Source organism: Saccharolobus solfataricus, from assembly GCF_900079115.1.
GTDB lineage: Archaea > Thermoproteota > Thermoprotei_A > Sulfolobales > Sulfolobaceae > Saccharolobus > Saccharolobus solfataricus.
On record NZ_LT549890.1, the window covers coordinates 1009280 to 1066950 of the forward strand.

Here is a 57671-nt window from a genome sequence, read left to right on the forward strand (position 1 = left end):
TACATCTCTGGCTATCCGCCATACTATATCCTCTGGCATATTGAAACTCTTCTCAATTACGAACTCTATCATAATGATAATAATCTCGCTCAAGGATAAAAACATTTAATAAAGTGATAGGTGGTTACGCTCACGGATTGGAAGATCTAGGAAGAATAGTTGTAGCCCATATAATGAGTCAAGAGCCCTTAATAATTTCTAGAGATAATGGGATTAGTTGGGATAAGGTAAGTGTAAAGTTGCCAAGACCCACATTTGGTGTAACAGCAATAGCTAAAAAGGATGAGAGAAAGGTAATTTACTCCACTACTGCAGTATACGAGGTCGATATAATAGAACAAAAGCCTATAGAGTTAGTTAAAGAGATACCAATGACGAGAAGAGTAATAAAGGTTTAATCATAAGACGATGAAGCTTATGTATAAAAGGAAAAATTTAAATTCCAAAAAGCGAAATTAATAATTTAAGATAGAGATTTTACAACAAAAATTATTTTTTAAAATTTTTCTGTGAGCCATTCTTGTTTTCCATAATACCGGCTTCATAGTTCAGTTTCTCGTTAACTATTTGCTTATATGTGAGATCTTAAAGCTATAAACTTTTTATTATATTGATTTTAGTGTAAACTCTCAATTTCCAAGAAATCTATTTCATTCAAATACTCATATTTATTGGAGTCCTCACGTTTGTGACTATTGACCAAAAAATGAGAGTAAACATGTACACGTTAGCCTCAAGTCAAGTAGTAAGGTATGCAATAATAATAGCAGCAGCATCCCTACCATTAATCCTTGCAGCACTACATGTAACACACGCTGGAGAATCAATAGCACCAGGTACTGTTTAGATACGTTAAATTCTTTTTAGAATTTTGAAGATACTATTTTTATGTATTCTCACTACTTATTCTGTTGAGTATGATAGATTCTACTGTTATACAAAAACTTACGAAATCATTGCATTACGTTCAGAGGTTTGGTGACCATAATCACGAGTTGCTGGGTGAGTTAACTGGGTTAGAAAACGTTAGGAATGTCTTATCTAATCTTAAAGTATTGGTTATTCCGTCTCCCAAACTTGATTCTCTAGGATTATCGCTCTTTCATACTACTATTAAGTTGACAAGGAATTCTAAGGTCCAACCTTTAGATTTCTATTACCTACTTGATGGCATGGTGGTTGCGTCATTGAGGGATGTTTTGACTAGTGATACTATAGTTTTGGATGTTGTGTTTCCTAGGGGTAGGTGGGATTTTGTTCAAATTTTAGAGATGATGAGTAGGGGGGGATTAATTGATAATTATAAGACTTACTTGGAGTATAGGAGGGAGGTTTATCCAGTTGATTATTCAACTTTTAATTTCGATACTTTGACTTTTGAAAGGGTTATACTGGATAAGCCTAGGGAACCTTTCCAATTGCCGGATCTTACTGACGATTTTAAGCCGGACTGGATTGACGTTTATACACTTGGAAAGAAACAAGAGAATCCTTTAAGGTCGTGGGATGAGATAGCAGAATCTATAGGTTTAACATCAGATGAAGTAGTAGATCATTATTTTAATCACGTTGTTGGTAAGGGTTTGGTGGATGCGTTTTACACTTATTTAGGTAAGACTGACTTTAGAATGTCGTTGATCGTAAACGATACTAATGAGGAGATTACTAGGGAGTTGAGTAGGATTGTTACACTTCTAAGAATATCTTATTTACATAACGATAAAATATACGCATTTATTGTTGGGCAAAGACATACATTGATAGATATCATGGAGTTCATTAATAAACTATCCTCAGCATACCATTTTTCATATGAAATTTACGTCCATCCAATTACGCCTTTAAGGGATTTCGTTAGAACGTATTCAATACCTTACGAACACTTCACAAAGGACAATAAGTGGTCAATTACGCTTAAAGAGTTAAAGGAGAACTTTGAGAAGGAATTGAGTAGAGTATTAGAAGAAAGGAAAAACACCTAAAAAATGCTATGGTAGTATATATTTACCACCGAAAACTTCTCGCATCAAAGGCTGGGAAAAGTCAAAATAGAAGAAAGTATTAATATAAAGAAGAAGTTGGAGTTAGCAATCTTTTTATTTGACTAAAATTATATCATAATATGACTGATCTGCAATCTCTTTACGATAAGTTCAGATACCCTTACGTGGAGGTTAGGAGACATATCGTATCGACGTTTGGGATGTCTTTTCTTAATGGCAGATTAATGGGATCGTTTAGGTTTACAGATGATGGCTATTCAGTTAGGTATTACAAGGATGGCGTGTTATATTTTGCTTCATCAAATAATCCCAATGATCTACTGAGCAGCAACAAGGAGTATAAGATAGAGGGGTGGGAGAGCGGTTTAGATAATACTGAACCTAAGGAGGGTAGTTATGAGGTTAAAGAGGGTAAACCTTTTGATCTCATGTCAGTTGACGAGAAGATAAGCTTCTTCAAGAACCTATACGAGGCTGTAAAGGACTTCCGTTCAGTCAAAAGCGTTTCATTTTTCTATGACGAAAGTATTGAGGAGAAGGAGATTATTGTCAATGGTTCACGTATAGTTGGAAGGGTTCCTAGGCTTTACGTAGGAATGAACTTAGTCCTTAACGAGAACAATAGGACGGCTACTGCGTTTTACGAACTTGGAGGAAGTGGTGGGCTGGAAGTATTAGAGAGGATGAATTTGAATGAGGTCGTAGTGGACAAGGTTAGATCTGTTACTGAGGTCTTGGCTAAGGGTAAGAGCTTTGGTGAGCGGACTACTGATGTAGTTTTGAGTAATATGTTAACAGGTATAATGGCTCATGAATCTGTTGGGCATCCATTTGAGGCCGATAGAGTTTTGGGTAGGGAATTCGCCCAGGCTGGTTTGAGTTATCTAGCCGAATTGAAGGATAATAGGATAGGTAGCGATGTCGTTACTGTTATAGATGATCCTACAATACCGAACAGTGGCGGTTATTACACAACAGACGATGAGGGTGTTGAAGCTAGACCTAAATACTTAATTAAGGATGGTAAGGTTAACGAATATTTACAAAATAGGTTTAGTAGTAGTAAATTTAACGTTAAGAGTAATGGCTCGGCCAGGGCTGCGAATTTCGATAGGGAACCTTTAATTAGGATGTCTAATACTTTCTTTAAACCTGGTAACATGACCTTTGATGAGCTTTTGGAAGACGTCAAGGAAGGCGTTTATATAAAGAGTTACATGGAGTGGAATATTGATGATATGAGACTAGGTCAACGATATGTTGGGTTGGAAGCTTATGAGATTAAGAACGGAAAGATTGGTGATCCAGTGCTATTCCCGGTTTTTCAAGGGAAGACTACTGAATTGTTAAAGGCAGTTGATGCAGTTGACAATACTTTAGTATTTTATCCGGGTACTTGTGGCAAGGGTGATCCGGATCAAGGTATACCCGTTTGGCTAGGTGGGCCTAATATGAGATTGAGAAATGTTAGGATTAAGGTGATGGGAAATGAATGAGGAAATGGTAAAATACGTGCAAGAAGTAAAGGGAGAAGAAGTAGGACTATTGAGAGTGAAGACAAGGAGGATAATCATTAAGCTAGTTGAGAGTAAGGTAGCTACAATACAGAGAATGACTAACAGCTACTATTTCCTAGCGTTAAAGAAGGATAGCCAGGGGTTCTTGGGTAGGATAAACAATTTAAATGAAAAACCTAAACTAACTCCAGTAGACTTCTTCCCTATTATGAGTAAAAATGAGCGGGAATACAAAATGGTTAAGAATAACACTAACATTTTATCACTATTTGACGATTTATCACCTCTTTTATCTCTCATACAGTCGGAATATCCCCTTTACGGTATTATATCAATAGATGATGTGGAAAGATCCTTGGTTACATCTAAGGGATTCAACGGAACGGAAAGCAATCTGAGCATAAGCGGTTACTTTAGGGCTAAGAATAAAGAACATAGCGGACAGTGGGCTTTCTCGTCAACTAGCTTCTCCTCCTCTCAAGTTAAGGATAGTATAAAGAAGGCTAATGAGTTGGCATCGATTACTGGCAAATACGAGATTACCGAAGGTAAATATGATGTAATCCTCTCTCCTTTAGTAATGGGTAATTTAATGGAGAGTGTTGCGAGGATGGCTTCTGGATATGCGATAATGTCTGGTATGTCTATGTTAAAGCCTGGGGAAAAGGCAGGATCAGATAAGTTTACCTTACTAGATACTCCTAAGGAGGATAGGCCTAACTCATGGGGATTCGACGATGAAGGCACGTTTACCTACAATAAGGCTATAATAGAGAATGGTGTATTTACAACTCCTTTATTAAATAATGAACTATCCAATGTCTTCAAATTGCCTAGTACTGGAAATGCGGGATGGATATATCCAACGGCTTGGAATTTAGAGGTTAAGGAGGGAGACACTAGTTTTGAATCATTGCTGTCCGGTAATGTCGTTTTTATAAATAATGTGTGGTATACCAGATTCCAAAATTACGCTGAGGGCGATTTCTCAACAGTTGCTAGAGATGCCACTGTAGTCTATAGAAACGGCAATCCCGTTGGAGTTATTGGTAGGGTAAGGATAGCTGATAACTTAAAGAGGATTTTAAAGAATATAGTAGAATTATCTAGAGAGAGGTACTCCGTAAGATGGTGGGATGCCCCAATGCAAGGGGTTTATCCATACGCTTTAGTCAAGGATGTTAGGCTAAGTATAGCGTGATGAACCGTGTTTCAGCTGATCTGTGACGATAGCCCTTCGGCTGAGCAATTTTTTATTTTATAATTGCTAATTTTTACTTGTGAATGAGGAGGAGTATAGGTTAAAGTTAAGGGAATGGATAAGAAATAGCGCTCCGGAGTCATTAAAGGGAAGAAAAATCCTATTTGAGACGGTAGAATTTGATGATTATAATGAGTTAAGGTCTTGGCAAAGGAAATTGGCTGATGCCGGATATTTGGGAATAACTTGGCCTAAGGAGTACGGTGGGCAAGGTTTAGATCCAATTTACGAAGTAATCGCTTATGAGGAGTTCATAAGGGCAGGATTGCCATATGGTAGAAGTTTAGGGTCAATTGGTTTAATGGTAGTAGCTCCTGCCATTTTAAAGCATGGAAATGAAGATCAGAAGAGGAGATATCTACCTAGAATACTAAGGGCCGAGGATATATGGTGTCAAGGTTTTTCTGAACCACAAGCTGGCTCAGATTTGGCTTCTGTGACCACTAGGGCCGAGGATAAGGGTGATTACTTTTTAGTTAATGGACAAAAAATCTGGAGTAGTTATGCCCATATTGCTGATTATATGATACTCTTAGCAAGAACTGGTGAGGATAAGTATAAGGGCTTAACGATGTTCATTCTTAACATGAAGCAGGAGGGAATTAGAGTATCCCCCATAAATCAATTAACGGGAAAGAGTGACTTTAACACGGTGTATTTCAACAACGTAAAAGTTCCTAAAAATAACGTTATAGGTAACGTTGGTGATGGTTGGAAAGTCGCCATGACAGTTTTAAATCATGAGAGGTTCATGTTGGGAGTTACAATGTTATTTACGTCAAAGATAGCCTTGGAGAGTTTGAAGGGGGTAAAGGAGAAAGAGGAGTTGGAAGATGAAGTTGAAGGTCTAGAGGCGTTTTATAGAAGGATTTTAATAAAGTTGAGGAAAGGAGAGGATATAGACGTGGAGGGATCGATGTTGAAGCTTTTGGCATCAGAGTTGCTCCAGAGGATATATGAGATCGCAGTGATGAATTACGATTTGGAAACCATAATGAAAGAGAAGTGGTATTTAGGTATGTTAGCTTCTAGGGGTAGAACAATAGCTGGGGGTACTTCAGAGATTCTTAGAAACGTGGTAGGTGAGAGAGCTCTTAAACTTCCGAAATAATTATATTGCGTTTCTCTTTTCTTATAATATGTTCTTCGATGATTTTCAAGTCGGTCAAAAGTGGGAGAGCAAGGGAAGGACTATAACTGATGCAGATGTTGTAATTTTCACTGGAATAACTGGTGCGCTTAATCCACTATTCTTAGATGAGGAGTATGGTAAAAAGACTAGATTTAAAGGTAGAATAATACCAGGTTTGTTAACAGCCTCAATTGCAATCGGCTTAACTTATCAATTACCCGTAGATCCTTTTGGCGAGGGTTTCGTAGCTCTAACTAAATTAGAGATGGATGCCAAGAAACCAGTGAAAATAGGGGACACGTTAAGGGCGATAGTTGAGGTTACTGACAAGAAGGAGAGGGAGAAGGATGGCAGAGTATATTTGACAATTAGGACCCTGAATCAATTGGGAGAGGAAGTAATGACGTTAAAAATGGAAATATTGTGCAATAAGAGAAGTTAAATAGTAATTAAAAGTAAAGAAGTAAGTTATTTTTAAAACAATTATTATTTTTATTATGCATTATATTAGCCATGTACTAGGAGATTCAAATCTCATTTGAGACTTGGGGCTTAATTCTCCCTAACATAAACGCTAATAGTGCTTTGGTTTCAAGAGTCTCTGCTACAATGAATTTGTCAAGGAATCATTTAAGTGATGCTATGTGTGAAGTGATTATGTCATAATTTTATTGTAGAATTCCTTATTATTTTGACTCTTGAGAAGAGTCAACTATACGTAGGAATGACTTATAAAATGAGTCAAACTTATTAGAAAGTAATCATAAATTTTCTCAGTGAATAGGGAGTTAATATTAAAGGCGTTAATAGACTGGAATTTCTGGTACAAGAACCAATTCGTCGGTATAGAAAGAGAGTACTCTGATCAATTGTTAGACCTATTGGAAAAAGGTTTAGCGATATCAGTAATTGGCGTGAAAAGATCTGGAAAGTCCACAATCATTAATCAAGTAGTTAAGAAGCTAATAGAGAAAAAAGGAGAAGATCCATTCGACACGCTAATAGTTAACTTTGAGGACTCTCGCTTTGGCGATATAAGAACTGCTAACGATTTGTTCTCCTTATATGAGTTATATAAGGAGTTAAGAAAAAAGAAAAAAGATAGTAAACCGTACATTTTCTTAGATGAAGTTCAGAAGATCAAGGGATGGGAGGGATTTGTTCGGTCCATCGTAGATAGAAAGGAAGCTAATATAGTGATTTCTGGATCTACAGCGTCAGTGAACAATAAGAGCGTCAGAGAAGTACTAGCTGGTAGGCATTTAATTCTAGAAGTATTTCCACTATCCTTTAAAGAATTCTTAGAATTTAAGAACATTAGATTGGAAACGGAATTAGATATGATAGCCAAAGAAAGCGAGATTAAAGTGCTCTTCTCAGAATATTTAAGCTACGGAGGATTTCCCCTAGTAGTATCCAATGAGAGGGATAAGGAGAAGATATTACTACAATTGTATGAGGATATAATTTTTAAAGACGTAATTAGCGAATGCAATATAAGGAATGAGGAAGAAGCTAAGAACCTAGCCATATTTTACATCTCAAACGTAGGGAATAAGATACGTTTTAGAAAAATATCTAGGTCCCTTAATATCCCCTTTAGAAACGTTCAAAGGTATACTGAGTGCATGAAAAACGCTTATCTTATTTTCTTCGTAAAAGCCCTAAGCCCAAAGCTAAGTGAAATGGCTAAATACGATAAGAAAGTGTATTGCATAGACAATGGTATATCCAACGTATTAGGATATAGGCTAAATCAAAATATCGGTAGCTTATTTGAAAATCTAATATTCCTAGAACTCTTGAGGAGATATGGGATTAACAATGTCTTCTATTATAGGGGTAGAAGGGGCGAAGTAGACTTCGTCGTAAAAGTTAAGGATGAGATAAGGGAAATATATCAAGTGACTTACCAGTTGAGTGACGTAGAGAGGGAACTAAAAGGTATCGAGGAGTTTCTAAAGATAAGAAAAACAAAGGCTTACATTATAACTTTTGATGATGAGGGAGAGATAAAGGTTGGAGATGACTTAGTGAAAGTGGTTAAGGGCTGGAAATGGTTACTGTTGGAATAACTTCCCTAGTAATATAACCCTTTTTAGATGAAGGTGCAAATCCAGATCTGCAGTAAACCCTATTCCCCCATGAGACTGAATTGAGTTGAGAATTGCTTTGAAGGCTTTCTTGTATGCGTGTTTAAATATCCTCTCTGGACTTGTCGGATTAACCAAATATCTAGACCTAACTAACTCTATTCTTAAGGCATCGTCAACAATCCTATGTTTTATTGCTTGATAAGACCCAATTGGCTTACCAAACGCTATCCTATTTTTAGAGTACTCAACAGTCTCCTTAAGCACAGCAGTTGCATGACCTATAATTTGAGCCGAGGCAAGTAAAATTACCTTGTTAAAATCGAAATCTGATTTTCTCCACTCTCCCTCAATTATCTTATAAACTCTCACTGAAGGATCTGGTGATTCTATCTCCTCAACATCTACGTCATTTTTATTTGAAATCCCCTTTGGTGTAACAATGGCCTCAGCTTTATCAACCTCAGCAACGTAATTAACGCCAACACTTACAAGATAATCAACTCCTAACATCGAGCTAAAAGCAACTATCCCCGGCAATAAGTTCTCACCAATAATCTCGTTTAACAATAAGGCGTTTGTCAAACCAGTCTCTCTGATGAACTGGAAGATACCTAAATCCTTAACCTTACCGAAAACTTCCATAATTTTATCTCTACTAACCTCATGTTTCTTAGACCCATACTTATTCCACTCCCTACTTAAGAACTCATTAAATGAGTTTTTAATCAGTTCTAAATCCTCATTTGTCTCAACGTCCAAAAGCAACTAACCTTCACCACAATTCATAATTAAGAATTAAGGTTTAAATTGCTATACTAAAAACTTAGAGGAACTTACACCATGCGAAACGTAGACCATTGATGGATTAAACGACTTTATATTCTCAACACTTTTCCTTAGCCCATCGAAGTCCTCATAAATATTAGGATACTTTAATCCCCTCTTATCACCTTGCAAAGTATCACCAACTATTATAGCGTTTAATTCCGGCAAGTAAATTGAAATGGAATCGTTAGTGTGACCGGGAGTCTTAATTATTTCGACTCCCTTTACGAGTTCACCTTCCTCTAGAACAAAATCAACATTTACACCGTTGAATTTCCTAAAGAAGAAAGGTCTGCCAATTGAGAAAATAACCTTAAGCGCTGAAGAATGCAAGACTGGTTCTCTTATTTTACCGTTCTTTAAATAATTAACACCGTTATTATCAATCCCAAACTTAGCATCATTAACAAACCTCTTTACTTCATAAGCCCCTCCAATATGATCTACGTGTGAATGAGTAAATATTACGCTTTTTATCTTGTTAGGGTTCTTCCCAAGCCTAGTTATACCCTCAATGATTCTTCTCCCACTACCTGGAGTACCACTATCGATTAGGATCAGTCCATTCTCATTAGTCTCTATTAAAAATACCTTAACGAAACTTAGAGGAATCTCAAAGACTTTCATAAGAGATAATTAGTAGTTGATAGCTAATATAGATAGCATTGGATTTTTCAGCAAGCATTTCGGATCCTACTAATTTTAACCTATATAGGTTAAGGGTTAGTATTTTGGAAAAGTTCTTAGACTATGATCTAGTGGTATATCCTTTGTCTAAAGCTATAAACTTTCTGAAAGCACTAGTGTTACAGAACTGTTCCGTTCGATGGAATCTCCGCCATGGGTGCAGGAGATCTCGGAACATCTAAGAGCTGCAGCTTTCATTTTTGTAACCATTCATATAGCTCCTTGAAATCCCTTACCACAACATCTGGTTCATAGCCTAACGGGTCAACTGGCATATTTCTCCTATTAACGTATATGCCCTTCATTCCACTATTCTTAGCACCAATGACATCAAATGGATTTGATGAAACCAGATAAGCCTCTCCCTTAACTGCCTCAAGGAAGTATCTGTAGACCTTGGGTGAAGGTTTATATTCCTTTACTCTTTCTGCACTAAATATTCCTTTAAAATAGCTTGATAAACCATTAAGTTTCAAAAGTTCCTCTATAGTCTTAGTTGTACCATTGGATAAAATGTAAATATCAGCTATTGTGGAGATGTCCTTTAAGTAGATTGCATCTTGATGTGTCCTTAGACTTCTCCACTTATTTAATTCCTCCTCTATTTTATCCTCTCCTAGGGTGTAACTTATTGCTATCTTGGTTATCTCGTCAAAATCCACATATCTTCCCATTATGGTCAATAGCCAAGTATATTCTAACTGTTTCCTTCTCATTTCTTGTGAAATTGCTGATAGATCCAAAATTGTACCGTATAAGTCAAATGCTAAGATTTTCTTTTCTTTTCCCATATCTTTTCTTATGCTCTTATATATATATATATATAAGTGATTGTAAAGATCCCATAATTTATTTAAGTCATAATCGTGTTAACTTTCGGGAATCTCGTAAGTATTAGATTTGGTAACGAGAAATTATACGTGCTCTGGAGGAACCTTATAATCTGGTTTGAACTTTATGTATATTATAGTCTATTTGAAAGATAAGATTTTTTAAGAAACGTGATCTATTTAAGAGGATATTAGACATAACCTTACTTAATATTATTTTATTTATAAATAAAGGTCACTCTTTAAGAACGGGCTAATTCAAGTCTCTTTTTCGACTTCCCTTTGCGACTTGTAATTTGTTAATAATGTGAATATAAAAATGTTAACATTGGTAATCATGTATCTCTGCTAGTCAGTTGTTTTCATTGAGTTAAATTCGTAACTATCTCTGAAATAAAGTGAATTCAAGATGAATACTTGAATTGGCTGGACAACTCAAAAATTAGCTAATTAGAAACTTATCTTGCACTTTCTAATAGTTCTACCAACAATAAAACTCCCATAAGGTAGTTGAAGTACAGCACCGTATTTCCTTATATCGTTACTCCACTTTTCTAATTCCTCGTAAACGTTAATTTCATCGTATGTAACACAAAATGCTATAGATACTCCCATTAAAACAGTTCCTAGAGTTAGATTATTCTTAAATTCTTTATTTGTCATTATAACAGTATCCAGATAAATATTTGTATCTTTTACGAATCTCAATCTAGCATCGCTAAAATTCAATTCCTTTGCTTCGTCCTTTACAATAATTAATACATCCAAATCAGAGTCCTTCTTATATTTCCCCATAACTCTACTTCCAAAGAATACTATTGCAAGTACTCCTTCTCTTCTCAATAAAAAGGTGGCTTTTCTAAATAACTCCATGTTTTCTAAGATAATTCTCTGCAATTTCGATCACCTCATCAGAATACTTTATTCCTTCTTTACACATTTCCTCAGTTACAAACTCCTCTGGGGTAGTTATATTATTTCCGTTAAAAAACGGGTATCTAGATATGTTCCATGCGCCAGAAAGATAGTCTAATGCGTTCAAGACTACATCTAATTCGTTTCCAAGATCTTGTAAATTATTCGAAGCATCTGCTATAATGTCGTGTTCTTTCTTATATATCAATTTTACTTCTAACATCGCTTTCACGCTTTTTTCAACAGATTGTTGAGAGTAAAAGAGACATTCAGGATAATCTTTAAGCTCTAAAGCTCTTTTAGCTCTAATATTATCTTTTTTTGCTATATTTAAGAAGGCCTTAGAATATTCTCTAAACTTAGGTGGAATCACAAGTAACTTTCAAAGCAAAAGAATAAATCTTTTGAGAAGTCTTTTTATTTATACTATCAGATCTTAGTGCTAATCTCCCTTTTTATGCTTCACAGAAATTTAGCAGAAATGTCATTGTAAATTTTTATGCTATATCCTTTTTATTTCTAAAACGACTTTCTGAAAAAAGGCTATCTAAATTGTGTTTTCCTTACGTGTATTACGCAAGGAAGGTATTACTTTCAATTAAACTAAAAATCCAAAATGTCATGATTTCCACTGGAGTTTATGGGTCTTATCGTTTCTAGTAATACACTGTTCAGATAACTGGAGGTTAACTTGTCAAGTTGACCTAACTCTTTTCCAGAAGTGTTTTAGTTCCTAAAATCAACGATACAACGTGAAACCACGCTTAATACCCCATTCTGATTATTTCCTATGGATCTAGTAAAAATAGTAGTGATTGAGAGTAAAAATATGAATGTCACAAGGTTCTTTTCCTATATACTTAAAACAAGAGAAAAGTAGAGAAATATTCTATTATACTCTCTTTTTCCTAAATTTTAATCTTAAACTTAAGGGAAGTAGAGTCTAGACTCACGTTAGGGTATGAAATTATCTCATCCTAATTTTTATTTGGCATAACGCTAATATGAAAAACATAAATAGTTAGAGTGTTAACTATTAATTATGAACTCAAGCAATCTAGCACTTCTAGTTCTAGTCTTTGGGACTTTGATGTCAGCAATAGATACCACAATAGTAATTTTGGCAATACCAACAATAACTGAAGACTTACATGCAGACCTATTCATTATGATCTGGGTAATCATTTTGTATTTACTAGTTATAGCAGTATTCACTACTCAGTTGGGAAGATTGGGCGACATATATGGAAGGGCGAAATTTTACAACTTAGGCTTTGCAATCTTTACCTTAGGTTCAGCGTTATGTGGGGCGTCTCCCAATGCGATTTATTTAGTAGTCTTTAGGGGTATTCAAGGTATTGGGGCAGCTATGATGCAAGCCAATGCAGGGGCAATAATAGCGGATATTTTTCCTCCAAATAGAAGAGGAAGGGCTTATGGATATACTGCAATAGGTTGGAATGCTGGAGCTACATTGGGTATAGTCCTAGGTGGATTTATTACTACCTTCGTTGGTTGGCGTTACATATTTTACATTAATGTACCGATAGGAATTATCGCATTGATCTTAGGTTTAAGGTACATCAAAACCTTAGAAACTAGGAAAGTTAAATTGGATATTGCTGGAATGGGTACTCTATTAGTCGCATTGTCATCCATGGTTTATGGCGCTGTCGATATTGCTGGATATGGGATTAGAGCTTTGAATATGGTCTTGATTTCCCTTGGTCTAGTAATTTTGCTAATATTCTTCTGGTTAGAGGGAAGACATGAATTCCCAATAATTGACTTAAGGGTCTTTAAGGGTAATAGAGTCTTCACGTTTTCATTGTTAGCGTCTTTCTTACAAAGTACTGGTTATTTAGCTACGGCGTTTATTATAATAATGTATTTACAAGGCATAAGAGCTCTGTCACCTCTTAATGCGTCCCTTCTTCTCGTTCCCGGTTATGTCTTAGCCAGTCTAGTAGCTCCATTTACTGGTAGATTATCTGATAAGATAGGTGCTAGAATGCCCGCTACTATAGGGTTAAGTTTAATGATAGTTGCTGTCTTAATTTACCTCACTCTCTCCCTGAATACCCCACTCTATATTGTAATATTGGCTTCTACAATTGGAGGCATAGGTTCTTCATTGTTTTTCCCTGCCAATAACAGCGCGATCATGGCAAATGCTCCTAAGGGATTTTATGGTGGTGCGTCTGGACTAGCAAGGACATTAGCCAACTTAGGGAGTATAATCAGTTATACAATAGCAATTAGCGTATCATCTATCGTCATTCCTAGATATGTGGCATTTGAGGTTTTCCTAGGGACTTCAAACCTTATAGGTGGTGTGGCTTCTGCGTTTCTAACAGGATTAAAGGCCGCATTTTACGTTTCCTTAGCTATCTTAGCAATAGCGTTAGTACTTTCTGCAATTAGAGGTAAGGAGGTTAGAACTCAAGTTTCAAAGTGAACAATTGAGATGCTTTTTGATCTATTGAATATATTTTTACTATTAGACTACAATCATGTACTCGTTTCAATTCCTGTACGGATGTACAATTTAGCTTCGTGATAGCTCATTAATATTAGGTAAAATCCAATAAGTCCACAAAGTATGAACGCTAAAAATAGTTAATATGGAAACTTCATTAGTGCTTTCAGAAAGTTTATAGCTTTAGGCAAAGGATATACCACTAGATCATAGTCTAAGAACTTTTCCAAAATACTAATGTTAAAATTTTTATCTTCTCCTCAATACGCTAATTACCGTTATTACAATAGTAGCTAGTATAATCACAATTATAACGTATAATAAAGGAGATACACTTTGTGACTCGCTTGGGGGCTTATAGTTTAAAGCCGTTATTACAAACATTGCTGATGACCAAGTTAATGGTGACGTAGTAGGTAAAGGATATGCATATTTAGGATCTATAGCTTCTGGTAAAAGGCCATGTTGGGAGTGATTATAAGCCCAATACATTAAGTTTAAAGCCTCATTGCTTTTACCTAATTCTTCTAGGTATAAGGCTTCAAAAAATGTGGTTATCATCCAAGGAGGTTCTGGGGCACTAGCATCGTAAAGCGATTGGGAGTAATGATACATATCATTAGGGAATCTTGCTAGCCCGCCAGTTAGGAAGAGCGTTCTGTTTACTAGTTTAAAGTTTGAAATGGAGTAATTGGAAGTGGGAGGAAGGTAACCAAAATCAATTGGTAATAACGTAGCGGAATCTACTGATGGGGGTTCTGGAGTCAATATTGACTCACTTTTCCCCCCTTCAAATATAACTGAAACTCCTAATGCTGAGGCAAAATAATCGTTATTCCAGAAATTCTTCAAAATGCTTTGATTTAATTCTTTCTCGTAGTTTAGAACTATAGTGTAATTGCTAAAGTTTAGTGCCTTATATATTTCAGCAACGCTTTGTAATCCAAGAACGTTAAAAGCTTCTGTCCAGAAGTGATATGCGTCTCTATCCTCCCATACACTTAGATCTTGTGGAAGCAGATGGTAATTGGACTCAGTTATCTCTTTAATCTGATACTTCACACACTTATCTAATGTAGGTAATATTTGCTTAAGAAACGTCGCATTATCAGTAGTATTATAATATTCATTTACTCCAACTTCGTATAATCCTATTCCATCAAGCTCTGGTATTCGGGCGGCTCAGGAGTCCATTGCGATTTCAATTTATTTCTATAGAATTAGATAAGAGAAATTGATTCCACATTTTGAGTAATACTAATAGGGGGCGAGCATGAGGTAATATCATGGAACTCTTAACTGTTAACGAGGTAGCCCTCTACGGCGTTAAGCTAAGGGAGCTCGTAGAGGGACCCGGACAGAGCTCGACCCTCACGCTCGTCCCCAAGATATTACCCGATGATGCCCTATTAAACAAATCGGTCCCGGAGATCGAGAGGATGGCCTTGGAGGAGGCGGAGAGGGTGAGCCCCAACTACAGGAGGGGTAAGGAGGTGAAGAGGAAGGGTTACGCGAGGTACAGGTTCCTTAAGGGGTTTAGGATTGTGATGGTGGGAAGGGAGATGAGGTACGAGCTGGAGTGGATCTCGGTGAGGCTTCCCGTGCTTTACTGTGAGGGGAGAGTGAGGACGCAGGTTGAGGAGACTCTCCTGAGGGAGGAAAGGAAGGTATTCATGGCCTTGATGGCGGTCTACTCGGTGAAGGGTGGTAAGCTCAACGCAAAGATCTGGATGCCCGAGATTGAAATTGGCGGTGACTTCAGGTACGTTATAGTTGACGGGAAGTACGTGAAGCTTAAGAGGCGAAAGGCTGTCCTCCTGGTGGCCATTGGCGTGACCCAGGAAGGAAGGAGGGCGGTACTCGAGGTCATCGTAAGCGAGGCTGAGGACACCATGGCCTATTGGAGTCTCCTGGTCAGGGTTTGGAAGAGGTCGAGCTTCGTCCTGGTCGTAGCCGACGGGATCCAGGCCTTGGACAAGGCCATCTCCCTCGCCGAACTTCACGTGGGAAGGCAGGGCTGCCTGGTCCACCTCAAGCGCCGCGCGACCAAGGAGGAAAGGGAGGCTTTAGACGCGATCACCTCGTCGGCCGAGCTCGGAGAGATCAAGCCCGAGACCAACCCAACCCTTCTAAGCTACCTCGTTGCGAGCAAGGAGCTCTGGAAATGGCTCAAGACCAACAACCTGGTCGAGTCCTTCAACTCGCTCCTGGAGAGGAGGAGGTTCGGGTCGTTTCACAGTCCCTGGAGGATACTCCAGATCGCGCGGGCCATAGCCCTCTACTACAACCTATTGACCTATTTTCTCACTATTGTAATAATATTACAATCATCTTCATTCCTCCCAATTCCTCAGAAATATATCCAATAATTTATACATTGAATAAGTGTAATTAAGAGTCAGGAAATACAATTCGCAATGGACTCCTGAGCCGCCCCTGGTATTCCAAATGTAGTATCAGGATTGCCATTATAGAAATCATATCTAGTGTACCAAACTCCGGGTTGTAATTGCTCAGCATGACTCATCCATAGCCAAAACTTTAAAGCGGAGTCGTAATGTCCAGCCAATTGCAAGGCCATAGCACTAAAGGCCGAATCCCTCACCCAGGAAAACAGATAAATTGGTGATGGTGAAGCAGCGAATGTCCCTAAATATGGATTTTGGTCATCTTTAATTAGTAGAAGTGAAAGATAGTATTCTTTCAATAAATCGTTTGGCAAGCTATTTGGTAACTTAGATGCGTTAAGCCATTTTTCTACTTCTATATCATTTAATTCAAGTAACCCCGATATGTTAAAATTAGGTTTCTCTCCAATGCTCAACTCCAAGAACCATTCTCCTTTGTTAACGTTTATTTTTACGGTCTTGTTCTGAATAAGGTAACTAGTATTCGTTAAAATGTAAATTTGGGGAGTAGTGTCTACACTAATAATAGAATTGTTTATTGATATGCTAGTATTAGTGGCAATATCAATCGAGGTTGTTGAGTTCGCATTTAACAGAATAAGGATATATGGAGTTTTAGGTGGCATGATTATAGAGATATTTCCACTAGTGGAGGCTAGATTAATGGTATTATTGAGATTCAAATAGGCTAAAGTCGTTATAACGTTAAAGCTCACGGTGAGGTTAACTATACCGTATTTTCCAATGTAAAAGTTTCTTATGGATGTATTAAAGAGAGGAAATCCATTAAGTTGGGGATTCGGTACTGGTATTCCGGTTACTATCCAAATGGATTGGTTTTTCCAATTGTTTAATAGTAGATAAGATGGTGAATAATATTTCAGTGATGATGTAGCAGAAAATGTTAACAAGGGGTTTAGAAAGGATAAAAATATCAGAATTATAAAAATAATTTCTTCTCCTCTCACTTCTTGCTCACTTTCTCATATTGCTCAAGTAGATTTCTTTCGCTTGAAGCATCGAAGAGGACTACTTTGCTAGTATCAATGGATATTCGTACCTTTTCTCCCCTTTCTCGTCTAGACAATGATTTCTCTATAACTCTAATAGTAGTTTCTTCATTGATCTTTAAGTGAATTATACTATATGGTCCTAGATCCTCTACCATTTCAACCTTTCCTTCTATTTCTCCACTATTACGTATCTCCATATCTTCTGGTCTAACTCCTACAAGAACTTTTTGACCATTTTTCACTAAATTTTTGTACTCTTCTGGTAATCCTATTCTATAGCTATCTATTATTATGGAGTCGCCTTCTATTTCACCTCTTATAATGTTCATTGGGGGATTTCCTAAGAAGCTCCCTACCCAAGCACTATTTGGTCTCTTGTAGATTTCCATCGGATCGCCATAAGCTTGTACTACACCATCGTGAAGTATTGCAACTTTTGTTGCTAAGCTTAGAGCTTCAACTTGATCGTGAGTAACGTATATTATTGTAGGCTTAAGATCACGTTGTAGTTGCTTGAGCTCTTCTCTAGCCACTACCCTAACTTGTGCGTCTAAATTAGATAAAGGTTCGTCCATTAGGATTATATCAGCTCCTTTTACTAATGCCCTTGCAATAGCAACCCTTTGCATTTGCCCTCCGCTTAACTGGCTAGGTTTCCTCTCTAACAAATTGTCTATCCTTAGCATTCTAGCTACCTCTAACACCCTTTTCTTTATCTCATCTTTTGACAAGTGCATTACTTTTAGCGGGAACGCTATGTTATCATAAACTGACATAAAAGGGTATATTGCGTAGTTTTGAGGTACCATTGCTACTCTTCTATCTTTAGGAGGTAAATCGTCTACAACTTCACCTCTCAAATAGACATGTCCCTTATCTTGTCTTAATAATCCAGCTATAATCTTCAAAATTGTAGTTTTTCCTTCTCCAGATGGCCCTAAGATTACTACAAATTCTCCCTTTTCTATCTCTAAATTCAGTCCCCTAAGAACTTGCACTTTCCTTTTCTTCTCCTCATACTCCTTCCAAATATTCTCTAATTTAACGTAACTCATCATTGCTTCACCCCTGCCAGATTACTATATGCACGGGTCATCATTCTTTGCGAAACAATGAACAATGCCATTAACGGTATCCCCATTATAACTGCTCCAGCTGCAAATATATTGTATGCTGGAGCACTTGCTTGATTTAGTAAACCAGCCATATAATACAGCCCTATCGTTGCAGTCCACTCCTTTACGTTGGGAAGGAGAAAAGAATACGCTAATGCGAAATCCAAGTATGTTCCACTAAAGCCTAATAGAGCTGTTAAAGCCACCACTGGTAATGCCAATCTCATCACTATTCTTAAAAATGCCCCAAATCTAGATAGACCATCGATCATTGCTATCTCCTCATATGATGGAGGAATCGAATCTATGCTTAACTTTGCTATGAAAGCTGCAAAAATTGATGTTCCAGGAGTATAGGCTAAAATAAGACCTATGTAGTTAAGCAAATGGAACTTAGCAAACAATAGATATAAGGGTACTGCAGAAGCGGTGTATGGGAAAAACGTAACAATATAGATGAAAGTTGCTAAAATTTTCTTAGCAGGCACGTTGAGCCTAGATAGGGCATATCCAGTTATTAAGGCTAATAGAACTGATATGATAGCGGTAGAACCAGCTAATATTAAACTATTTCTTATCCATAACGGGAAAGAGCCTCCATATAAGTTTGTAGTAAATAAATATTTGTAGGCTGTGAAGTAAATGTGTTTAGGCAATAAATCCGACACAGCTAGTGAAATCAAATTTGGAGCGTTGCTGAAAGATGTCATGAAGACATAATAGAGCGGGAATATAGAAAAAGCAGCCATAATTATTAACACTAAATATGAGATGGCTAATCTTAGGATTTTAAATAACCTATATTTTTTTATTTGCATCATGTGAATCACCTCATGTAAACGAATCTAAAATTCTCGTGTATTTGATAACTATTATTCCTAAAACTATTACGAAAATGGTTGATATTATGGACCAAGCAGCTGCTAGAGCGAAATTATTGTAGCTAAAGGCCTCTTGATAGGCATAAACTATAAATGTCTCAGTCGAGATCCCGGGACCTCCACCGGTTAGGACATAAATTGGATAAAAGTTATTCCAAGTAAACACGAAGCTAGTTATGAACACGAATGCAATAGTCCTCTTGAGAGAGGGTAATGTTATAGTTAAGAATTTTGTGAAAGCATTAGCTCCGTCTAAATCTGCTATGTCGTACAGTTCTCTAGGTATACTCTGTAATGCTGAGTAGAACACTGTCATAAAATATGGGAACGAAAGCCAATCATTAGTGGCTATTAGCTCTATCCAAGCATCAGTAGTTGAAGTCAAAGAGTTCACTTTAGGTAAATGGAGTAATGGCAAGATTAGCCTATTCATCATCCCGTACGGATCTACCCATAAACCTTGCCATATTAGAATAGATATAAAGCCCGGAAAAGCCCAAGGTAGTATTAATATAGCGTAAAAAATTGATCTTCCCTTAAGGTCTGTTTGGTTTAGAATCAAGGCTAATACAAAACCTAACGACATCATCGTTAACAAACTACCTATAGTCCAGATTAACGTATTCTTTAACAGCTCCAAGAAATAGCCATATTGAAATATAATGAGATAATTCCTCAATCCAACATAACTGTAGGTTAAAAAGTGTAATAAGCTTAGATTAGTAAATGAAATATAAACTGAATAAAGTAATGGAAATACGAAGAGGAAAACTGTTACTATGACTATGGGCAAAATATAAAAAAGGGAAAATAACTTTTCTTTTTTCATTTCTTGATTCACCATCTTTTTCTAGGAGTAATCACTACGACCATTGGCGTTAATATCACTGAGATTAGTAATAACATATACTGAGGAATTATGGGTAAAGGTGATAGTGAAGACATTAGGCCGTTTTGAACAAGAGCTTGAATAAAAGCTTGTTCCATTCCTTGCGATGCTTGAGTCGCATTTACCTTATTAGCGAAGAACTCACTGGCATATTGATGGAATGAGTTCCAGTAGTACGCCATTTGGGGTATGTTGGGGAATTGTTGACCATATTGAGCTTGTTCTAAAATGCCTTCCATTATTTGATTAAGGTATGTTGGTTGTAACATTCCTTCCTTTAATTGGGTTAGAGCCTCATTATAGGCTTGCAAATTAGCTGGTATATCGTGTGCAACTTCCCATAATCTCAAATCAGCCTGATAGTTAGTGAAATATAGAACGAATAATAATGCTGCCTTTATCTGTAATGGTGTAGCACCGCTTGCTTGAGGTGAAGATACTAAAAAGCCAGTTGAACCTATAAATGGTGCAGCTCTTAATCCAGTTTGGCTAACTACCGGTAGCGGTGCAGCTCCTAAATTAGGTCCTAATGCTTGGAGATACGCATTTAAATCCCAAGGACCATCAAATATTATGGCAGTTTGATTGGCAACAAATAGCTGACCTTCAGCACCTCCAGCACCAGTAGAAGGAGCCAAGTAATTGACCTTAAGATTATAAGTTAAATTATACCAGAAGTTCAATGCGTTAACCATAGCAGTACTGTTTAAAGCAGGAACAATCTTGCCATTATTAGTAGTAAATATTTGTCCTCCAAATCCGGCAAACCACGCTGCAAATCTATACCCATATTCATCACCAGCTCCATATGCTATTCCCCAGACATGATAAGTTTTGTTAACGCTTTCGGCTATTTGTACTAGCTGTTCAGTAGTGTTAGGAGGATACGGGACGAACTTCTTGTTATAGAACATAACAATATAGTTCACATTATCTGGTAGTCCATATAAGGAGCCGTTTAATTCCCAATCTTTTATTGCAGTAGGTACGTATAGAGACGTTATACTCTGAGGCAAATATTGAGATAAGTTTAGTACTAGTCCAGCAGCGAATAACGCGCCTCCAGAATCACTAGTATCCCTATATACTATCGGAGCTTGTCCAGCTTTTGCAGCAGTCTCGAATTGGGAAGTACCAACTCCAACTCCATATGTTACTTGAACGTGAATCCATGGAAATGCTTGCTCGAACTGAGCTAGTGTTTCATTAAACGCTTGATTTTCAGAGGTACTATAACTATTCCATACTGTTATTGTAACTGGTGTGGAAGGCGGAGTTGAGATACCAACCAACTGCATTAAAGCTTGAGGGTTACTAGTATTTAGAACACTTGAGGTTGTTGTACTACTTGTTGTAGATGTAAAAGAGGTAGTTGTTGATGATGGTGCAGCTGGTGAATGTTGGCTGCTTAAAAATGCATAAACACCTCCTATTGCTATCACAATCACTACAACTATTATAACCGCTACTAATGTCTTTGAAATCGCCTTATAATCTATCTTTTTCCCTTTTCTACCCAAGGCGAACCCACCTTATTTATTTAATTCTTTCTATGGTATAAAAGTTTAGCTTGCTGATTTTTGCCTAAATGTTTGATAATGATAGTTAATCACAAATGTGGGAATTTTTTAGTTATTAATATAGGGAAAATCATCTATAAGATTTTACATAGCGGGGTAACTTTCAAATAAAACTCTATGTAAGTAGAAAAGTTTATAATGATAAAAATTGCAATTTTAGCCATGGGTAATTTGCCTAAAACAGCGAAGGCATTTTTAACTCTATTTTTTCTTCTAAGTTTAATTTCTTGTTCATTCCTCATTCCAACATCACAGTCAATAAGCGTAAACTTTACTGTGTCAAGCAATGGTATGGTATCCATTTATATTGGAGGTATACCATGGAATAACACCGTTATTCTACACTACGGAATAGAGAACGGACCACAACAAGCGTGGACTAACATCTCAAACGTTGTAATGAAATGGAATGGGCAGAATTTCAGCGCAACCATAGGGCCTTTCGCTAATGGAACCTGGATAGGTTGGGTGTTTTACGATAATACTACTGGACAATGGATAAATTACGATAATCATCCATTCTGGAATTGGAATTTAGAGGTTAATCCTCCAAATGTAGGGCAAACTTACGCTACAGTGCTTCAAAACGGTTCAATATTAATAACTGCAATAGGAAGAGCACCAGACCAGCTCGATATACATTATGGGCTAACTACTGGACCCCAAACGGGATTACCATGGGGTAATATAACTGATGAATTGATGACTTACAATCCATTATGGGGTAATTATACGATAATCATAGGTCCTTTTAAGCCAGGCCAATGGGTACAATGGGTCTATCACGATCTGACTCTAAATCAATGGTATCACAACACATCTGGTCAAAACTTCGCAATACAAGATGTTTATTCATTCATTCAATACATCAATGCTTCATATAATAGATATGTTTACGTTGAGGGTCAGCCAGTAAGTGTTATAATATATCTACAGAACACTATTTCGCAAGCGATTAATTCCTCAATTTCGATTCAGATCGCTGGCAAATTATACAATATCTCCTCAACGTTAAAACCGGGATATAATCTATTATCCCTAACACTAGATACCTCCCAAATACCACAAGGTATATACTATCCACAATTAAGCATTTACGTGAATAATACTCTTCAAAGACAAGCAACTCTACCACAATTATATGTCCTAAACACTACTGGAAAGAAGCCCTTAAGTTTAGTAATAGTCTGGAATATGCACCAGCCTCTTTATGTAGCTCCAAATGGTAGTTGGGAGCAACCTTGGGTATGGTTACACACTGGGCAAGACTTCTACTGGGATGGAAGTTTAGTCGGAGCCTATGAACTTCAAGCGTTATTGATAAGACAGTTTAACGTTAGCGTAACGATAGATTTCACACCTGTTCTATTATATCAATGGGAGACAATACTGCACGAGAAGAATTATAGCTTTACGTCTAATTTTGGAATTATTCCCAATCATGATATATCTGCTGTAAATTATACCATTAATCTCTATAGGCAATTAATTAATGAGGGTAAGGTAGATGTCCTTACAGTGCCATTTTATCATCCTTTACAGCCATTGCTACTTCAAGATGGTTATTGGAGCGACGTCTTAGCTCAAATCAGAATGGGTGAGAATTTCACTCATGAAGTTTTTGGAGTGTGGGCTAATGGAACGTGGACTCCGGAAATGGCATTTGACATGGATTTAGTAGGACTTTATAATGAGAGTAATATATCCTATACTATACTTGACCAACAAGCCTTCTTACCTTACGTTACATTGGTTAGAGGTTCGTTGAACCCAGATCAGCCCTTTATCGTAGAGAATAATCTAGGTCAAACTATTATTGTACTATTTAGAAACACAACTTTATCTAACGAATTTGGTTTTAAGTTCTTTAGCCAATCTCCTCAGCTTACTGCACAAGAACTTATACAACAATTGGCTGAAATATATATGAACAATCCAGGTGGTGTTGTTACAGTTGCTTTAGATGGGGAGAATCCTCTTATTTTCAATCCAAATACTGGCCCAGCTGATCTATACGCAATCTATCAAGCTTTATCCGAATATCAAGGGCAATGGCTAATAACTCAAACTGCAAGTGAGGCAATAGCTACTCACAAGCCTTACAGTGTAATAACCAATTTACTTGTGAATTCATGGGATCTTAATCTAAACTATTGGAATAATGGATACCTTGGAAAGACTGAAATATGGCAAAACGTTTCGCTAGCTAGGGAATATCTAGTAGCTTACACTGCAGCTGTTGGAGCCAACATTTCACCATTAGTCTATCTACCTTTGAATGAGACACCTAATTCAACTAATTTATTTGATACATTATGGAATTACCTATATGTTGCAGAAGGTAGTGATTGGACTTGGCAGACTGGTCCTCCAGCCTATGGTCCATTATGGTTTAAAGAACAAGCACTGCTCTACACTTCTACGATAATTTCAGAGGTTAAACAGCAGTTTGATCTAATAAAACTACAAAGTGTAAAGTTAGATGGAAATAACTTAAAGCTCGGCATATATAACGGAATCAACACTACGGTACATTTATTACTGGTAATTACCAACGGTAAGCAAGAAATACAATTACCTATAATATTAAGTCAAGGACAAAACAACTTTAAGATAAAAATATCTAATGTGTCCGGTCAACTTCAAATAGCACTTTATTCTCCTATTTCTGCTTCACAAGTAGGCTTAACATTAATACCCATTAATAGTTATGGATTCCTAGTAGCCCAATATCAAGTTAATCTAAACAAATCAACAAGTTCCATGGGAACTTACCTGTTGGCGTTAGTTGGTATACTAGTAGTGTCAGCAATAATAGTTATAGTAATGAAGAGGGGGCACATTTAGTTTAAAGTTAATCTTCATCATCTTTTCCATTATTTCCTGCTATTTCAAGTACTTCTGCATAGATAAACCCAGCAATTATCCAAGCGAAGAATATGTAGTTAATTATGGGAGTGTTTTCTTGTATCGAATACACTAATATTATTAAGGATAATAACGTAGAAGTGATCGCAATCGTTATTTCCATTTTTCTCTTCCTTAGTTTTTTCAACGCTATCCTAAATAGCGAAAGATTGGCTGAAAGTGATATTATCAAATAGCTTAATACCGTAAGTCCCCCTAAAACTAGAAAGGTTGTATATAGCCCAACGAAGTGAGTTAGGAGAAACAAAATAACAGTATAGATAATGAGTGATATGACCTCAGCGTTATATGGTCTATTATATTTAACCGATGAAATAATCGATGGCATAAGATTCTTTAATGACATTGCATGAAGGATCCTAGACATCGCTATAATATAGGCTATTCCACCCAATATTCCACCATTTAAAGCTGAGAAGATCAAATAGGGAAATATGAATCCAACCTTATCTAAAAGAATTTCTATCAAATCAGTCCCATATAGCGCACTGGCGTAAAAAAGCAAAGCTGATAGCAATCCACCTAAAAGTATCACGATAACAGTAATTATCCCCACAATTTTCTTCGCATTCTTTATATCTTCACTCATTGGGTTCAAATTTCCATAACCTATGGGCATTCCTATGGCGTAAAGTATAACTAGAAAGGGATTAGTCGGAATCGTTAAGTTAAAACTTGGTTTCGTCCCTAACAATAGCACAACTGAGCTGACAATTATTGCAACTATCTCAGCAATACTTATGAACTCGGCGTATTTAACGGAAACATCTAAACCCCTTATAACCAGAAATGCTGAAAATAATATGACTAGAAATGCAACTAGGTCAGCACTTATCTTTAAATAACTTGTTATAATGTAAATTGAACCAGCTAATAATGTACCACCATAACTAAATGCATAAAGTAAAAATAGCCATCCAGTTACTAATCCTAGCCTTTCGGTAAGCGAATAGAAGGCATAGGTGAAGTATCCTCCATGTTGGGAATACCTTAACGACAATCTATATATTACTATGCCATTCACTAACACTAGAATCGTCCCAATAATTGTGGCAATAGTTAAGAAGGATCCACCAAGTTGTAGACCTATAGTACCAAATGTAATTATTGAGGTAAAGGGCGCTTGTCCTCCAAAGGACAGTGAAAAGGCTTCAAAAACTGAAAGTTTTCTTCTACTCACACACTGTGTTTAACGTTAACCCTTTAAAAATTCTGTCTAGAGATAGAAGGATAATATTACTATTATTACATAAACACCAATCAGAATTACAGATTCAAATGTCTTAAGCCTCTTATCAAAAAGTACATATAAGGCTATCATATTAGCAATTAGGGAAGAAGCGTATTCTGGTAAGGCTTGCTGTAATTCGTAATCCGTAAAAATACCTATAATCCCTAACAATACAGTTGCGTTCTCGATCTTACTTCCAACGAAACTCAAAATCGAAAGCGATCCTCCATCTTTGGACATTAGAACCAACCTAAATGCCGAGATCTTTTCTTCAAGTTCTCCCGCTATAGGTGCTATTACTAGTGAAAGCCATATTGCAGGAACATTGAACATGATTGCGATCTCATTTATATACTCTACAAAGTAATGCGAAAAGACCACTAGTAGAACCCCTCCAGCAATTATAAATCCAACTGGCTTCATTAAATTACCCTTTTCTCTCTCCATTCCCTCTCTCCTAAATTTAGCTACCCTATAGACAACGTAAATAACGTAGATTAATATAAGTAAAAGCCCCGAAATGATATTTAATTTTCCGTAAATCAGAACGAGTAACATTCCAATAGTAGTTAATACCAGAAAAACATTTTCAACACTATACTCACTAGAAATTTGAAGTGCAGTCCTCCACTTAAATGCATAAAATACTCCAACTAGTCCAATACCTAATGTAAATAACAATACGTTACCTCCAATTGCTGAGCCTAATGCAACATCAAAACTACCTTCTAAAGATGCTACAATTACGAAAATGGTCTCTGGTAACGCCGTGAGGAATCCGAGTATTATACCACCAGTTATACCTTGTCCTAAGAAATCCTCTAGTTCGTCTGCCCCTTTAGCTAAGAGCTCTGCAGACACAAAGATCGCTATGAAAATTCCGATAAATTCTAACCAAAATAGTAGCATTCTTCATAGTAATCAAGTTATATGCTTATAAGATTAATCTCTTAAGATAGAATTAATCTAATATTCAATCACTAAAATCTTTGGATTAAGATGAGAAAATACTCAGATATGAATTTAGCCGAACATATGGATATTGCTAAAAGCTTTTTTAAGGATTACTTTTGGATAATACTTAAAGTGAGATGTATATGAAGGCAAAGCATTTAATTTCCTTAATAGTAATATTAACTCCATTAGTTACTTTACTCACTAGCGCCGTCTATACGTCTGGTGGTATAACTTTTTACAGTCCAGCCTATAACGGTGAGTCCTATTACACTGGGCAATCAATAACCATTGACGCATTACTACCGCAACAATTTGCAACAGATGCAGCAACCATAAACTTCTTTTTCCCCAATTCATCCTTAGCTGTGACAATACCCGTTCAAATTAATGGAAGTGGTGGAATATACGTACCTAATGCCTATGCTTTCCCCAATGTTCCCGGGACATGGCAAATTACAATAGAAGTTGCGGGCGGTGTGGCAGTAGGTACCATTAACGTTAACGTTATTCAAAGAACTCCATTAGTTACAGTACATCTGGGTTACGGTGTTGTCGGTCAAGCACTACCACAAACGCCAACCATAACCTTAACTTTCCCTAATGGTACAACAATTACAGTTCCTCTTCAAGGTACAGTTAACGTTCCTTCCGGTACTTCATATCAAGTTGAGCAAGCAATAACTGAAAATAATATCAGATGGGCTACCAATTACACTAGTGGTACTATAACCCCAGCGACTACATCCATAACGCCTACATATTATCAACAATATCTAGTTACCTTTAATTACACAGTCCAAGGAGGTACTGGCTACTCTCCACCTACAGTTTACTATCGAAGTCTTGGAATGAACGAAACAGCAAAAGCACCAGCATCAGTTTGGGTAGATGCCAATTCAGCTTATATTTACTCGCCAGAACTTCAATCTAACGTCCAAGGAGAGAGATGGATAGCGGTAAACTTCACTGGGATCATTAAAGCTCCTGGCGAAATCAATGAATATTATATTAACCAATATCTAGTTACCGTACAATCCCAAATCCCAGTTTACGCAATAGTAAACGGAGCTAACGAGACCTTAAACTCTACAAACTGGTTCACACAAGGCACTACAATCAAACTAGAAAATATAACGAAATACGTAAGCAGTGTTGAGAGATATGTAATAGCTAATTTCTCACCCTCAGAGGTTATAACAGTAAATCAGCCTACTACGATAAAAGTAAATACTGTAACCCAATATTTCATTAACGTTAACTCTCCAGTTCAATTAAAAGCCTTAATAAACGGCGCAAATGAAAGCCTTACAGCAGGTTGGTATAATCAAGGAACATCAATCAAAATAGAGAACCTTACATACTACGTGGGAAATGGAGAGAGATTAATCTTAGGTAAAGTTCTTCCATCCTTAGAGATAATTGTAAATGGCTCCTATACCATAAGCACTACAACCATAACTCAATACTTCGTCAACGTCTCTTCTCCCATACCAGTCCAAGTACTAATTAACGGTTCTAAGACTATACTTAACTCCTCCTGGATAAACGCTGGAACATCGATACTAGTGTTAAACTACACTTACAACATTAGTCCACAAGAGAGGGTTATAATAGTTGGTATATCACCCTCACAGTCATTTACAGTGAACTCACCCGAAACCCTAAAGCTACTTACAGTCACACAATATCTAGTCACAATTAATGGTGTGTCTAAATTCTATAACTCGGGATCAAAGATAGTCCTTAATGCGAGTGTGCCATTCTACGAAACTGCCACGTTTAAGGGAACGTATAATGTCTCTCCGGGAGCTACAATTACAGTGAACCAACCAATAACTGAAACATTAGTAGAATCTCCAAATTACTTAATTTTAGGAGCAATAGCAGCTGTTATAATAATAGTAGTAGCTGTGGTGGTAATAATCCTCTTAAGGCGTTAATATTTTTTCCTCAATCCTCTTCTCCAGTATTTTGAAAAGGTCTTCTATAGGGATCGAATTATCGATTGTCACTATTATATCCTCAGCTTTTTCTGGGACTAGAACTCTCCATTCGTGAACTTGCTTGAACTTAATAGCTATTAATGGTACACCCTTCATAGTAAACATCGATAAAAAATCTAACAACTTCCTCACTTGGTGCTCCTTAACCTTTACCTTATTTTCCCAAGTACTCTTACACTCAATTGACAACAAAGTGTTCCCCTTGGTAGCGAAAATGTCCGGTAATGGATTCGGAGACGAATTTGAAGTGGGAATCCTAACTGCGTTAAATCCCTCTCCCCTCAAGATGGAAACTAATTCCCTCTCAGCGTTCTTACCTATATCCCTATTCATGAAAACTACATAGCGTTCAAAAGATTAAAAAGCAAGGAACCTTATTAATACATGAAACCCAATATCTCATAATGTACCCAGAATTTTGCCTTGAAAGATGGCAATCCTTAAGGGATTGGAGAGCTAAATACGTCCTTTCAGAAAGTGGAGTAGAACCATTAGATCTAAGTGAAATCCAAATACCTAACGTTAAGCTAGAGTATGGTCACACAAAGGGACTAATAAAACTAAGGCAACTAGTATCATCCTTCTATCCCGGGAAGAAAGAGGAAGACGTAATAATAACAGCAGGAGGTGCGGAAGCCAACTACGTAACAGTCCTCTCCACAATAGAACCAGGAGATGAAGTAATAGTAGAAATGCCCAATTACATGCAAATCCCCGGATTACTAAGGGGAATAAACGCCAAGATAAAGTACATTTGGCTAAATGATAACTTTAAGTTAGACTTAAATGAGCTCAACGAAATGGTTAGTAAGAAAACCAAGGCAATAGTAATAACAAACCCGAATAATCCAACTGGCATGGCACTTTCTGAAAGTGAAATTAAGGGAATCGTTGATATAGCTGAGGATAATCAAGTGACCATAATAGCTGATGAGGTTTATAGGGGGTCGGAGCATGATGGAAATATAAGACCAAGCTTTATTGACTTATACGACAATGCAATAAGTACCAATAGTATGTCAAAGGTTTATGGATTACCGGGGATAAGAATAGGGTGGGTTGTGGCAAACAAAGAGTTAGTTGATAAGATGTGGAGTATTAGAGATTACACGTCAATTTCACCCTCAATTTTAGGGCAAGAAATAGCATATAATGTACTCTTAGAGAAGGAGAAATATATGGATAGGGCGAGGAGAATTGGGTTAAATAATATAAGGTTATTGGAGAGGTTAATAAGTGATATTGACGTTAAGTGGGTTGAACCTAATGCTACAGTATTAGCTTATCTTAAATTGAATGTTAAGAACACTTACGATTTCAGTGCAAGGTTGTTTGAGAAATATAGTGTGTTGGTTAATCCTGGAGAGTGCTTTGAGATGCCCGGTTATGTCAGGATTGGTTTGGGAAGTACAAATACAGAGTTTTTAAATGAGGCATTATCATTATTCATAGGGTATTTAAGGGAGTATGAATAAAAAGGGGTAGTTTTCAACAATTCCCAAGTAATACGCAAATCAATAATACCCAATAGGTTTCAATAGTTTGGTATAGCCCAAATGTGGTTAAAAACCTAGGATTTTTACCTTAATGGGGGTTAAGGGAGGAGACCCCATCCGTAACGGTAGACCCAAAATCACCTCCATAAAAATAAATCTATAGTATTAATAAGCGTTTTCTTTGGATTAAATGGAGAATTTTTCAGATTGAATAAATCATCAAGAAACAAAAGGATAAGCAATAACCTAAACTCCTCCCTCCTCACCACACCCTTAAATAAGGAGCAAAGAACCATAGCACGAAGATCAACACGCGGAAGACGAACCTAGTGGAACTGGTGAAGGGAAGGAAAGCCTTTATGTCCCTGTAAGAAGTCCCTATCGTACTCCTTACCTTATTGTACAACACCTCATTCTTCGGTAGGTCGAGATTAGTCCCCCTCGCGAAGTAAACAACCTCCTTCTTTCTCCTCTTAATCTCCCTACTATAGACCAGAAGCCTGAACTTAACTTACTCATCCTCACTATGCCTCTTACTATTCGTAACATATTCACCATCAAACTCCTCATAGATCTTGACATCGCCAACGGGAACTCCAAATTATATAATTGAACCTAAATGAAGTTGAGCACATCAACTGTGTAGAAGCCATCAAGAGTTATCAACCTTATCTTGAACCCCATTGCAACTTGCTCCACGAGGATTTTCACGATATCATCCTTGGTCATCCCGTTCACTTGTGTGACGAAAGCCAGTAGGCCATCATGTGTGGTAGTATAGTTCCACGAGTTTCCCTTTTCTGAGTCCTTTCACCGGTTTTCCGTACCAAGTTTTAGTGGTCCAGTCTATTTCCTTTTCTCCTTTCATCGTCTCCAAGGATTCCTCACTTGTTTCAAGAGTTTCTCAACTATCCACTCCTTGCTTCTGAACGTAGTTTCTCACGGTTTGTGGTGATATGTTGTACGCGCTTGACTTGCTCTCTATGGAGTCGTTCCATAAACATGCTGAGATTAATGTTTTTCTAGGTTTTCTGCCTTTTTCCCTTGGAAGTTTAACATGGAAAGTAATTTATATCTTGCTTGTTGACTATTTAATGAGGGAATTGGTATTCTCATGAACCCTCATGGTAATACCGATTCCCTCGCTTTAAACCTTTTTTCCAATTTATTGGATTCTTAATGTTGTTATAAACTTGATTATGTTAAATAAATCTAATATTATTCAATCCAAATTATTTTTGTAAAATGATTTTGGGTCTACCGGTTAGGGCAGGGTAGTTCACTTCTAGAAACCGAGTATACTAGTAAGTGTACTGGTATATCAACTAGTCTTTCTCTTAAGCACTAGTCCAAAGTGATAAGGTGTTGGGTTAAATCTCTTCTCCACTACGAAGTTGCTAAACCATCCCATGTAGTCTTTCTCATCCATTCTAATACTTAGTGGTGGGCCAATTCCAGTATTCTCTTTCCTCCAGTCTATAATAATAACCCTACCATCATCCTTTAGTATTCTCTTAACCTCGCTTATAACGTGCTGTTTGTCATCCATATCGTGAAATGAGTTGGCAAATAAAATGAAATCAACTGAATTGTCCGGAATTTCCTTAGGATCGGAAAGGGTTATTACACTATCGAACTTCTCTTTGACCTCCTTTAAGGCAATAACGTTTATATCAATACAATATAGTTTGGTAGCGAATTCCAACAAGTATTTACAGTAAAATCCATTTCCACACCCGTAGTCCACAATTACACCTTTCTTTCCCTCAAATATATTTGGGAGATATTCCTCTGGTCTCTCAAATGTCCGTCTAAAGTCCTCTGGAGGGTAATAATGCCGGTGATGGTGCATACTAACTACTCTGCCTCCTAGTTATAAAAATTTAATCACAAAAACCACATAAATAAAGGAGAATAGCAATAAAAAATTTACCTTGTGGCATACTTTTCCATTATTGATACTTCTCTTGAAGACTCCTCTAATGGTTTCCCTTTAGTCTCTGGCACAAACAGGAATGTTATTACTGAACTTATCCCAGCTACTATTGCTAGGAACGTTATGGCAAAGGATTCACCATAAAGCGCAAAAAACGATGGAAATACGAATGCTGTTAATGCAGCTCCTATTCTCCCGGCAGCTACAGTGATTGACTGTGCTATTCCTCTTATCTTAGTTGGAGCTAACTCGACTCCTAACATTCCCGAGGCTGATACTGAACCTGGTCCAGCTTGTGATGAAAAGTTGTTGAGCCCATATAAGAAGAATGCAGTGGTGTTTCACCAAATTATTTCATTTGAAAGATATAATATTAGTCCTTTCAAAAAGAGATTGATATAGAGAAAAACAATAAAATTATTATGAAACATAACATGTTAAGATAATTCGCAAAAAATATAGCGTACAATTCTAATAATAAGAGGAGAATTCTGAATTTTTCTCACGTGGTGAAAACGACGTGCATAGTCTCCTCTGAACACCGAGAAAGTTAGAGAAGCTTGACGAATAAATCGAAGGACAAACCCTTCTTACACGTGGACTTGAAGTTAAAGAGAAGATGATTCACTAGATTCCACGCAGAATCCAGAACCGTGTAATAGAGGAACAAGAAGATCTTATTACTCAACTTCCTAACATACCTTATCCTTGCCTTCCTAACCTTGAAACCCTCCTCAACCTGCCACCTCAACCTATAGAGTTCAGCCAGTTCATAGGGATCTCCCTCGAAGTTCGTCACGAAGATGAAGTGCCTCGGCTTTCCCTTAACGTAAACCACATCGTAATAATAAAGCCCTTCAAATTTCAAGACCCTATACGCAACGTAAACCCTGTCCTTAACCTCATATCTCTTCTCAACTAATGGAACGTTAGATAGTTCCTTGAATCCCTTCAAGTTTGACTTTCCTCTCACAATGGTCTTCACGGGCATTTCCTTGATGACCCCTAGGTTCAAGAATCCGGCGTCAGCTACAACGTAATCTATTTCCATGTATTGGCTTACTTCCATCACGCTCCTGAGTAGGAACTGTGATGGACTGTCACTTCTCAAATCTGCTACCTCCACTAGGAGGGGTAACCTTAAGGGATATACGAGGTTCAAGGATCTCATCTTTATTCCTTTTCTCTTCCAGTTGTAGAGTAGAAAGCCCTCTGCTTTTTCTTGTTCCTTTTCTCCCACGGTTAATCCGGTCTCATCTACACTACGTTGGTCTCTCTCTTTACTTCTCTGTAGATTGGGTAGAACTTGAAGGTTCTCTGACCTTTACTAATTACTTTCTCGCCTTGTCTTACTACCTTCAAGTAGTATTTTCCTCTGTTTCCGGTTAGCAAGGATGGTGCTGCTTTCACTATTTCCGGGTCTAGATCTTGGGAGATAACGTTAATATTGATTGTTGCTAAAGTTATAGCGAGGGACTTTAACTCCGTTTTGGATACTTGTATGGTTTGCATAACGGGGTTATGGAGTCCCTCGCTTTAACCTTTTCTTGTTCATCTCGTCCTTCCACCTACTCTCTCTCATTGATAATACTAGACAAATGGTATTACTCTTTATATATAAACTCGTTTTCTGTTAGTTTCTTCAACAAATATGAAAATTTTTTGCTTCTTGTGTTGAAATAAGCCGATTTTTCTAACTCCGCTCTGATATTTTTCTCTTCCATAAAAATTGTATCATTTTGAGTAAAATTGGTGAAACACCACTGAGAAGAATGCAATTAATGGGTTAAAAGTTGTGGCAACATTTTTGTAAAACGCAAAGGATAAGAAGGATAGTGCCATTCCTATGAAGCCGTTGCCAACAGTTTCCGATAAACCGTAAAGTTTATATTATTTTGCCACAAACTCTTATACAATGCTAAGACCTAAGGAAGCATGCCAACGTCTAGGAATATCCTATGCAACACTTAGAGAATACGTTAAGAAAGGATACATAAAACCAGTTATACTACAGAGCGGAAAATGGAGATTCAGAGAAGAAGACGTAGAGAGGCTAATGGGAATTATTAGAAAAAGAAAAGTAATACTTTACGCTAGAGTATCATCAAACACACAAAAAGACGATCTAGTAAACCAAGTTAAGTACCTAGAGGAACAAGTCAAAGAATACGACCTCGTAATTACTGACATAGGTTCCAAGTTAAACATGAAGAGAAAGGGGTTCTTGAAGTTGTTGAGAATGATACTGAACAACGAAGTATCACGCGTAGTTGTTACTTACTCAGATAGGCTAGTCAGATTCGGCTTCGAAATCCTCGAAGAGGTCTGCAAAGCACACAACTGTGAAATAGTAGTACTAAACCAAGAGGACAAAGAGGAAGAATTGGTCGAAGACTTAGTCTCAATACTAGTCTCGCTCAGCGGGAAACTGTATGGTATGAGAAGTCATGAATACGAAAAGGTGAAGAAATGTGCTGAAGAACTTAAGAATTGGAAAATTTGAACCGGAAGAGGAATACGTGCACTTCACGTACTCCATCAAGAATAGTGAGAGGGAGAAGAGCAAAGAGTTAATTAAAGAATACAGAACACTACTACAGAAAGCAATTGACTACCTGTGGAATTTAACGAAAATACAAGTAAGAAAAAAGAACGGTAATTACAAGATAACACTACCGAAGAAGAAGGAAGTATACAAACCACTTAGGGAAGAGTTGGAGAAGATCAACCACCTTGCGTCACATTACGTCGATAAGGCAATTAATGACGCATTCTCGATCTTGAAGTCGTGGAGGAAAAGGGCCATAAAGGGGAGAGCTTCGATTGAAAAACCAAGGGTGAAGAAGGCTTACGTTAGGATAAAGACGACTCTGAGGAAGGTTGTGGGGGAAAGCGTTAGAATAACGGTAAGACCTTATGAGTACATCACCTTCTCGTGGAGTAAGTCATGGTTCTCAAGAAGGGTTAGGGAGTTGGAACTCGGCGAACCTATAATTAAGGAGGAGAAAGTGTATTTGTCATTTCGTTACAAGTTACCTTGGGTAACTCCATTAAACTTTCTGGCAATTGACTCCAACCTTTATACTCTAGATGCTTATGATGGTGAGAAATTCGTTACAATCTCTCTGAAGCAGTTATATTCCATGAAGTACTCCATGGAGGTGAAGAGGGCTAAGGTGCAATCATTTGCATCAAAGTACACGAAGAGGGGGAGAGAGTTGATGAGGAAGTATTCGCATAGGGAGAGGAATAGCGTTCTGGACTTCGTTCGTAAATTTGTAAATGCGTTACTAGACCTATATCCCATAACGTTTTTCGCTGTGGAAAAGCTTAACAAAGAGAGTATGTTTAAGGATGCTAATGACTCTCTTTCGAGGAAGATTTCTAGGACTGTTTGGAGGAGTATACATAGAGTGTTGAGGTATAAGGCTCCGCTTTACGGTTCTTTCGTTAAGGAAGTGAACCCACACCTCACCTCGAGGTCTTGCCCCAGATGTGGGTTTGTATCTCGAAAGGTTGGTAAGACCTTTGAGTGTGAGAGGTGTGGGTTCAAGTTGGATAGGCAATTGAATGCTTCACTGAATATTTATCTCAAGATGTGCGGTTTTCCTCACATCCGTGATATTCCAAGGGTGTGGGTTGGGGTTATTCCGCTAATGGGGCGGAGAGGGATGAACGTCCGCGACTTCGGTGAAGCCCAAGGGCTGAGGATTGATATTGAATATCATGAAATCCCATGAAGCCCAAACCCCAATTACTTGTAATGGTTTCCTACCGAGTTTATCTATTAATGTGAGAGCTATAAGTCCACCTGGAATAGTAAAAGCTCCCTCTATCAGTAGTTGAAAAGTTCCAGAGTTCATACCTAGACTGTTAGCTATTAAACTTGGTCCAAATAGTATTCCAGCGTAAGCTACAATGTCGAATAGGAACCATAGAATGGCGGCTGTTAATATTAATTTCCAGTTAGCTATAAAATATTCAGTTAATTTGACGTTGTCCTTAATGTCTTTTACATTACTTACTTCTAGTCTTGTAACCTCTTTAATTACGTTTTTAAGCTCATTTAAATCGCCTTTTATTCTACCTAAATACCTAGCAGTTTCTGGTATCTTTCTTCTAAGGTAGATTACGGATGCTGCTGGAATACTCCCAGCCGCTAATACGATTCTCCAGATAAGATCTGTTGGAAGTCCCATTGTTTGTAGTATAAGATATAATCCCGCAGCGGTACTGGCTCCAAAGCCCCAGAATAGTCCAAAACCTAATACTAAGGTTTTTCCTCTGTCTTTAGCATTACTGTGTTCAGCCATTATCGTTGGCGAGAGAACGTAATCTGCACCAATTCCTAAACCTAAAAGAAATCTAACTATTATTAGTTCAAGGGGGTTTTGTACGAAGGCTTGTAGTAACGCTCCAAACGTCATCAATGTAACATCGATTCCATAAAATTTCTTTCTACCCATGTTTGATAAGAAACCGAAAAGTATTGCTCCAATTGTAGCGCCAATTAACGCAGCACCGGTTATTAGTGATGTTGTTATTACATAGTCTGGGCTATTTTTAGTTATACCAAATGAGGCTAGCACAGAGAGAAGTACTATACCGATAGATGATAGATCATAGCCATCCGTGAAAACTCCCATTCCCGTTGTTATTAACGACTTTGCGTGAAACCAACCGAATTTCGCCTCGTCTAACGGTTTGAATACGTTCTTTACATTCATGTGTGTAAGTTATAAAGAGAACTTTTAAGAATAACGTAAATAATCTATAGATTGATCGTTTTCCTATATAATCTATATAGTATCCTAGTTTAGCATTACCTTAGCTGACCGTTGTATCTTTTTCTCACAACTTGGAAATCCTCAAGTAAGCGAGAGAGAAGGTAGCAAAACATCACCTTTTAAGATTAAGCTTCAAAAGTAATCGCAAAGATTAACGAAACCTCCAAATAGTATAGTGCGCTACTACTTGAGTAACTTATTAAACTCCGCTATGCAACCTAAGCCAGCGGTATAGACGAGACTGATGTTAGAGTAGCTATTATTTAGTAGAGTATAGACAACGATTTTGTTAATTTAGTATAAATTATATAAAGTATCCGCTTATCTTCAATTCAACATATGATTTAGTTATAGACGAAGAGAAAATGTATTAATTCTTAATACTCTTTTTTCCTCCAAAACTTTGTTACACATAGCAGCGTTAGACGAAAGCGATACTAAAGGAATTTAAACTAAGTTTCAAATCAAAAAGATTGTTGTCCACGCTTATATGGTAAGTAGTTAAACTTTTAACATTTTGACTGAAGATTAAAGTATATGTCGTTCTTCAATCCAGAAGAGATAAGAGGCTAGTAAATAAGAACAATTCTGTATTAGTCGTATGGGATGTGCAGGAAGGGTTAGTAAATTCGATTTTTAATAAAAACGAGTTTATTGCTAAGCTGAAGGAACTGATAGAGTCTGCTAGAAAGTATAATGTGCCAATAGTTTATACAATGATTACACCGTATCCTGAGAGATTTCAGCCTAGAATAAGGCGTTCATTCAATCCAGGTGATATTTACAAGGAAGTTTATCCAAAAGAAGGTGATGTGATCTTAAGGAAGAATACTCCAAGCATATTTGTAGGAACGAACTTTGAGCTAATGTTAAGAAACGCTGGTATTTATTCAATAGTCTTCACAGGTATAGCTACTGATATTGGAGTAGAAACTTCAGCTAGGCATGCACAGGCTTTAGGTTTTATACCGATTGTTGCAAAAGAGGCTGTATCGTCAGCGGACAAAGAAGCACACGAAAGGTCTCTACTAAATATGCAAAGACTAATGCTTGTGTTAACAAACAAGGAGATTACTGAATTGTGGGAAAGATAATCAAGGTTGGAAAAAGGTAGTCACATCGATGTTTTTTCCACTGGCTAAGACTAGCCTAATTGTGTAATTGTTTCCAGAGGTAAACTGCTGAGGGTTAATGTTAAACTTTATTTTTATAGAATTGTAACCTTTTGATAGAGTTTTCGGTGTTATTTCATTCGTTGAATAGTCAGTATTTAAAATGGTAGAACTAAGTATTTGATCTTCAATATCAGAAGAGACTGCAATAAATGCTTCTCCATTGCTTCTTAGTATCCCACCGTGTGAGATAATATTGACTGTCGGAGGAGTTGATGTGGTCTCAGCAGAGGGAGTTGAAGAAGTAGTTTCACTGGGAGCTGAAGGAGTTTGAAGAGGAGGCGGTGGAGGAGAAACTGGTTTTTTAATGGTTAATAAATTAGTAAGCCCAATGTATGTAATAATTAGACCTATAAATGCCAAAAGCCCACCATATTCTAGTTTAAAGATAAATAAGATTACTCCTAAAATTAGAACTAATCCTCCTATTGACAAATAATTATTACTGTAATGATCGCCAATTAACTTATATGAAAATCCTAACAATATTAGTGTTATAAATGCAAATATTTCTAATAACGTTTGTAATGAAGCGAGTATTGAACTGGTAACGCTAGTTAATACTAGAGATAATGTATAAGAAACAACTCCAATTATTGCCAAGATCGATAATACTAGGAACAAGAACGATATTACGTTATTTATTCCAATATTTATCTCTGCCTTCGCTAGATTAGATAAACCTCGTTGAATATCAAGGTATGCTAGTATTACTAGTAGTGCGGAGATTGCAGATGAAGGCAGTAATATCAGAAAGTCTTGTAGTGGATTGGGTAACCCTAGAGATTGCATGATGTATGTCAATAGTATTGCTATTAGTTCAATGAGTATTATTATGATGATTTCAATATTACCTCTCCTTAAATAGCTTAATCCTTTATATTCCGCTTCAGTGTAGTTCATCGTTTTATATAATCATATCGCTATTAAAAATGTTTCTAAATTTGTATAATTATTGAGCAGCTTTCCACGAAACGAAATAATAGCCAAAAGGAGGGTAAAATAGTTTAAGAACTATCTTATTTCTATCAATTAGTAAACGATGGTTTGGGATTGGAGATGGTATTTGAGGACCATCTATTATTACTAAATCGTATTTTTCCGCCTTTACATCTATAAATCTATAACTCTCAGGGAACCTAATTTCTAATGTTGCGAATAGGGTAGGTTGCATTACTGATAGACCGTCCATCATTTCAGGGTCTCCATATCTCTCTATTGTTTCCTTTTGCGTGAATGTGAAGTAGTTAGACTGGATTACTTTAAATCCGTGGATTATTTTCTCTCCAACTTTCGTTGGTGGAGCTAATGCTAATTTAATGTAGGCCTTTTGAGTTCCCAATTCAATCTTCTCAACAACTACTTTACCAAATTCCCTTTTTGGTTTATAGACTTTTACCTTAGTTTTAACCTTATCATCAGCTGACCAGTAACTACTATCTTCAATATATAAAAGGCCATTCTTTAATACGATAGAGTGAAATTTAAAGCTCTTAGTTTTGCTCCTATCTTCATAAAAGGTTACTTTGACTTTTTGTTCTAGATTAAGGAATTCGGGATTTCGAATAAGGTGAAGCTCGAACTTGTTATTATTTAGCTCTCCATTAATTTGAATTAGCCCTAATTTGTTAAGGATTAATATGGCCTTGTATAATTGGTTCATGGGAACTTTCTTTGATTTTGGAAGCTGTCGGGATGTAATATGACCGTTATTTTCTAACAAGCTCTTAATAATACTCAGCAAGATTTTTGGTTTCTTCATATTCTATATATATGTAAAGAAAGCTTATTACTCTTTTTTTCCAAATTATATGAAGATCGATTGGTATATCTATAAAAAAACTTTTTACTTCTATTTTACCACTCTTCTTCCTCTTCTTCCCATAAGTCCTCTTCTTCCTCGTCCCAATCTTCCTCTTCTTCCCATAAGTCCTCTTCTTCCTCGTATATCATTATACCACTCCATTTTAACCTTAAACATAAGATTAAAATGTTTTTGGGGGTAAAGTAGAGTGTGTACACGTCTTTATTCGCCTTAGTTCTAATAAGTTATACAGATAAATGATGATTTTGACTCATGTAAGTATTGTCTTCACTCCCTTATCAGATAAACTTAGAAATGTAAGAGATATTTTAGTTATAAGATTCTATATGAGATCTTTTATCAATATATCCTTATCTAATGAGAACTTTTTATAACAGACGGGGGTTCAAAGGGGGCGGAAAACTTCGCCTCTTTGAGATGGATCCCTTTGTAGAAAAGTTAAAAATAGGAAAATAACGAAATACACATCAATGCCCACCTTAGGGTTTCGCTTCCGTGCATACACTGACGAACAAACCCTTAGGGCGTTAAAAGCCCAGTTGAAGTTAACATGTGAAATCTACAACACCTTAAGGTGGGCAGACATATACTTTTACCAAAGGGATGGGAAAGGACTTACGCAGACTGAGTTAAGACAGTTGGCTCTAGATCTGAGAAAACAAGATGATGAGTATAAGCAACTCTACTCGCAAGTGGTTCAACAAGTAGCTGACCGTTATTCCGAAGCTAAGAAGAGGTTTTTTGAAGGTTTAGCACGTTTCCCAAAAGAAAAGAAACCTCATAAATACTACTCCCTTGTCTATACGCAAAGCGGTTGGAAAATACTTCACGTTAGAGAAATAAGAAAAGGCAAGAAGAATAAGAAGAAACTAATAACGCTTAAACTATCAAATCTTGGTACGTTCAAGGTAATAGTTCACCGAGACTTTCCCCTTGACAAAGTAAAGAGGGTAGTAGTGAAGCTAACAAGATCTGAGAGGATTTACATCACTTTCGTAGTTGATCACGAATTCCCCAAGTTACCTAACACGGGTAAGGTAGTGGCGATAGATGTTGGTGTAGAAAAGTTGTTAATAACGTCGGATGGTGAGTATTTTCCTAATTTGAGACCTTACGAGAAAGCGTTATGGAAAGTGAAGCATATACACAGAGAACTTTCAAGGAAGAAGTTCCTCTCTAATAATTGGTTTAAGGCTAAGGTTAAGCTTGCTAGGGCTTATGAGCATTTGAAGAATCTAAGAACGGATCTTTACATGAAGTTGGGCAAGTGGTTTGCTGAGCATTATGACGTTGTGGTGATGGAAGGTATTCACGCTAAACAGCTTGTGGGTAAGTCCTTGAGGTCTCTGAGGAGGAGATTGAGTGATGTGGGATTTGGTGAGTTGAGGGGTGTGCTGAAGTATCAGCTGGAAAAATACGGTAAGAAACTCATCCTAGTTAATCCTGCATACACTTCCAAAACTTGTGCTAGGTGCGGGTATGTGAAAAATGACTTGTCTCTATCTGATCGTGTTTTCGTTTGTCCCAACTGTGGTTGGATTGCAGATCGTGACTATAATGCTTCTCTTAACATCTTACGTGGATCGGGGTCGGAGCGACCCTTAGTGTGGAGCTCCGCCCTCTACCAGTACTCTGGCAAGGTGGGGCTGTGAAGCAGGAAGCTCCCTCATTTATGAGGGGGTAGCTCACAGGCGATGAGGAATAAACGGATATATGTTAAGCTAATAGACCAGATTTGAACATAAATATCAATTACTGTTTACAATATCGATAAAGTTATCATAGAATAGATAGGAAGTTTTAATGATATTTTTGAGGTTTTGACGGTTTTAAGTCATAACTGTTAGCCCTAAGAGTATGGATAACAGTTTCTTTAATTTGAAACTTAGTTTAAAATTCCCTAACACCACTTTCGTCAAATGCCTTAATTATGTAATAAAAATTTTTGAAAAGTGGGTTTAAAAATCACGACATCCTTTATGTCAACTACTGAATCGTATGTTAAATTGAAAATCAATTAATACTTTAAATGATTTATACTGAATAACGAATTGTTGTCTAAACTCAGTCCTAAAATACAAAGAATATATCGCATGAATGTTTAGGAATTTGAGAGGCGAACTTAAAAGTCAAGGAAGTAAATGATCGAAAGCTTTTCATCTAAGGTGTCTAAGAAAACTGCTTCATGATGCAACTTTAATTTGTTGCTCAACAATATAAGTGTGCTATGAGATATGATGTAATAATTATTGGTGCTGGCCATAATGGTTTAGTTTCCTCAATATATTTAGCTCAGAAAGGCCTTAAGGTATTAGTTATCGAGGCCAGGGATAGACCCGGAGGAATGGCTGACACTGCAGAATATAAGGGGGTTAAATACAGTAGAGCATCTTATGTATTAGGACTATTTCCTAAAAGAATCCAAGAGGAATTAGGGATAGTTTTTCCCACGATTGACTCAGATATTGCAGATGTTTTTGTCACGGAAGAGGGAAAGGTTGTGAATATATGGAGAAATAAAGAGAAGAGACTCGAGGAACTTAAGCGCCTAGGTCAATACAAATACCCTAAAATGGAGGAGCTACTGTTCAAGATTAAGGAGAAGATTGAACAAGAGATGCAATACGTTATCAAACCACCGTCATTTGAGGATTTCAAGAAAGCAGTAGAAGGAACTGAACTTGAAATATTTACTCAACCATCCAGAAAGTTTCTAAATGAATACTTAGATGAGGAATTCCAGCCCTATTTCTCATATGGATTTATGTATGATTTGCCAGCGTACGTTGTAGCATATTATTTTAGTCTAGATTGGAAGATAGTGAAAGGAGGAATGGGAAAAGTAGGAGAAATGTTAATGAGTAGAGCTAGACAATTAGGCGTAGATTTCCTATTCAATACAAAGATAAGTGAGATAGTTATCAAAGATAATGTGGCTACTGGTGTGAGAACTGACAATGATAAAATTGTTGAGAGTAAAATAGTGATCAATGCAGCAAGCCCGGTTCTACTGAACAAATTAACCAACGGACTGCTTAAAGTTCACCATCCAGAGTTTAGACCAAGATGGAAGAGGGATACTTTAGTGCTAAGGGAATTACCAAATCTACCAGATTATATGAGAAGCCATTTAGATACGTTATTTACGTTACCTATAGGCGAAGTTACTATTCCTTCTGCTGTTGATAATAGCCTAGGAGGTCATGTGATGACAATAATGGGTAGTTATGAAGAGGCTAAAGAGTTCTTCCCAGATTTGGAAAAGAAGGTGATATATATTGATAGACTAGATGCATATAAGCTCGAGAGAGAATATAATGCCCCCTACGGCGATATGAATCATATGCCAATGTACACAGAATACTTATTCGATGGCAGACCGGTTAAAGGTTGGGGATACGCTACTCCAATTAAGAACCTCTATATAACAGGCTCAGGGACTTACCCAGGAGGACAAGTTACTGGAGTACCGGGTAGAAATGCTGCAATGAAGATTATGACTGATTTGGGTATTGAATAATGCAATTAACTATAAGATCACTCGAATAGAAGTCTAGAGGATTTTCCTAGAAATATTGAAGAAGTATAATGTAGAGATATTAATAAATGTAATGAGTTGGTCTAAAAGTTTTAGATATCCTACTTTAGTACGATGAACTTCAATAGAACTTTGAAAGAAAATGGAATAGAATATTTACGGAAGGAAGAGTTAGGAGATTACAAGAGAATCGGAAAAATTTTCCTTATTTTTTACTTTTCGGTTGCAGTCTGCTGGGAGACACCATAAGGGTTGGAAGAGGAGAAAAAGTAGAAATGCTGGTCCGTGTCGTTGGGCTTGTACGAGTTTCATAACCTTGTAATTGAGGGTTAACTTCATCATGACTGCGCATGAAATGAAGATATATTGCAAACGGAAGAAAGGTATATCAACTAATTTTTAATATTCTTTTAGCATTATCTCTCATTATCTTCTCGTTTTTTAAAACGTTGTATACTTGGTAAGCGTACTCTGCTAGATCTTGCCCCTTGAATGCTGGGAAATCACTTCCGTAAATTACTTTATCGGATATCTCATGTATTCTAGGTAGGACTTTCAATATATTCTTAGGGGGTATAGATGAGATTTCCAAGAAAATATTTTGTGTAAAACGTGCCATGTGGAATGCCGTATTATACCATAATGGCCTCCCTGCATGTGCCAAGATTATCCTAAGCTTAGGAAAATCCTTTGCAATATCATCAGCGTAAATTGGATCAGCGTATTTGTTTCTACTCCCCACTCCTATACTGGTTCCAGTGTGAATTAGGATTGGTAAACCGTGATCTTCAGCAAATTCATAAATGTAAAGTAGTTGCTTTAATCCTCCTTCCTCTTCCCTATAGGCATTAGGTTTGAATGTGTGATGTACAGGGTGTAACTTAATTCCTATGATGCCTAATGAATATTGTCTTTCTAACTCTCTTTTAACATCGCATTTTAGTGGGTTTACCTCTCCCCACTGCATATAAAGGTCTGGGTTTCTCTTCCTTTCCTCGTAATCAATGTAAAATCCATCGTAACAATCTTCACTATGACATGGATGTGAGGGAACAAGGAGGATTTTTTCAATTTCTACATTATCGTTCTTTAAAGTCATCCTTGTTCCTTCAACATTTTCTAGGAATTCCTTACAATGTTCTGGGATCTTTCTAGCATATATGTGATAGTGAACATGAGCATCAATGACTTTTATCATCAAGATTAGGTATGTTTCTTTTCTATTATTAATACCTATCTTCGATTTTGAAATGATGAAACTCTTCCTGAGACGCTATTATCTTTAGTATTACCCTCTTAGCCTCTTCCTTATATTGAATTATATTTATATCTGGAGGAGTTAGTCCTCTACATCTCATCTTTAGTATTTCATCTCTTATATCTCCCATTTTCTTAGCTAGAGCCTTAATTTCAGTGTTGTCATAACCTAGAGCCTCAACTAAGTTTCTAGTCACCCTTATGTTCTTCCTTAATTCGTGGAAGTCTGTAATATCTTGTATTTGATGCAAAGAGGAGAGAATTCTATTATATATAGTAAGTCTGACCCCGTATATCTTATCATTTACGAAACAAACTTGAAGTTCTCTAACATCCTTTAGCGCCCTAATAGCCAGCTTAGTTCTCTCTCCATTAGCTATTTCACAAATATCCATATCTCTGACCTTTCCTAATCTTTTAATTGCCTCTTTTGCTAAGAATAGGCATTCCACGTTTTCATATACTGGATGGATAGCGTATAGCACATCGAAATACTTTCTCACAGCCACTCTCATATCGTGAATTTCCTCAACGCCAATACCGTTTATTTGGATAGCCTTTTTGAGCTGTAGGTTAAGGTAATCCTTAACTTGTGATATTGTCAATTCTTCTCACTATCTCCTTCTGTACCTCATCAAATTCCTTGTCAGTGTATATTATGTTTTCTCTAGAGGAAATTGACATTAAAGCTTCTTGAAACCTATTAATATAATCTATGTAGGCCTCAAATGTGTCCTCCTTGATGCATATATCTATTCCGGTTTCTAATGGATCCAGATAACCCCTTTTCTTTATTATCCTTCTTACTATTTCATCTGGTGTTGATATCAGTGGTAAAGAGATTGAAGGTTTAGGAAGCATTGAGAGGACGTCATCTATCCATTCCTTCTCTAAACCTCTGGTTAATCCCCAAGAAGTTAATGTTAATGTGTAACCATCAGCTAAGGCTATAAATCCAGAATCTATTGATGGTTTAACATAATTCTCAATTTGGTCAGCCAAGTCTGTGACATAAGCTAAAAACAATGTTCTCCTTTCAAATATTATATTCCTCTTGACTTGTGCTATTCTATCTCCTATTAATTTAGACATCTGTAACCCAAATGTAACTACTCCATATCCTTCTTTCTCCAAATACTTTTTAGTAGCCTCTAGATGAGATGTTTTCCCAGAACCTTCAATTCCCTCAAAGGCTATTATCAATATATTCACCTAAAATTTTTCTTATATCAATCTGAACGTCCTTTAATGGTCTATTTCCGTCTATTGTTATGAAGTTGCTTTCCTCTTTAGCTATTTTATCGTAAATCTCTACAATTCTACTCTGATATTTTAAGAAGCCCTCTTCTAAAGGTATCTCACCCAGTATATCAATTCCAGCCTCTTGTGGTTTTATTTTTCTCTTAGCTTTCCTAATTCTCTCCAAAGCAATTTCTGGAGTAACCCTTATGTAAAAGGTAAAGTTAGGCTTTATTGCGAAGGAGTATAGTCTCTTCACCCAATCAAAGTCCACGTTCCTAACAACATCTCTGGCGTAAGCAGTATATACGTATCGATCGCATATTACAACGAATCCGCTCTTGAGCATTGGTAAAATATATCTTTCATATCTGTCTGAGAAATCAGTGGCGTGAATAAGACTAAAGGTTATTGATGTAAGCATATTCTTCTTTTTTGCCTCCTTTATTATATCGTGGATCCATTCAGATGAGTTCCATTCAGTTAGGTAAACGTCTCTTCTCATTTCAATCCAATCTTTTAGTAATACAGCTTGACTGGACTTTCCAGAACCATCAATACCTTCAAAAGCTATTAATAAGCCTCTCATACTCTTACACCGACAACGTACTTGTCTATACTATTCTTTACTATATTTCCGAAACTTAATAACTCTTTTTTTGTAATATCGTCCTTTAAAAGTTTCACATGTTTTTTCTTAACTTTCCCACTAGCAGCCTCACAAATCAAACCAATTAACAATACCTCATCTAGAGTAAAACCAGGTAAAACTGATTCCTTGATAAATCTATAGCAAGCCCTAAATGGGTTGAAATACCCTACCATTTTAAAGATTAACGATAAGAGAGCAGAGGAAGCGACATAGAAGGAGTACTTACTATCAACCTCGCTCATTACCTCTTTAAAAATTCCGAAAGGAGGATCAATTGCATTAGAATATGATATTTCTTCCAACCAATTCATCTTATCCAATTTCTTACCTTCAGTTAATACTCCCTCTCTCATACCGAAAAGGGAGACAATCATGTCGCTCCCATTGAGATATTTTATAAGTTCATCAACAATTACTGAAGCTGAATGTATAGTTAAAGCCCTTTCCTTACTTATCCCAGGGAGGGATTTCCTACTCTCATCATCTAGTGAAGGTAAAAGGGAGGCATATTTACTAATTTGTTTCGAAGATAGTAAATAACCGTGTACTGACTTTGTCGGAAAAGAAGATAGCTTGAGATCGAGCTTAGCTAGTGCCCTAACGTTCCCTCCTGAGCCAACCATGATATTAGCTTTCTTAATATTTATAGTTGAGAGCTCATCGGATACTTTTTTTCTAATTTCCCTTTCTGGAAGGCTAACTAATTTCAATGCTCCAATTGGCAATTGATGCACTCTAATTATATTACCCGAGGTAACTTCGGCTATTTCCAATGATCCCCCACCTAATTCGAAAAATATTCCGTCAGGAATTGGGAGCGTGTTTAACATACCCAAAGCGGCATAACTCCCTTCTTCCTCTCCGGAAATTACTCTAACTTCATTTTCTATTATTTTGCTTAGCCTTAGCCTAACCTCGTTACCGTTAGACGCATATCGAAATGCGCTAGTAGCAACTATTTTGACTTCATCTACGTTTATGCCATTTAATATTCTTTTAAAAATAGTAAAAGTCCTTTCTGCTTTTTCGACTTTTTCCTCTGGAATAGTATCTCCTTCCTTTAATCCTTCTCCTATTCTAACGAATGATTTAGAAGAACCAAGCGCTCTGAACGTTCCGTTACGAAAAACTTGGTAAACTACCATTCGAAACGAATTATAGCCACAATCTATAACTGCCGATATCATCTAAATCAGCTTAAGAACTTTCTGGCTGAGTAGGATTTTCAGGGTCCCTCTTCCTTCCTTCAGATCATAATCTAAAACTGCAACCCCACCTTTCTTAATCTCAACGTTAGCTCCACTTATCGTCTTTACGAAACTGGATAAATATGGTTCATGACCAACTACGAGAATTGTTGAGTTATCAACGAAATCCTTAAGTTTTTCCAAAAATAGAGAAGGTTCCTTATCTGGAGTCAAATCATCGAAAGTTTCAACTTTTTTCTCACTATTGTCATCGAAGAGTTCCTCTAATATAACTTCGGCAGATTGATAGGCTCTCAAGTACGGACTGGAAACTATTCTATCTACGTTAAATCCTAATTCCTCCAAGAAATTAGCCACTCTTCTCATCTGTTTCACTCCTTTTTTTACTAGTTTTCTGTCCTTATCCTCTTTACCATCAACTTGTGGTTCAGCGTCCCCATGCCTCACCAAGATTAAAGTTATCATATCTATAATACCGTTTCAGAATATTTAAACATTTTTATAGCATAGTCATATAATTGTACAGTTGTTTTAAAAATTTAATAGTTCTTTCCGTATGCGCAGTTATAACAATTTCTACGTTAGAGTTAAATGAAAGGTCCTGCACTATTAATGATAAGAAACTGATTCACTAGTTAAGTTATCATATTATTATTAAAGCGAACCGTTTCTTCTTATCAAAATCAGAAGAATTTCTTGATAGCAACAATATTATTCAAGGGGCTCTTGCAAAGATTTAAATAAATAAGGAGGGAAATAGTTAAGTAAAAGCTAACGTTAGGAAGCAATAAGGTAGACGGAGAGCTATTAGAGGGTGGAGGAAGTTCAGACTGTTTTATTGATCTGTTGGACATTTTTTCACACTGAACTATTATTATCTTCCTTTCAATAATCTCAAGTGTACAATTTAGGTTTGCAATGTCTCTTGAATATTTGTGGAAATTCAGCAAATCAATAAAGCGTGTTCGAGTAAAATGTTAAAAACTTTAGTCTTCATGAAGATATTTAACTGTAGTATCACCAGTTACTGGTGTAGGTACAGTTGATATTTGATCTTCATCCAAAGGAAACCATTGAGGAACTTGTAGGTAGAGAGAAGGAGGTTGAGCATTGTATTTCGCAGATTCTTTCTAAAAACTGGATAATAATTGGCGGTCAAAGAGAGATTGGAAAAACTTCATTAATGAAAGTTGTTATAAACGAGATAAAGAAAAGGGAGCAAATAGCCGGTATTTATATCAATTTAAGAGGAGTAAGAAGTTTAAATTCGCTTCTTACTATTTTAGTTTCAGAAATTAATAAGGAGAAAATCTCATGGAGGTTTAAAGTTAATATTAACTTTCTAATAACTTCAGCGGGAATTGAAATAAGAGGAGGTAGCAAAAGAAGGGTAGTAAATAGTTTAATAGAACTCCTAAACTCGTCAGATGAGATAGTAATCGCATTCGATGAGGTACAAGAGTTGTCCTTTGCGTCTAAGCAGTTTTTGGACATCTTGGGAAACGTTTACGCAACTAATCCCAAAGTTCACATGATATTTTCCGGTTCTTATGTGGGTCTTGTTAAAGCTTTATTATCACCTCCGTCAGACTCTCCGCTACATGGAAGACCACCTACTGAGATTAGACTGTAACACATTTGCATAACTTTTAAATACTTTTAATCATTTCACAATATGATCTTTATTATGATTATGTTTATATATTATTTCCTCTACATTATAAATTGATGAACTCCATACTGATGACGGGCTATGCTCACGAGGTATTGGGGCGACAAATACGGATGGGAGGGTAGTGGTGTTTCCCTCGACTAGCCCCAATGAGTTGAGGGTGAGTGTGTATGAGCCCTCAAGAGGGGTGCCCGTGGCGGAATTAGAAGTGGTTAAAAGTAAGCAGAAGTTACGCCACGGGTAAACACTAAAGCCATTTGATAGGGAAAAGTCAATTTACTTTTTAGAGAAAGGAATGCAAGAGCTAGGGATTAAATTCAATAGGCATGACGAGGTTATTGAAAAATTAGATGGTATAGCATTTATCGGAAAATCCTGGCAGTTCAAGAGGCCCATAAAAACTTTTTAAAATTAGAACCTTTAATTTTGGTATGACCAAAGAATTGACGAGGGAGGAGTACTATAAGGCATTGGAAAAGGCAGTTAACGAGGTCATACTATCCATGACTGGAACGAGGAAGGACGTTGCCAAGAGGCTCGTCCTGGGGGCGGTTGTGGGAAGAAATGCTACCGAGATAGCTCAGGAGGCCGAGATGGACTACGAGACCGTGCTGAATAACTTGGACAAGGCAGCTCAAGCCAAACTAATCGAGGTCGTGAAGAAGTTAGTCGGGGATCATCCTGTCCTTCTCATAGTGGACGACACCCACGACCACAAGCTCTACGCTAGGGCCATGCCGGTCTCCAGAAACGGGGCGCAGATCTTCTACTGTAGGGCGCACAAGAGGTTCGAACCCGCGATCCAACTCCTTGTGATTGGCGTCAAGGATCTGGTGAACAACCAGATCTACGTTAGTGCTTTCAGAAAGTTTATAGCTTTAGGCAAAGGATATATCACTAGATCATAGTCTAAGAACTTTTCCAAAATACTAGTGATCCACATAATTGCCTACATACCCCGAAAGGTGGAAGAGGAGCTCAAGCGTAGGGGTGAGGAGGTGAAGTTCAAGACCAAGATAGATGCCCTCTTGGAGTTTCTCTCCTTATATAAAACATATTAGTCAGATCTGCGTATTACAGATCTGACTGGGGTTGAGGCCGTTGCTCTCCTTGGGCTTAGAGCTCGAGAGGGAGCTTGGCCTCCTCCAATTCGGACCGGAAGTTGGGCTTGAAGCCCGAATAAAACATAAGGGTGAGTATACATGGAGGCCCCAGTCGCCGGAATAGATGTTTCAAAAGATAAATTAGTAGTGTACTTCCAAGGTAAATACTATGAATTTCAAAATAATAAGCAAGGTTTTGAAGGAGTAAAGCAAGTCTTGCCAAAGGGTTGCAAAGTTGCTATAGAAAGTACTGGAATTTACCACATCAACTTGGCTAAGTACTTGGGTAAGGAGTACGACGTGAGGATTATTAATCCCCTCGTACTCAAGAAGTTCAAGGACATTAGGGGTAAGAAGAGTGATAAGAATGACGCTAAAAAGCTCGCTGAACTAGTTATAAGTATGGGCAGTGAGTTTACAACGAGTGAGGCTAAGGAGTCAACAAGCCAATGGGATTTTATTACAAGGAGCATTGTTAGGGTTAAGAATAGGCTAAGGAGGGATTTAATACTTCTAGGCTATAAGGACAGTTTGTCCAAGAAGAACTTGAATGAGGTATTGAGGGGGGAGGATAATATAGTATTATCTGAGGTTAGGTTCCTCTTGGACGAGTTGGAGAGGCTTAAGGTTAGGAAGAGGGAGATTGAGGAAGAGCTTGAGGATCTTGTTCCTAAGGATAGTTTGATCTTCACTAGTATTTCCGGAAAGTTCTTAGACTTCAATTTTATCTAATCCTAGGTATGTTATTGCATTAAGATTAAATCTATACTTATTTTCTTCAAAGAACTGTTTAATACAGTTTTTAACGTCTTCTATCGTATAGAATATTTTATTGCTCATGTAGTTCTTGAGGGACTTGAAGACCGCCTCAGCCATATTAAGCTCAGGCGAGTAAGGAGGAGTAAACACGGGATGAATACCCTTCCTGCGACAAACCTCAAGCGTACCCTTAGTCTTGTGAGGAGAGTAATTATCCATGACCATGTAAACCCTACCACTACCCACACGCCTCTTAAAGTACCTCAAGAAATACTTAACGGATTCAGAGTTAGGCCTTTTAGCAAGAGAAACCACTACTTCGCCGGTCCAAGCGTTTATAGCTAGAATAACATAGATTGAGGAAAAACCTATATTGACGCGCATTACGGGCTTACTGCCAACCTTAGCTAGAACCTTCTTAATTGACGTGCTAATTACTGTCCTACACTCGTCTAGAAAGAACAGTGCCTTTCTTTCCAATTTCTTTATTTTTTTTTTAAAATCTTCCCACTTGTCCTTTTCTGCTTGGATGTTGGTGGGTCTGGGTTTTACTAGGTTGTATCCTAGTTCGTGGACTAGTTCGTATAGTCTGGATTTCTTGTATTCTATTCCTTGTTCTTGTAGTGCTATCTTGAGTGTTTTCATTGTCCAATATTCTTGTTGTATTCCGTATTTTTGGGGCTTATCTTCCAGAATTTGTTTTATCTTTTCCTCTTCTACTTTTCTGGGTCTTCCTGATCTGGGCTTGTCCTTTAGTCCATCAAGACCTTCTTTCTTGTACTTGCCAATCCACAATTTTATCGTGGAATAGCCCTTGTTAAGCATTTTCGAAACTTCTTTCTCCGATTTACCATCAACTACGTGCAGCTTCACTGCAAGAATCCTCTCCTTAATTCTCGCGTTCTTCTCTTCCTTATAAGCTTGAACCAAATCTTGCATAGTTCAATCTGGTAATACTAATCTATAAACTTTTCGGAAACACTAACGATTCCGGGTATTGGCAGAACGCTGGGTTGTATAATTTTAGCAAGAGTTGGTGATGTTAAGCGTTTTGGTAACAAGAAGAGGTTTGTCGCTTATTGTGGTCTCGATCCTCTTGTTGAATCCAGTGGGAAGAGTGTTGTATCGAGAGGCATATCTAGGAGGGGTGATGCTGTTTTGAGGAGGGCTTTCTATCTTGCAGCTTTAACTGCTATCAAGGTTAATCCTATTATCAAGCGTTTTTATGAGGAGCACAAGGAGAATTTGAAGGGTAAGAAGTTGATTATTGCTTGTGCCAGGAAGCTTGCTGTTATTACTTGGGCTGTGCTGTATTATAATAAGCCCTTTGATGCTAGCGAGTAAAGCAGGTGACATCACTTGAATAAGTAGTGTGTACTATGCTCGATTTTCACTAGTATTTTGGAAAAGTTCTTAGACTATGATCTAGTGGTATATCCTCTGCCTAAAGCTATAAACTTTCTGAAAGCACTAACGTACTTTGTTGATTTGTTCAATTTGTCTCATTAAAACGATATTGTATAACACTAATTTTTCAGTAATTAATATTTATTTCAACGTTCCTCTCAAGCTTACACCCTAATGCCCGGAGCCCTACCGACTACAGAATTCGCCAAGTGAACCATCCACGCGTAAGCCCAGAACTTGAGCTTAGCCTCAACTACTTGTCCAGCAAAACTTGTTGCCCTAACCGATTCCCCAAAAGTACGCTTCACCGCAGAGAACAAGGACTCGACCCTCCACCTAACGCCATAACCCTTCTCCTCCCTCCAACGATCATAACCCAACTTCCTAAACTCCCGCACAGCCTTACGTCTAGCAAGATGGCCCCTTTTAGTAGAAGCGTTCTTCTTGGGAGGAACTACAACCTCAACTCCGGTCTTGTAAACCTCATTGGCGTCATATGTCTTATCTCCATAAAACTTCTTGACCTTCTTTCCCTTATCTTGAAGATCCTTAACTGTTTTTACAGCGCTTTCAACCTCGTTGCTAGTGACCTCAGCGTTTATCACGTTGAATTCGTTATTGTCCATTACTATCTCGATCTTGAGGAATTTTGAATCCCTAGTCTTACCCCACTTGGCAACAATGTATTGTCCTCCCGTGTTTGTGCTAATGCCTGTAGCGTCTGCAATTACTTCAAGTTCGTCACTTGCCTCGGGGAAGGTTATTTTCATGTTCCTCACTCTCTTCCATATTGTTGAGTAATCGAGGCTTGTGGGGATGATCTTCAATTGTTCTAAGGCTCTTAATACTCCTTCTATTGCTCTGTAAGGTAGGAAGATGTGGAGGAAGGCTAGGAATTCGTCGAACTCCTTCGGAGCTTTATACTTTGTCCTAGCGTTCCTGTTCTCCTCTGCTAATAAGTCCCACCAATGTTCGAATACGTAGAAGGGGAACATCAACTTATATCTAGTAATGACGTTCTCGTCGTACTTGCTCCAGTCCCTCTTGTACTTACTCTTTCCCATAGGTAATACTTAAACGAATAATTTATAAACTTTTTGTACAATTCTGAAGCAATCCACAAAGCAATTTTCACGGAAAGGTTTTTATACCGGAAGCTCCCTCTCAAGTTTGAATGTAAAAGCTAGGGTCTTCGACTCATGGTACGTGAACTCGAGGACTCTCCAATGGAATACTGTGGGGGAACTCAAGTCCAGCGCGCGAGTCGTCGAGGGTGGCAGATCCGTGCCCGTTAGCGAGTTCCCCCAAGGGGAGTACCTGGTAGAGTACTTGGGTACTCCCATAAAGTTACTTGTTATAGATGATTATAAGGGTTACGGGAGGAGGTATTTCTTCTCCACCGACCTTAACGACACGGCTGAAGATATCATAACGACCTGGGAGAACCGTTGGGACATAGAGGTCTTGATCAGGGAGCTCAAGGCCTTGGGACTCGAGGGTGGGTCCTTCTTGACCTGGGTTAGGAACTCAGGCTTCGTGGCCTTGAAGGCTCTCTCCCTCCTCGTTGTTCAATACTTCAAGTACTCCACGGGTCTGATGCTCGGGGCCAAAAGGTTGGCCAGATTGATAAAAAGTATTTACCGTGAGGCGGGTGGGATCAAAAAACTGTTCAAGAGGAGGAGAAAACCGTAAAGTGCTAATGGTATTGTTGGATGGTTGACGCTCTTCGGTAATTTCTACGCTGTGAGAAAATTAGATTTTGAAATTGCATTACGTGAGACTATTGGAGAGGGCAAGAAAATAATGCTGGAGGAATTTAATCATTTCCTTTCAAATAAGGAAAATAAACAGTTATACTGTAATATAATGAACGTGCTTAAACTAGCTAGTAAGTGGAAAGATATTAAAAATGGTGTCGAGATCAGAATGGGCAAAGTAGATGATAAAGTTTTCAGTAACGCGTTACAAAATTTAGTTAACTTTAACTTCGTTTCAAAAGTCGATGATGAGTATAAGATTGTTGATCTGATGTTAAAGGAAATAGATTTCAATAAGTGTTAAAAAAAGACAAGGAAAATTACTTCTTAATTAGTCTTTTAATTTCCTCCCACATCTCGTCAATCTCCTCTTGTATGCCCTTTATTTGTTCTTCAGTGAGCTGTTTAAATCTTCCTTGTAATTTTAAATACTCCGCTACTGGTTTCCTATTCTTCTTCTCAACTAACGTCTTACTCACACTAGTTAGTTTAAATTCACCATTTTCTATTTCAAAGAGTGGCCAAACTCCAGTCTCAACTGCAAGTTTTGCAATATCGATAGTTAATTTAGAATCGAAACGCCAACCAGGTGGACATGGGGACAATAAGTGTATATATCTAAATCCTCGAATCTGTTTAGCTTTCCTCATCTTAGCTTCATAATCATATATGTAAGCAATTGACGCAGTGGCAACATATGGTACTTTATGTTCTGCAATGATGAATGGTAAAGGCTTTTTAACCTCTCTCTTACCTTCAGGAGTTGTAGTAGTCCAAGCCCCCTTAGGAGTTAAGCCTGAACGCTGAATTCCAGTATTCATATAAGCTTCGTTATCATAGCATATGTAAAGGATATCCTCATTTCTCTCAGCAGCACCACTAACTGCGGCAAATCCTATATCACCAGTAGAACCATCACCAGCCCAAACAGCCACTATTGCGTCATTATCTCCCCTCATTCTTAGGGATCTAACAATCCCAGAACCTATTGCAGCAGCTGCTCCAAAGGCACTGTGAACTACTGGTACAGTTGAAGGCATCCCATTAGTATCTCCCATTATTATCGTAGTACATGAAGCTGGAACTACTAGCACTGTCTTATTCCCTAAAACTTCTAGGGCTACGTCTAACTCTTTAGGTATTGGACAGCCTGGACAAGCAGCATTTCCTCTGTAGAATTTAGGCATTCTCTTCGGTGTTACTTGACTACTCAAAACAGCCACCTCTCTTCTTCTAAATTATCGTTAATTAGGTCTTCAATTACCTTTTGGAAATGACGTGGTCTGACGTCCTTCCCACCAATACCCGCTACTACACTATAAACTGGTACTCTATACCCATAAAGTGCAGCCTTTATCTCATTCACTAAGATGCCACCATAACCATATGAGTAAGCTCTATCGAAAACCACTACACCTTTCATTGACCTTAAATACTCCTCAACTTTCTCCTTTGGAAATGGTCTAAACACTCTGATTTTAAGCAACCCAGTCTTAACTCCACTATCCCTTAATCTATCAACCGCAGCTTTACCGTCACCACTCCAAGCACCCATGGTAACGAAAACGTATTTAGCATCTTCACATTTATAACACTCAACTAAACCATGCTGCTTCCTACCACTTATTCTTTCGTACTCACCCATTATTTCTTCAATAACTCCTTTTGCTCTCTCCATGGCTTTCATAGCCTCGTATCTATACTTGATATATTCCTCTGGAGTAGCAATTGGTCCAATAGCAATAGGGTCGGAAAAGTCAATTAGATTAAATTGCCTAGGCGGTAAAAAATTATCTACCTCATTATCCTCCAATACCTCAATTCTTTCCATTGTATGAGTTAATATGAAGCCGTCAAATCCCATCATGACTGGTAAGATTACCCTCTCATCTTCTGAAATTCTAAAAGCTTGTATTGTCATATCGTAAGCTTCTTGCACGTTTTCTGCCATTATTTGAATCCATATGGCGTCTCTTTTACTTACGAAATCTTGATGATCATCCCAAATACTCCATGGCTCAGCTATAGCTCTAGTTGCAACTGCAGCAACAATAGGAACTCTTTGACCTCCGGCCCAATATATCATTTCAGTCATGTATAGAAGTCCTTGAGAAGAAGTAGCAGTGAAAACTCTAGCACCAGCTAATGCTGCACCATAAATTGAAGCTAATGCTGAATGTTCGCTTTCAACCTTTATTAACTCAGCCTTTAATTCCTCCGAAGAAATATACTCAGAAAGTTTCTCCAACATTGTAGTTTGAGGAGTTATTGGGAATACTGCTAAAACTTTGGGTTTAGCTTGCTTAACAGCATAAGCAACTGCGTGATTACCGACTAAAGCTAGAACTTTCCTCTTTAAAACTTGCATTATTTATTTCACCTCCCTAACCATATCTATAGCCTTAGGTGGGCAAACTTGTGCACAAACGCCACAACCTTTGCAGTAATCATAATCAATTTGAGGATATAGGTTCTCTAGGAGATCAATGGTATTTTCCAGACAATAAAGTACGCAAAGTCTGCATTTAGTACATTTATCGTAACTAATCACTGGTTTCTCTACTCTCCATAATCCGGTTTTTCCAGCTGAACCTATCTTTGGCCTTGCAACTGGAACTCCTATTGGAACTTTAATCAACCCTTTTCACCTCCTTATATCCTATTTCAACTGCCTCTGCATTCAGTTCACCGATTTTTCCGGGAAATTCCTCCTTTACAGCCTCTTCCAATGAGTGTAAGGAAGGTTGGCCCAAGATTCTTGCTAAAGCCCCTATCATTGCTGTATTAACAATAGCCCATCCAGCTACTATTAGTCCTAATTCTTTAGCAATATTGGTAGCGTCAACTACATACTCATTCTTCCAAATTCTTTTAGGTGTATTTGTGTTCAATAGCAAGAACCCGTTTTCCTTAAGACCCTCCGTAACGTTAATTAGTTGGATCATTGATACATCAAATATTGCTACACCATCTGGATTGTAAACCTCTCTATGTAAGAGTATTGGCTTATCTGATAGTCTCACAAATGAAACAACTGGTGCTCCCCTCCTTTCTCCGCCGAAAAAGGGAATAGATTGGGCGTATTTGTCCTCTAAAACCATCGCCTTCGTCAT

At 37.4% G+C, this 57671-nt stretch carries 46 protein-coding genes and 13 pseudogenes (2 of these 59 running past the window's edge); 25 read left to right on the plus strand and 34 right to left on the minus strand.

Features of this window, described 5'->3' with window-relative positions:
- Positions 1-105, minus strand: the 5' end (the start) of a protein-coding gene (locus tag SSOP1_RS05800) for a hypothetical protein (protein ID WP_010923213.1). It extends 342 nt beyond the left edge of the window; 105 of the gene's 447 nt are visible here — the first part of the coding sequence; its start codon is at positions 103-105; the stop codon falls past the left edge of the window.
- Here SSOP1_RS05800 and SSOP1_RS05805 point away from each other — a divergent pair.
- From SSOP1_RS05805 to SSOP1_RS05835, 8 genes and pseudogenes are all read left to right on the plus strand, one after another.
- Positions 96-398: pseudogene (locus SSOP1_RS05805) on the plus strand (hypothetical protein); the annotation flags it as partial. The gene SSOP1_RS05800 and the pseudogene SSOP1_RS05805 sit on opposite strands and share 10 nt — an antisense overlap.
- A gap of 290 nt (positions 399-688) precedes the next feature.
- On the plus strand, positions 689-847 hold the full coding sequence (locus SSOP1_RS16870; RefSeq protein WP_012716051.1) for a hypothetical protein: 159 nt from the start codon (positions 689-691) through the stop codon (positions 845-847).
- 70 nt (positions 848-917) lie between these two features.
- Positions 918-1982, plus strand: coding sequence for a hypothetical protein (locus SSOP1_RS05810; protein ID WP_048054204.1), 1065 nt, complete (start codon positions 918-920; stop codon positions 1980-1982).
- Between the two features lie 140 nt (positions 1983-2122).
- A complete protein-coding gene (locus SSOP1_RS05815) occupies positions 2123-3499 on the plus strand; it encodes a TldD/PmbA family protein (RefSeq protein ID WP_010923215.1) in 1377 nt (458 codons plus the stop codon).
- Complete coding sequence (locus SSOP1_RS05820; RefSeq protein WP_010923216.1) at positions 3492-4721, plus strand: TldD/PmbA family protein; 1230 nt, start codon at positions 3492-3494, stop codon at positions 4719-4721. The genes SSOP1_RS05815 and SSOP1_RS05820 overlap by 8 nt, the downstream gene beginning before the upstream one ends.
- 79 nt (positions 4722-4800) lie before the next feature.
- A complete protein-coding gene (locus SSOP1_RS05825) occupies positions 4801-5892 on the plus strand; it encodes an acyl-CoA dehydrogenase family protein (RefSeq protein WP_009991592.1) in 1092 nt (363 codons plus the stop codon).
- 28 nt (positions 5893-5920) lie between these two features.
- Positions 5921-6355, plus strand: coding sequence for a MaoC family dehydratase (locus SSOP1_RS05830; protein WP_009991590.1), 435 nt, complete (start codon positions 5921-5923; stop codon positions 6353-6355).
- 334 nt (positions 6356-6689) lie between these two features.
- Complete coding sequence (locus tag SSOP1_RS05835; protein ID WP_009991589.1) at positions 6690-7988, plus strand: ATP-binding protein; 1299 nt, start codon at positions 6690-6692, stop codon at positions 7986-7988.
- Here the strand turns inward: SSOP1_RS05835 and SSOP1_RS05840 are convergent.
- From SSOP1_RS05840 to SSOP1_RS05860, 5 genes are all read right to left on the minus strand, one after another.
- Complete coding sequence (locus SSOP1_RS05840; protein WP_009991588.1) at positions 7974-8774, minus strand: acyl-CoA dehydrogenase family protein; 801 nt, start codon at positions 8772-8774, stop codon at positions 7974-7976. The two genes, SSOP1_RS05835 and SSOP1_RS05840, sit on opposite strands and share 15 nt — an antisense overlap.
- A 45-nt stretch (positions 8775-8819) precedes the next feature.
- Positions 8820-9461 (minus strand): MBL fold metallo-hydrolase, encoded by a 642-nt coding sequence (locus SSOP1_RS05845; RefSeq protein ID WP_009991587.1) that lies wholly within the window; start codon positions 9459-9461, stop codon positions 8820-8822.
- A gap of 254 nt (positions 9462-9715) precedes the next feature.
- Entirely contained in the window at positions 9716-10312 is a 597-nt protein-coding gene (locus SSOP1_RS05850) for a haloacid dehalogenase type II (protein WP_009991585.1), read from the minus strand.
- Positions 10313-10801: 489 nt separating this feature from the next.
- Positions 10802-11248 (minus strand): nucleotidyltransferase domain-containing protein, encoded by a 447-nt coding sequence (locus SSOP1_RS05855; protein WP_009991584.1) that lies wholly within the window; start codon positions 11246-11248, stop codon positions 10802-10804.
- Complete coding sequence (locus SSOP1_RS05860) at positions 11211-11639, minus strand: HEPN domain-containing protein (protein WP_009991583.1); 429 nt, start codon at positions 11637-11639, stop codon at positions 11211-11213. The genes SSOP1_RS05855 and SSOP1_RS05860 overlap by 38 nt, the downstream gene beginning before the upstream one ends.
- A gap of 669 nt (positions 11640-12308) precedes the next feature.
- On the opposite strand from SSOP1_RS05860, the gene SSOP1_RS05865 reads away from it, so the two are divergent.
- A complete protein-coding gene (locus SSOP1_RS05865) occupies positions 12309-13724 on the plus strand; it encodes an MFS transporter (RefSeq protein WP_009991582.1) in 1416 nt (471 codons plus the stop codon).
- A gap of 270 nt (positions 13725-13994) precedes the next feature.
- Here SSOP1_RS05865 and SSOP1_RS05870 read toward each other — a convergent pair.
- Positions 13995-14918 (minus strand): annotated as a pseudogene (locus tag SSOP1_RS05870) (glycoside hydrolase family 15 protein); the annotation flags it as partial.
- A 113-nt stretch (positions 14919-15031) separates the two neighbouring features.
- On the opposite strand from SSOP1_RS05870, the gene SSOP1_RS05875 reads away from it, so the two are divergent.
- Positions 15032-16114 (plus strand): IS256-like element ISC1250 family transposase, encoded by a 1083-nt coding sequence (locus tag SSOP1_RS05875; RefSeq protein WP_009991578.1) that lies wholly within the window; start codon positions 15032-15034, stop codon positions 16112-16114.
- A gap of 68 nt (positions 16115-16182) precedes the next feature.
- Here the strand turns inward: SSOP1_RS05875 and SSOP1_RS05880 are convergent.
- The 5 genes and pseudogenes from SSOP1_RS05880 to SSOP1_RS05900 all read right to left on the minus strand — a co-directional run.
- Positions 16183-17106: pseudogene (locus SSOP1_RS05880) on the minus strand (glycoside hydrolase family 15 protein); the annotation flags it as partial.
- 11 nt (positions 17107-17117) lie between these two features.
- Positions 17118-18224: an ABC transporter ATP-binding protein gene (locus SSOP1_RS05885; RefSeq protein WP_009991575.1), complete on the minus strand. Its 1107-nt coding sequence runs from the start codon at positions 18222-18224 to the stop codon at positions 17118-17120.
- On the minus strand, positions 18221-19102 hold the full coding sequence (locus SSOP1_RS05890) for a sugar ABC transporter permease (protein WP_014511622.1): 882 nt from the start codon (positions 19100-19102) through the stop codon (positions 18221-18223). The genes SSOP1_RS05885 and SSOP1_RS05890 overlap by 4 nt, the downstream gene beginning before the upstream one ends.
- 10 nt (positions 19103-19112) lie before the next feature.
- The gene (locus SSOP1_RS05895; RefSeq protein ID WP_009991572.1) at positions 19113-19991 is read right to left on the minus strand and encodes a carbohydrate ABC transporter permease; all 879 of its coding nucleotides are present in this window, start codon (positions 19989-19991) and stop codon (positions 19113-19115) included.
- 8 nt (positions 19992-19999) lie between these two features.
- Positions 20000-21571, minus strand: a complete 1572-nt coding sequence (locus tag SSOP1_RS05900; protein WP_010923220.1) for an extracellular solute-binding protein — start codon at positions 21569-21571, stop codon at positions 20000-20002.
- 198 nt (positions 21572-21769) lie between these two features.
- On the opposite strand from SSOP1_RS05900, the gene SSOP1_RS05905 reads away from it, so the two are divergent.
- The gene (locus SSOP1_RS05905) at positions 21770-24478 is read left to right on the plus strand and encodes a glycoside hydrolase family 57 protein (RefSeq protein ID WP_009991569.1); all 2709 of its coding nucleotides are present in this window, start codon (positions 21770-21772) and stop codon (positions 24476-24478) included.
- 7 nt (positions 24479-24485) lie between these two features.
- On the opposite strand, the gene SSOP1_RS05910 is transcribed toward SSOP1_RS05905, so the two are convergent.
- Both SSOP1_RS05910 and SSOP1_RS05915 read right to left on the minus strand, forming a co-directional pair.
- Entirely contained in the window at positions 24486-25739 is a 1254-nt protein-coding gene (locus SSOP1_RS05910; RefSeq protein ID WP_009991567.1) for an APC family permease, read from the minus strand.
- 36 nt (positions 25740-25775) lie between these two features.
- Complete coding sequence (locus SSOP1_RS05915) at positions 25776-26699, minus strand: sodium:calcium antiporter (protein WP_009991565.1); 924 nt, start codon at positions 26697-26699, stop codon at positions 25776-25778.
- Positions 26700-26881: 182 nt separating this feature from the next.
- Here SSOP1_RS05915 and SSOP1_RS05920 point away from each other — a divergent pair, with 182 nt between their 5' ends.
- The gene (locus tag SSOP1_RS05920) at positions 26882-28687 is read left to right on the plus strand and encodes a hypothetical protein (RefSeq protein WP_010923221.1); all 1806 of its coding nucleotides are present in this window, start codon (positions 26882-26884) and stop codon (positions 28685-28687) included.
- On the opposite strand, the gene hje is transcribed toward SSOP1_RS05920, so the two are convergent.
- Complete coding sequence (gene hje, locus SSOP1_RS05925) at positions 28676-29083, minus strand: Holliday junction resolvase Hje (protein ID WP_009991563.1); 408 nt, start codon at positions 29081-29083, stop codon at positions 28676-28678. The genes SSOP1_RS05920 and hje overlap by 12 nt on opposite strands.
- Positions 29084-29154: 71 nt before the next feature.
- Between hje and SSOP1_RS05930 the strand changes: the two genes are divergently transcribed.
- Positions 29155-30225, plus strand: coding sequence for an aminotransferase class I/II-fold pyridoxal phosphate-dependent enzyme (locus SSOP1_RS05930; protein ID WP_009991561.1), 1071 nt, complete (start codon positions 29155-29157; stop codon positions 30223-30225).
- Between the two features lie 158 nt (positions 30226-30383).
- On the opposite strand, the pseudogene SSOP1_RS05935 reads toward SSOP1_RS05930, so the two are convergent.
- From SSOP1_RS05935 to SSOP1_RS05950, 4 genes and pseudogenes are all read right to left on the minus strand, one after another.
- Positions 30384-31356 (minus strand): annotated as a pseudogene (locus SSOP1_RS05935) (DUF4322 domain-containing protein).
- A 211-nt stretch (positions 31357-31567) separates the two neighbouring features.
- On the minus strand, positions 31568-32098 hold the full coding sequence (locus SSOP1_RS05940; RefSeq protein WP_009991664.1) for a class I SAM-dependent methyltransferase: 531 nt from the start codon (positions 32096-32098) through the stop codon (positions 31568-31570).
- Positions 32099-32175: 77 nt separating this feature from the next.
- A pseudogene (locus tag SSOP1_RS05945) lies at positions 32176-32514 on the minus strand (MFS transporter); the annotation flags it as partial.
- 218 nt (positions 32515-32732) lie between these two features.
- A pseudogene (locus SSOP1_RS05950) lies at positions 32733-33694 on the minus strand (transposase).
- Between the two features lie 403 nt (positions 33695-34097).
- Between SSOP1_RS05950 and SSOP1_RS05955 the strand changes: the two are divergent.
- A complete protein-coding gene (locus SSOP1_RS05955; RefSeq protein ID WP_010923232.1) occupies positions 34098-34685 on the plus strand; it encodes an IS607 family transposase in 588 nt (195 codons plus the stop codon).
- Positions 34654-35922, plus strand: coding sequence for an RNA-guided endonuclease InsQ/TnpB family protein (locus SSOP1_RS05960; RefSeq protein WP_010923233.1), 1269 nt, complete (start codon positions 34654-34656; stop codon positions 35920-35922). Before SSOP1_RS05955 ends, SSOP1_RS05960 begins: the two co-directional genes overlap by 32 nt.
- Positions 35923-35931: 9 nt before the next feature.
- Here the strand turns inward: SSOP1_RS05960 and SSOP1_RS05965 are convergent.
- Positions 35932-36909: pseudogene (locus SSOP1_RS05965) on the minus strand (MFS transporter); the annotation flags it as partial.
- Between the two features lie 597 nt (positions 36910-37506).
- Between SSOP1_RS05965 and SSOP1_RS05970 the strand changes: the two are divergent.
- Positions 37507-38063, plus strand: a pseudogene (locus SSOP1_RS05970) (cysteine hydrolase family protein).
- Here the strand turns inward: SSOP1_RS05970 and SSOP1_RS05975 are convergent.
- Together SSOP1_RS05975 and SSOP1_RS05980 are read right to left on the minus strand one after the other, a co-directional pair.
- Positions 38064-39044, minus strand: coding sequence for a DUF973 family protein (locus tag SSOP1_RS05975; RefSeq protein ID WP_009988684.1), 981 nt, complete (start codon positions 39042-39044; stop codon positions 38064-38066).
- Positions 39045-39093: 49 nt separating this feature from the next.
- Positions 39094-39903: a hypothetical protein gene (locus SSOP1_RS05980; protein WP_010923234.1), complete on the minus strand. Its 810-nt coding sequence runs from the start codon at positions 39901-39903 to the stop codon at positions 39094-39096.
- Between the two features lie 533 nt (positions 39904-40436).
- Between SSOP1_RS05980 and SSOP1_RS05990 the strand changes: the two are divergent.
- Positions 40437-41650 (plus strand): annotated as a pseudogene (locus tag SSOP1_RS05990) (RNA-guided endonuclease InsQ/TnpB family protein).
- 543 nt (positions 41651-42193) lie between these two features.
- Positions 42194-43486, plus strand: a complete 1293-nt coding sequence (locus SSOP1_RS05995) for a phytoene desaturase family protein (RefSeq protein WP_009992797.1) — start codon at positions 42194-42196, stop codon at positions 43484-43486.
- 406 nt (positions 43487-43892) lie between these two features.
- Here SSOP1_RS05995 and SSOP1_RS06000 read toward each other — a convergent pair whose 3' ends face one another.
- Genes SSOP1_RS06000 through sixA form a run of 6 tightly spaced genes read right to left on the minus strand, consistent with a single transcriptional unit; the run spans position 43893 to position 48325 of the window.
- The gene (locus SSOP1_RS06000) at positions 43893-44702 is read right to left on the minus strand and encodes an amidohydrolase family protein (protein ID WP_009992798.1); all 810 of its coding nucleotides are present in this window, start codon (positions 44700-44702) and stop codon (positions 43893-43895) included.
- Between the two features lie 28 nt (positions 44703-44730).
- On the minus strand, positions 44731-45366 hold the full coding sequence (locus SSOP1_RS06005) for a CHAD domain-containing protein (protein WP_009992800.1): 636 nt from the start codon (positions 45364-45366) through the stop codon (positions 44731-44733).
- On the minus strand, positions 45347-45973 hold the full coding sequence (locus SSOP1_RS06010) for a dTMP kinase (protein WP_010923237.1): 627 nt from the start codon (positions 45971-45973) through the stop codon (positions 45347-45349). The genes SSOP1_RS06005 and SSOP1_RS06010 overlap by 20 nt, the downstream gene beginning before the upstream one ends.
- The gene (gene tmk / locus SSOP1_RS06015; protein WP_009992803.1) at positions 45948-46589 is read right to left on the minus strand and encodes a dTMP kinase; all 642 of its coding nucleotides are present in this window, start codon (positions 46587-46589) and stop codon (positions 45948-45950) included. The genes SSOP1_RS06010 and tmk overlap by 26 nt, the downstream gene beginning before the upstream one ends.
- A complete protein-coding gene (locus SSOP1_RS06020) occupies positions 46586-47839 on the minus strand; it encodes a Ppx/GppA phosphatase family protein (protein ID WP_009992804.1) in 1254 nt (417 codons plus the stop codon). Before SSOP1_RS06020 ends, tmk begins: the two co-directional genes overlap by 4 nt.
- Complete coding sequence (gene sixA, locus SSOP1_RS06025) at positions 47840-48325, minus strand: phosphohistidine phosphatase SixA (RefSeq protein ID WP_009992806.1); 486 nt, start codon at positions 48323-48325, stop codon at positions 47840-47842. It lies immediately after the preceding gene.
- 577 nt (positions 48326-48902) lie between these two features.
- Between sixA and SSOP1_RS16255 the strand changes: the two genes are divergently transcribed.
- The 4 genes and pseudogenes from SSOP1_RS16255 to SSOP1_RS06040 all read left to right on the plus strand — a co-directional run.
- On the plus strand, positions 48903-49493 hold the full coding sequence (locus SSOP1_RS16255; protein ID WP_010923238.1) for an AAA family ATPase: 591 nt from the start codon (positions 48903-48905) through the stop codon (positions 49491-49493).
- 91 nt (positions 49494-49584) lie between these two features.
- Positions 49585-49776 carry a hypothetical protein gene (locus tag SSOP1_RS17895; RefSeq protein WP_080514960.1) on the plus strand — a complete coding sequence of 64 codons (192 nt, stop codon included), beginning with the start codon at positions 49585-49587 and terminating at the stop codon, positions 49774-49776.
- Between the two features lie 187 nt (positions 49777-49963).
- A pseudogene (locus SSOP1_RS06035) lies at positions 49964-50575 on the plus strand (hypothetical protein); the annotation flags it as partial.
- A 159-nt stretch (positions 50576-50734) separates the two neighbouring features.
- A pseudogene (locus SSOP1_RS06040) lies at positions 50735-51328 on the plus strand (IS110-like element ISC1190 family transposase); the annotation flags it as partial.
- An 18-nt stretch (positions 51329-51346) separates the two neighbouring features.
- Here SSOP1_RS06040 and SSOP1_RS06045 read toward each other — a convergent pair.
- Entirely contained in the window at positions 51347-52333 is a 987-nt protein-coding gene (locus SSOP1_RS06045) for an IS630-like element ISC1048 family transposase (RefSeq protein WP_052885467.1), read from the minus strand.
- A gap of 45 nt (positions 52334-52378) precedes the next feature.
- On the opposite strand from SSOP1_RS06045, the pseudogene SSOP1_RS06050 reads away from it, so the two are divergent.
- Positions 52379-52738 (plus strand): annotated as a pseudogene (locus SSOP1_RS06050) (IS110 family transposase); the annotation flags it as partial.
- Between the two features lie 227 nt (positions 52739-52965).
- Here the strand turns inward: SSOP1_RS06050 and SSOP1_RS06055 are convergent.
- The gene (locus tag SSOP1_RS06055; protein ID WP_010923619.1) at positions 52966-53865 is read right to left on the minus strand and encodes an IS5-like element ISC1058 family transposase; all 900 of its coding nucleotides are present in this window, start codon (positions 53863-53865) and stop codon (positions 52966-52968) included.
- A gap of 91 nt (positions 53866-53956) precedes the next feature.
- Between SSOP1_RS06055 and SSOP1_RS16265 the strand changes: the two are divergent.
- Positions 53957-54493: pseudogene (locus tag SSOP1_RS16265) on the plus strand (ISNCY-like element ISC1217 family transposase); the annotation flags it as partial.
- 24 nt (positions 54494-54517) lie between these two features.
- Complete coding sequence (locus tag SSOP1_RS06070; RefSeq protein ID WP_010923246.1) at positions 54518-54862, plus strand: ATP-binding protein; 345 nt, start codon at positions 54518-54520, stop codon at positions 54860-54862.
- A 16-nt stretch (positions 54863-54878) separates the two neighbouring features.
- Here the strand turns inward: SSOP1_RS06070 and SSOP1_RS06075 are convergent, their stop codons facing one another.
- The 4 genes in view from SSOP1_RS06075 to SSOP1_RS06090 are tightly spaced (at most 3 nt apart) and all read right to left on the minus strand, a layout consistent with a single transcriptional unit that may run on beyond the window.
- Positions 54879-55772 (minus strand): 3-methyl-2-oxobutanoate dehydrogenase subunit beta, encoded by an 894-nt coding sequence (locus SSOP1_RS06075; RefSeq protein ID WP_009990066.1) that lies wholly within the window; start codon positions 55770-55772, stop codon positions 54879-54881.
- Complete coding sequence (locus SSOP1_RS06080) at positions 55769-56926, minus strand: pyruvate ferredoxin oxidoreductase (RefSeq protein ID WP_009990065.1); 1158 nt, start codon at positions 56924-56926, stop codon at positions 55769-55771. The genes SSOP1_RS06075 and SSOP1_RS06080 overlap by 4 nt, the downstream gene beginning before the upstream one ends.
- A gap of 3 nt (positions 56927-56929) precedes the next feature.
- A complete protein-coding gene (locus tag SSOP1_RS06085; RefSeq protein ID WP_009990062.1) occupies positions 56930-57196 on the minus strand; it encodes a 4Fe-4S binding protein in 267 nt (88 codons plus the stop codon).
- Positions 57189-57671, minus strand: partial view of a 2-oxoacid:acceptor oxidoreductase subunit gamma family protein gene (locus SSOP1_RS06090; protein ID WP_009990061.1) — the 3' portion only. The gene runs 66 nt beyond the window's last position; only the last 483 of its 549 coding nucleotides appear in the window; the start codon falls outside the window, past its right edge; its stop codon occupies positions 57189-57191. The genes SSOP1_RS06085 and SSOP1_RS06090 overlap by 8 nt, the downstream gene beginning before the upstream one ends.

Excerpts from the sequence above, each read along its gene's own strand:
- SSOP1_RS05975 (WP_009988684.1), bottom strand. The coding sequence starts at position 39,044 with ATGAACTACACTGAAGCGGAATATAAAGGATTAAGCTATTTAAGGAGA.
- SSOP1_RS06000 (WP_009992798.1), bottom strand. The coding sequence starts at position 44,702 with ATGATAAAAGTCATTGATGCTCATGTTCACTATCACATATATGCTAGA.
- SSOP1_RS05980 (WP_010923234.1), bottom strand. The coding sequence starts at position 39,903 with ATGAAGAAACCAAAAATCTTGCTGAGTATTATTAAGAGCTTGTTAGAA.
- SSOP1_RS05905 (WP_009991569.1), top strand. The coding sequence starts at position 21,770 with ATGATAAAAATTGCAATTTTAGCCATGGGTAATTTGCCTAAAACAGCG.
- SSOP1_RS05815 (WP_010923215.1), top strand. The coding sequence starts at position 2,123 with ATGACTGATCTGCAATCTCTTTACGATAAGTTCAGATACCCTTACGTG.
- SSOP1_RS05830 (WP_009991590.1), top strand. The coding sequence starts at position 5,921 with ATGTTCTTCGATGATTTTCAAGTCGGTCAAAAGTGGGAGAGCAAGGGA.
- SSOP1_RS06055 (WP_010923619.1), bottom strand. The coding sequence starts at position 53,865 with ATGGGAAAGAGTAAGTACAAGAGGGACTGGAGCAAGTACGACGAGAAC.
- SSOP1_RS05930 (WP_009991561.1), top strand. The coding sequence starts at position 29,155 with ATGTACCCAGAATTTTGCCTTGAAAGATGGCAATCCTTAAGGGATTGG.
- SSOP1_RS05820 (WP_010923216.1), top strand. The coding sequence starts at position 3,492 with ATGAATGAGGAAATGGTAAAATACGTGCAAGAAGTAAAGGGAGAAGAA.
- SSOP1_RS05895 (WP_009991572.1), bottom strand. The coding sequence starts at position 19,991 with ATGAAAAAAGAAAAGTTATTTTCCCTTTTTTATATTTTGCCCATAGTC.
- sixA (WP_009992806.1), bottom strand. The coding sequence starts at position 48,325 with ATGATAACTTTAATCTTGGTGAGGCATGGGGACGCTGAACCACAAGTT.
- SSOP1_RS05940 (WP_009991664.1), bottom strand. The coding sequence starts at position 32,098 with ATGCACCATCACCGGCATTATTACCCTCCAGAGGACTTTAGACGGACA.
- SSOP1_RS05955 (WP_010923232.1), top strand. The coding sequence starts at position 34,098 with ATGCTAAGACCTAAGGAAGCATGCCAACGTCTAGGAATATCCTATGCA.
- SSOP1_RS05920 (WP_010923221.1), top strand. The coding sequence starts at position 26,882 with ATGTATATGAAGGCAAAGCATTTAATTTCCTTAATAGTAATATTAACT.
- SSOP1_RS05890 (WP_014511622.1), bottom strand. The coding sequence starts at position 19,102 with ATGATGCAAATAAAAAAATATAGGTTATTTAAAATCCTAAGATTAGCC.
- SSOP1_RS06080 (WP_009990065.1), bottom strand. The coding sequence starts at position 56,926 with ATGCAAGTTTTAAAGAGGAAAGTTCTAGCTTTAGTCGGTAATCACGCA.
- tmk (WP_009992803.1), bottom strand. The coding sequence starts at position 46,589 with ATGAGAGGCTTATTAATAGCTTTTGAAGGTATTGATGGTTCTGGAAAG.
- SSOP1_RS05995 (WP_009992797.1), top strand. The coding sequence starts at position 42,194 with ATGAGATATGATGTAATAATTATTGGTGCTGGCCATAATGGTTTAGTT.
- SSOP1_RS05865 (WP_009991582.1), top strand. The coding sequence starts at position 12,309 with ATGAACTCAAGCAATCTAGCACTTCTAGTTCTAGTCTTTGGGACTTTG.
- SSOP1_RS05885 (WP_009991575.1), bottom strand. The coding sequence starts at position 18,224 with ATGATGAGTTACGTTAAATTAGAGAATATTTGGAAGGAGTATGAGGAG.
- SSOP1_RS05915 (WP_009991565.1), bottom strand. The coding sequence starts at position 26,699 with ATGCTACTATTTTGGTTAGAATTTATCGGAATTTTCATAGCGATCTTT.
- hje (WP_009991563.1), bottom strand. The coding sequence starts at position 29,083 with ATGAATAGGGATATAGGTAAGAACGCTGAGAGGGAATTAGTTTCCATC.
- SSOP1_RS05850 (WP_009991585.1), bottom strand. The coding sequence starts at position 10,312 with ATGGGAAAAGAAAAGAAAATCTTAGCATTTGACTTATACGGTACAATT.
- SSOP1_RS05810 (WP_048054204.1), top strand. The coding sequence starts at position 918 with ATGATAGATTCTACTGTTATACAAAAACTTACGAAATCATTGCATTAC.
- SSOP1_RS06045 (WP_052885467.1), bottom strand. The coding sequence starts at position 52,333 with ATGCAAGATTTGGTTCAAGCTTATAAGGAAGAGAAGAACGCGAGAATT.
- SSOP1_RS05875 (WP_009991578.1), top strand. The coding sequence starts at position 15,032 with ATGGAACTCTTAACTGTTAACGAGGTAGCCCTCTACGGCGTTAAGCTA.
- SSOP1_RS06020 (WP_009992804.1), bottom strand. The coding sequence starts at position 47,839 with ATGATATCGGCAGTTATAGATTGTGGCTATAATTCGTTTCGAATGGTA.
- SSOP1_RS05845 (WP_009991587.1), bottom strand. The coding sequence starts at position 9,461 with ATGAAAGTCTTTGAGATTCCTCTAAGTTTCGTTAAGGTATTTTTAATA.